This window comes from Paenibacillus terreus (assembly GCF_042138595.1).
GTDB lineage: Bacteria > Bacillota > Bacilli > Paenibacillales > Paenibacillaceae > Paenibacillus > Paenibacillus terreus.
Window position 1 is genome coordinate 55,685 of sequence record NZ_JBHIRX010000016.1, and the last position, 57,671, is coordinate 113,355.

A 57,671-nucleotide genomic window follows, 5' to 3' on the forward strand; every position below is an offset into this window, starting at 1 on the left:
TATTCTATGGGCGGGCTATTGCAGGTTATGATAAAATAGTTTCAATAAAAGTGCGAGTTCAAAAAGTCAGGTTTTCAGCACCGAGAAGGTTGGATGAAGCAGGGACTGAGGAGCGGAGCGTACTTGGGGTACGTGAGCACCGGAAGTCCCGGCTGAATTCAAGATTCGATGTCGAGTCCGCTTCCTGATTAACTTCGTGATCAAAAGATGACTTTTTGAACTACCTCTTAAAGCAACTGAAATTCGTGAGAGACTTTTGCATAGAGACAACGGGTGAAAGGAAGAGAAGCGCATGAGCTCTTTTGTGCATTTGCACGTTCACAGTGAATACAGTCTGCTGGACGGCGCGGCTCGTACCCTGGACCTGGTTAAACAAGCCGCAGCGGATGGGATGGAGGCGCTGGCCCTGACGGATCATGGGGTCATGTACGGCATTATCCCTTTTTACAAGGCCTGCATCGAACACGGCGTCAAGCCTATTATCGGGTGTGAAGCCTACTTGACGGCAGGCTCCCGCAAGGAGCGCGGCAGCCGCAAGGATCAGCCCATATACCACTTGATACTGCTCGCCAAAAATATGGCGGGCTACCGCAATTTAATGAAGCTTTGCTCCATTGGGCATCTGGAAGGCTTCCACTATAAGCCGCGCATCGACATGGAAAGTCTGGCGGCCCATAGCGAAGGTATCATCTGTCTGAGCGCCTGTCTGGGCGGAGAGGTACCGCAGCACCTGCTTCACGGCCGTGAAGAGGAAGCCCGGCGGGCTGCAAGGCGGTACCTGGATATTTTCGGCGACGACTTTTATCTGGAGCTGCAGGATCACGGGCTGCCGGAACAGAAGCGGGTGAATGGGCTTTTGGTTACGCTTGCGCAGGAGCTTGGTATTCCCCTTGTGGCAACCAATGACATTCACTATCTGACCCGTGAGGATGCGGAGGTCCAGGATGTGCTGATCTGTATCGGAACAGGAAAAACGGTGGAGGATGAAGGACGCTTCCGCATTCCGACGGATCAGCTTTATTTCAAGAGCGCGGAGGAGATGGCACGTTTGTTTCCCCATATTCCGGAAGCGCTTGAGAACACGGTAAAAATTGCCCGCCAGTGCAATGTGGAGCTGGAATTCGGCAAATCGATCCTGCCGGCTTACCGCCCTCTGCCAGAGGGAATGACACCTGCCGTCTATTTGCAGCAGTTGTGCAGCGCAGGCTTAGAGAAGCGGTATGCTTCCACTCCGCTGTGGACAGACCCTGAAGGGCGGCGGGAGCTTGAAGCGAGACTGGAATATGAGCTCAGCACGATTGAGAGCATGGGGTTCAGCGACTATTTTTTAATAGTTTGGGACTTTATCGCATTTGCTCATCAGAACGGGATCGTAACAGGACCGGGGAGGGGCTCCTCGGCCGGCAGTCTTGTTGCTTATGTGCTGGAAATCACGAATGTTGACCCCATCAAGTATAAGCTGCTGTTCGAGCGCTTCCTGAATCCTGAACGGATCACCATGCCGGATATCGATATCGATTTCAGCGACGAGCGGCGGGATGAAGTGATTGCTTACGTGACTGAAAAATACGGACGTGAGCATGTGGCCCAGATCATTACCTTCGGAACACTGGCCGCCAGAGCTGCGGTACGCGACGTGGGCAGGGTGCTGAATGTGCCGTACGGTGAAGTGGATAGAGCGGCGAAGCTGATTCCGGGGCAGCTCGGCATTCATATCAGCAGGGCGCTGGAGATCAGCCCTGATCTGAAGGAGTTGTATGAGACGAAGCCACAGACCCGCAATCTGCTGGATATGGCCATGAAGGTGGAGGGCATGCCGCGCCACGCCTCGACCCATGCCGCAGGTGTTGTCATCTCGCAATCCCCCCTGACGGATTCGGTGCCGCTGCAGGAGGGCGGGGAAGGCATTCCGCTGACCCAGTATTCCATGGAAAACCTGGAATCCATCGGTCTGCTCAAGATGGACTTTCTCGGTCTGCGGACTCTGTCCATTATCGAGCGCTGTCAGAAGTGGATCCAGGAGCAGTATGGCGAGCATCCCGATTTCAGCAAAATCAGCGACGATGACAGCCTCACCTATGAGATGCTGGGGCACGGAGATACGACGGGCGTATTCCAGCTGGAGTCGGCGGGAATGCGGCGTGTTCTTAAGGAGCTGAAGCCATCAAGGTTTGAAGATATTATATCCGTAGTGGCACTGTACCGGCCGGGTCCGATGGAGTTTATTCCGCGGTTTATCGAGGCCAAGCATGGAAAGACGGAGGTTCAATACCCGCATCCCGACCTGGAGCCGATCCTCAGGGATACCTTCGGCATTATCGTTTACCAGGAGCAGATTATGCAGATTGCATCCCGAATGGCGGGCTTTTCGCTGGGAGACGCCGATTTGCTGCGCAGGGCGGTGTCCAAGAAGAAGCGTGAAGTGCTGAACCGGGAGCGCGGACATTTCGTGCAGGGCAGCCTGAAGCAAGGGTACTCTGAAGCCGAGGCGGAGGCCGTGTATGATATGATCGTCCGCTTTGCCGACTACGGCTTTCCGCGGGCGCATGCCGCTGCCTATGGCGTGCTGGCCTTTCAGACGGCATATCTGAAGGCGCACTATCCCGTTCATTTCATGTCCTCCATGCTGGCCGCCGTAATGGGCAGCCACCGCAAGGTGGCGGAATATGTCGTCGAATGCAGGCGCATGGGCATTGAGGTGCTGCCGCCGGATGTCAATGAAAGCGGAGTGCTCTTCACACCTGTAGTCCTGAATGACCCGGACGATTCGGTAAATGAAGGCATGTCAAGACCCGGCAACATCCGCTTCGGCCTTGCGGCGATCAAGAATGTCGGAACCCAGGCGATGGAAAGCATTCTGGCAGTCCGGGCCGAGAAGCCGTTCGAAAGCCTGCTGGATTTCTGCCGCCGCGTGGATTTGCGCGTATGCAACAAAAGGGTGATCGAATCCTTGATTCAGGCAGGCGCATTCGACTCATTGCCCGGCCACCGCGCACAGCTTCTGGCCATGCTCGACGAGGCGGTGGAGGCTGCCCTGAAATGGCGCAAGGAACGGGATGATCTGCAGATTCAGCTGTTCGATTTTGTGGAGACACCGAACTGGGACATCCCGTATCCGGAGGTGCCGCCGTTCAGCGGGAGTCAGCAGCTGGAGCTGGAGCGCGAACTGCTGGGGCTGTATCTGTCCGGTCATCCCTTGGACGATTTCGGGGAAGAGCTGGAAGCGGCCGGGACTGACAGGCTGATGGAGCTTGCCGAAGCGGAGGACGAAGCGGCGGTGGTCACGGCGGGCATGGTCGTCTCGGTCAAAACGATCACGACGAAGCAGGGCAAGCCTATGGCCTTCATCGAGTTGGAGGACCAGATTGAACGCTGTGAGGTCGTGCTGTTCCCCGAGGTGTGGCGGCGCAGCCAGCGTCTTGTGGAGAAGGGCGCCTTGCTCGCCGTGCGCGCGAAGATCCAGCAGCAGGATGAGCATTTCAAGCTGCTCGCCGACGAAGTCGGACCCCTTGGCAGGGAAGAGCTGGAGCGGCTGCGGCGCAGGCTGTCCGGCAGTGCCGGAGCGCCGGCAGCGGGCTCCGCAAACCGTGCGGCACGAACCAATGCGCGCCCGCAGGCCGGTAATGCGGCGGTCCAGACCGCGCCAACCTGGAGCGTTGCTCCTGAGCGTAATGCTTCTGCCCCGCGTGTATTTGTCAAAATTACACGGCAGGCCGAGGAGGATGCGGAGCTGCTGGCGCAGCTTAAAGAGGTGCTGCAGGAACACAGCGGCCCGCTTGAAACCATATTGTTCTACGAGAGCAGCCAGAAGCTGCTGGCACTGAGCCAGGCATACAGAATCGAGCCGTCACGGGAGCTGATCGGACAGCTGGAGGCGCTGCTCGGCAAGGGAACAGTCCGGGTTAAATGACTCAAATTGGATGATTTTTGAACTATTTGGCTTTCTTCCGCATACACTTGAGAACATTGGCAAACTGATTCAAAATTTTTCACGAGCTCGCAAAGCCGGAGTATTGCGGCCGCGGTGAAACGGAGGGAGTCTAATGTCACAGGTGTATGTAGAGGAGCTGCTGAAACGCAGAGGAGTCGGAATCGAGTCCATTGCAGAAATTGTTTTTCATTTGCAGCATGGCTATTATCCGGATTTGACATTAGAGGAATGTGCCGAGAGTGTCAGGGCCGTCCTGCAGAAAAGGGAAGTTCAGTATACGCTTTATACCGGCATTGCACTGGATGAATTAGCCGAGCAGAGGCTTTTGCCCCAGCCGCTGCAGGCAATGATGGAGGCTGACGAACCATTGTTCGGAGTCGATGAAACCCTTGCTCTTGGAATCACCAGCGTGTATGGCATGATCGGCTTGACAAGTTTCGGATACGTGGATAAAGATAAAACAGGCATCATGAAGCATCTGAACAACAAAGAGCAAGGCATTCATGTCTTTTTAGACGACCTTGTTGCCGGCCTGGCGGCGGCCGCCTCCGCCAGAATTGCGCACCGGAATGAGGGGGCAAGGCAGTATCCTACCCCGTTATCTTAAAATTTAATAGACGGGCAAAACACGCGTGAAGCCTGTGTTGTTCGTATTTTTCAGTTTCTGGCCCCCCCTTTGACAAGGGGGGCCTTTCTTGCGGGAAAAAAGAAAGGTATGGTATCATTGTTTCATTATACGGACTCAGAACATCATATTTAGGGGGTTAAGAGGTGTGGACGGTGATCTATATTGCGCCTACGGCCAAGCTGGCCGAGAGGATCAAGCTTAAACTGTCCGAGGAAGGTTTTCTGGTGAAGACGCGCGCGATCAGCGCTTCCAAGCAGCAGTTTGAGATACTCGTCCCTTCTGGAGAAGTCGAAGAAGTTCAGGAAGTGCTTAATTCCATTTTGCACCCCTGAGTCCGAAACGGCGGCAGTGACATAAGAAGAGTATGGACAACGGTGACGCCCGCGGGCGTCGGCGGCTGATATTATATCGTATTTCAGGAGCCGCAGAGGCGACACGATGACCTTTATCGGTTGCGGCCGACAAATTCACGGCTGAAGAGGTGTAGTTGTGTTTAAAGATTTATTTCAGAAGAAGAGGAAATACGCGACCATCCCGTCCGACAGGACGCTGCGAAGTGGCGATCAGGAGACACAGGAACGCCCCAAGAGGGAGATTCCCGAAGGTCTGATGACCAAATGCGGGAAGTGCGGAACAATCCAATACAGCAAAGAATTAGAGAAAAATCTGAAAGTATGTCCAAATTGCGGTTATCACATGCGGCTGAATGCGCTGGAACGGATTAAAATGACGTTGGACGAGGAAGGCTTTACGGAATTTGACGCGGACATGATCTCGGTCGATCCGCTGGGGTTCCCGGGGTACAGCAGCAAGCTCGAACAGCAGACGCTGAAGTCGGGGTTGCGTGAAGCGGTGGTTACCGGGCGCGGAACGATAGGCGGACAGCCTGTTGTGGCCGCTGTTATGAGTTTTGACTTTTTCACAGGCAGCATGGGTTCTGTAGTAGGCGAGAAGATAACCCGTGCTATTGAACATGCCATCGAACATAAACTGCCGATGATCATCTTTTCGACATCCGGCGGCGCACGGATGCAGGAAAGCATTCTGAGCCTCATGCAAATGGCCAAGACAAGCGCTGCCCTTGCCCGGCTGGACGAGCAGGGCGGCCTTTATATTTCTGTGATCACCGATCCGACGACCGGTGGCGTATCAGCAAGCTTCGCCACGCTTGGAGACATTAACATTGCGGAGCCGGGCGCAGTATTCGGCTTCGCGGGCCGGATTGTCATCGAGCAGACGATTCGCCAAAAGCTGCCTGATGATTTTCAGACCTCGGAGTTTAATCTGCAGCACGGCCAGCTCGATATGGTGGTGCACCGCAAGGACATGCGTACAACACTTGCCAAGCTGCTGGAACTTCACAGCACGAAAGGGGCGAACTAGATTGGCAGGAGAATTGCCTTACGAAAAACCTCTAGTGGAGATGCGGCAAAAGATTCAGGAGCTGCAGCAGTTCGGTCAGGAAAAAGGGATCGATTTCACAGAGGAAATCAGCCGGCTTGAGGAGCGGTACCGCAAGCTGGAAGAAGAGATATACAGCAACATTACCGCTGCACAAAAAATGCATCTTGCCAGGCACCAGCAACGGCCAACATCGCTGGACCTGATCGAGCTGGTGTTCACGGACTTCATGGAACTGCATGGCGACCGCCTCTTCGGTGACGATTTGGCGGTTGTAGGCGGACTGGCCCGGCTGAACGGCACGCCGGTTACGGTAATCGGACAGCAGCGGGGGAAGGACACGAAGGACAATATTGCGCGTTTTTTCGGCAGTCCGCATCCGGAAGGTTTCCGCAAAGCGCTGCGTCTTATGCAGCAGGCGGACAAGTTCCGCCGGCCGATTATTACATTTATCGACACCAAAGGGGCCTATCCCGGAAATACGGCAGAAGAGAGAGGTCAATCGGAAGCGATCGCCCGCAACCTGCGGGAAATGGCGAAGCTTTCGGTGCCTGTTATTTGTGTGGTCATCGGTGAGGGAGGAAGTGGGGGCGCGCTCGCCATGGCTGTAGGCAACCGGGTTCTGATGATGGAGCATGCCATTTACTCCGCGATTTCTCCTAACGGAGCGGCCTCCATTCTGTGGAAGGACGCATCCAAAGCGGACCAGGCGGCTGAAGCGATGAAAATTACCGCGCATGATTTGCTGGACATGGAAGTGATCGAAGAGATTATTCCTGAGCCGCAGGGCGGCGCTCACCGGGACTACGAGCAGACAGCGCAAGCGATTAAATCGGCTCTGGAAGTGCATCTGCAGCAGCTGTCGTCCATGAATCCGGATGAGCTCAAGGAAGACCGCTACCGCAAGTTCCGCAAAATCGGCGAGTTTACATTTGCACAGGACCAAACGCCCAGTACGGTTTTGAATGAGGAATAATGGATAAACATTAAATATGACGAAGTTCCTATACAAAAAGAAAAAATTATAGTAGATTTAATTGTTGGAAAAAGATATAGACAGACCTTGTGAAAACGGAGGAAAACCCAAAATGCGCAAAACAAAGATCGTATGTACCATCGGTCCTTCCAGCGAGTCGTTGGAAAATGTAAAGAAACTGATTATGGCCGGCATGAATGTGGCCCGTCTGAACTTCTCCCACGGTGATTTCGAGGAGCATGGCAACCGTATCAAGAACATCCGCCAAGCCTGCCAGGAGCTGAACAAAAACGTTGCTGTGCTGCTCGATACGAAGGGGCCGGAAATCCGGACCGGAAAGCTTGAAGTCGAGCCGATCGAACTTATTCAGGACGAGTACGTTACACTTACGACGGAAGAAATTCTGGGTACGAAAGAACGCCTTTCCGTTACGTACCGTGATCTTCCTTCCGATGTGAAGCCTGGTTCGACGATTCTGATCGACGACGGTCTGATCGGTCTCACTGTTGTTGAAGTTGCGGGAACCGAAATTAAATGCCGTATCGTGAACGGCGGTACGATCAAAAGCAAGAAAGGCTGCAACGTGCCAGGGGTCAGCATTTCCCTGCCTGGTATTACGGAAAAGGATGCTGCGGATATTGTATTTGGTATCGAGCAGGGCATTGATTTTATCGCTGCTTCTTTTGTACGGAAAGCAAGCGACGTATTGGAAATCCGCGAGCTGCTTGAGAAGCATAATGCGAGCCATATCCAGATCATTTCCAAGATCGAGAACCAGCAGGGTGTAGATAACCTGGATGAAATTCTGGAAGTGTCCGACGGGCTGATGGTAGCACGTGGTGACCTCGGGGTAGAAATTCCTGCCGAAGAAGTTCCGCTCGTGCAGAAGCTTATGATTGAGAAATGTAATATTGCCGGCAAACCGGTGATCACGGCGACACAGATGCTGGATTCCATGCAGCGCAACCCGCGCCCTACCCGTGCGGAAGCAAGTGACGTTGCCAACGCGATCTTCGACGGAACGGATGCGATCATGCTGTCCGGCGAAACGGCTGCTGGTAAATATCCTGTTGAGTCGGTGCTTACGATGTCCCGCATTGCCGAGAAAGCAGAATCCGCTTTGAACTACCGTCAGCTGTTTAAGAAACAAAGAACGGCGCAGGAAGTCAGCGTTACGGAAGCGATCAGCCAATCGGTTTCCATCTCCGCGCTTGATCTGCATGCGAAAGCGATCCTTACTTCGACAGAGTCGGGTACTACAGCCCGCATGATTTCGAAGTATCGTCCGCAAGCTCCGATCATTGCCGTTACGACCGATGAGCGGACTCTCCGCCGGATGGCCCTCACCTGGGGCGTGGTGGCTGTACAGGGAAGATCTGTGGACACAACGGATGAGCTCTTTAACAACGCTATTGAAGGCGGATTAAAGACTGGTCTTGTTAAAGAAGGAGATCTTGTTGTCATCACGGCAGGTGTTCCTCTTGGACGCTCCGGCTCCACGAACCTGATCAAAGTGACTCAGGTATAAAAGACAGGTAAACTATAGGCTGTTCCCGCTGCAGAATTTTATTCTGCGCTGAGGAGCAGCTTTTTTTAGTATAATGAGCAGTTATTATTCGGGTTAAAAGAAGGGAGGCGGCAAGCTTGAGAAGTGAACAGGACATGATGAAGCTGCTGGTGAATTTTGCGGTGGAGGACCCCAGAATCCGTTTGGTCACTTTGGAAGGTTCAAGAACCAACAAAAATATTGCCCCTGATGCATTTCAGGATTACGATATTTCATATTTTGTGACCGATATGGACTCTTTCAAGGAAAATGATGACTGGCTTAATCATTTCGGCAAGCGCATGATGATGCAAAAGCCGGAGGATATGGAGCTGTTTCCGGCAGAGCTGGGCAGCTGGTTCTCCTATATCATTCTTTTTGAAGACGGCAATAAATTGGACCTGACGCTCATTCCGCTTGATGAGACAGAAGAGTATTTCAGCAGCAGCGACGGTTTGGTTGAAGTTTTGCTGGATAAAGACAGCCTGATTCAAAATGAAGTGCGGGCAGATGACCGCCAATATTGGATTCAGAAACCAACGGCCAGGAAATTTGACGATTGCTGCAATGAATTCTGGATGACTACGACATACGTAGTCAAAGGATTGGCGCGAAAGGAAATTTTGTTTGCCATCGACCACCTGCATGAGGTCGTTCGTCCTAACTTGCTTCGAATGATGGCCTGGCAAATTGGAGCAGAGCGAGGGTATTCCTTTAGTGTGGGAAAAAATTATAAATTTATTGATCAATACCTTCCGAATGAAGATTGGGAAGCGTTATTGTCAACTTACGCCGGCAATGGCTACGAAAATATGTGGCAGTCTTTATTCACCTGCTGCGAGCTGTTCAGAAAATACGCCAAAGCCGTGGCGGCAAGTCAGGGCTTCAAGTATCCGGATTATGACGAAGCCATCACTGGATATACCATGAATATCTACAACTCATAGATACGATAAACGCAAGGAGATGCCCCTAAGGTTCCGCTGATCTGGGGCTCTCCTTTTTCATTATTCCTCGATTCTTTATTGCCTCCAAATTTCGATGTTTCTGCCGAATCTAAAATGCTTTACATTCCCATCGTTTGCCCTGTTTGGCCGAGAATAAAGCTCTTGAATGCTTCTTTAGACTCAGACAGCGGATGATTTCCATGCATCATATAGATTTCATAAAAAGCCGGCCGAGCGCCGGGCAGGGCATGCCATACGATCCCCTCTTCCCGTTCACGAATGCCGCATGCCGGAAAAAAGGAGATCATGCCCCCGGCTGACACCGCATGCTTGACTGCTTCCAAGGACCCGGACTCCAGTACGATATTTGCAGAGGTCATGGAGATGCTGTTCCGTTCAAACCATGTCTTCGCAAAGCTGTGCAGAAACGATGGAGAAGAGGCGATGGCGAAAGCTTCATGGAGCAGCGTTTCTTTCAGGGATGAACCGTCCAAGCGAAGTGATCGCGATGCAGAAGTGATCATCCCCATTTCATCCCGGAATACAGGATGACAGGTGATTGAATCGGACAGGAGCGGATCATGCACAAATGCAAAATCAATTTCTCCCTCCTGCAGCAGCCGGTTGATTGTATCCGCCGGGTGAATTTCAAGCAAAATATAGGCCTCGGGTTTTATTTTGGTATATTCCGTCACGGGCCCGGGAAGGATATAGCTCCCGGGAATGATTTCTGCAGCAATCCGAATTCTCTTACCCGTCAGGCCTGCATGGTCCGCCAGCGCCTGCATGGCTGCGGATTCCAGGGAGAGAATCTGCCTGGCATAAGGAAGCAGCTTTCTTCCGGCCTCCGTAAGCAGGATTCGGCCTTTTGCAGCGTGGAACAGCGGTGTCTGCATTTCTTTCTCCATACTCTTCATGTGGAAGGACACTGTTGGCTGCTTCATATTTAATGCTTGTGCGACTTCAGTCACTTTATGATACCTGTCCATAAGTACCAGAATCTGATATTTGAGCAAATTCAAAGCTAATCCCCTGCCTAAAATAAGTATAGATTTATTGTATACAAAAAATCGATAAAATCTATTGTTTTTTGATACTGCTTTTACAAAACTATGTTTTTAACCTAACAATCGAAAACTACAATGTAAAAGTAGTTGATGGACAAAAATAAACACAAACCGTCACTAACTAAGGGGAGGACAATTTATCATGTTGAAAAAATGGCCGTTCGTTCTGATGACACTTACTCTGGTGTTCCTGCTTGCCGCATGCGGTGCGGGCAATAATGCAGCGCAGGGCGGAGAGACAGGAGGAACAACCAACGAAGGTGGTCAGACTGCAGAAACACCAGCTTTGAGCGGAAATGTCCTGGCTGTTGGTTCCACTGCACTGCAGCCGTTGGTAGAGCAAGCTGCACAGAAGTTTATGGCTGAAGATCAATATAAAGGTATCTCTGTTCAGGTTCAAGGCGGCGGAAGCGGTACGGGTCTGACACAAGTGTCCGGCGGACAAGCGGATATCGGCAACTCTGACGTATTTGCTCAAGAGAAGCTGGAATCCGGTGCGGATGAGCTTGTTGACCATCAGGTAGCTGTTGTAGCCATGGCTGCTGTTGCTAACCCTAAAGTTGGCGTGGACAACTTGACCAAAGAACAACTGGTAGACATTTTCACTGGCAAAGTGAAGAACTGGAAAGAAGTTGGCGGTGCGGATCAAGAAATCGTGATTGTTAACCGTCCCAGCAGTTCCGGTACACGTGCTACTTTCGAGAAATATGCTCTTGGCACAAAAACGGAAGACCTTCCAGGCTCCATCCAACAGGATTCTTCCGGTACAGTTAAAAAGCTGATCGCTGAAACACCTGGCGCAATTGGTTACCTGGCTCTGTCTTACCTGGATGACACGGTTACTTCTCTGAAATACAACGGCGTTGAAGCTACTGTAGAGAACGTGGAAAAAGGCGACTATCCGGTATGGGCTTACGAGCACATGTACACGAAAGGCGACCCGCAGCCTCATGTAAAAGCTTTCCTGGACTACATCCTGTCCGATGCAGTGCAACAAGCTGATGTTAAGGATCTTGGCTACATTCCAGTAGGCGGTATGCAAGTTACTCGTGACGTTGACGGCAACGTAACGAAAAAATAATAGCTACTTCATGAGCCGGACACATGTACGGCGAACAAGACAGTCATCACACGGAGAAAAGAGGCGGACATGCGTCCAGCCTCTATTCTTCGATTTAAAAGGAGTTAAAGATGGAACCTATTGAAGGGAAGACTTACATGGAGCAAAGTAAAAGAACCCGCGGGATGATGAGAGAAAAGCATTACTGGGAAGAATGGACCGGCCGTATATTTACGTCGGTTTGTGTCGTTTTTTTGATTGCAGTTATTATATCGATCGTCTATTTTGTCGCTTCCAAGGGAGTGGCTACCTTTGCGTTTGACGGAGTAAGTCTGCGCGAGTTCTTCTTTGGCACGAAATGGAGCCCGGACGGCCAACCGGCTTCATTCGGTGCTCTTCCTTTTATTACGGGATCGTTTGCGGTTACTATTCTGGCGGCCCTTATTGCCAGCCCTCTCGGTTTGTGCGCGGCTTTATTCATGACGGAGATTGTGCCGAAGTTCGGCAAACGGATATTGCAGCCGGCGATTGAGCTTTTGTCCGGTATTCCTTCCGTCGTTTACGGATTTGTCGGTTTGACTGTGCTTGTGCCATTGCTGCGCAATGTATTTGGCGGCCAGGGCAACGGGATTCTTGCAGGCTGTCTCGTTTTGTCCCTTATGATTCTTCCTACGATTACAAGTATCATGGCAGATGCTCTGGCAGCCCTGCCCAAGGGGCTTCGTGAATCTTCCTTTGCCCTTGGTGCAACCCGCTGGCAGACCATTGCCCGGGTTATCATTCCGACGACGCTGCCGGCGCTGATGACAGGCATCATCCTTGGCATGGCCAGGGCCTTTGGTGAAGCTCTTGCTGTTCAGATGGTTATCGGTAACGCTCCGCACATTCCGCATTCCCTGCTGGAATCAGCCTCAACGCTGACGAGTGTGATTACCCTCAGTATGGGGAATACAGCGATGGGCTCGCTCCAAAACGATGCATTGTGGAGCATGGCGCTCGTTCTCCTGCTGATGACATTTGTATTCGTGCTGCTCGTTAGGGTGCTTGAAAGGAGAAACCGTATTTAATGAAAGCTAAATCCATAGATAAAGCCGCTACGTTTATCATTTGTTTCTTTGCCCTGCTGATCGTCGCCGTGCTGATTGGTCTTATCGGTTTTATTCTGTTCCGCGGCATCAGCCATATCGATTGGAATTTTCTGACCGCAGCTCCGCAAACGCTGCGTGCAGGCGGCGGCATCGGTCCGCAGTTGTTCAACTCCGTTTTTCTGCTTATATTGACGCTGATCATTACAATTCCCCTGGGATGGGGAGGCGGCATTTACATGGCTCAATATGCCAAGCCGGGACGTTTTACGGATTTCATCCGTCTGACGGTAGAGGTGCTTTCATCCTTCCCGTCGATCGTTATCGGCCTGTTTGGTTTGCTGCTGATTGTAAATACGTTTAATTTTGGTTTCTCCTTGTTATCAGGTGCCTTGGCTTTGGCTGTATTTAACCTGCCGCTTATGGTGCGTACGACGGAGCAGGCATTCCGGTCTGTGCCGAAGGAGCAAAAAGAGGCGGGGCTGGCCCTCGGCCTGTCCAAATGGAAAATCATCACTTCCATCATGCTGCCTGTTGCGCTGCCAAGTTTGATTACAGGTACGATACTGGCGGCAGGCCGTATCTTTGGCGAAGCGGCAGCCCTGCTCTTCACTGCGGGTATGACTACGCCTCCGCTTGATTTCACGGATTGGAATCCGCTCAGCCCAAGGTCTCCCATCAATCCGATGCGGCCTGCCGAAACGCTGGCCGTTCATATCTGGAAGGTGAACAGTGAGGGGATTGCGCCTGACTCCGCAGAAATTGCCGCCGGAGCATCAGCAGTGCTGGTGCTGCTTGTACTGGTATTCAATCTGTCGGCCCGCTGGCTTGGCAGGGTGGCATACAAAAAGTTGACTGCTGCGAAGCGTATGGATTAAAAGGAGATGAACCTACACAATGGCCCAGCCTTTCAGTACTGAGGATTTAAGCATATATTATGGAACATTTGAAGCTGTCAAAAAAATCAGCATGGAATTTCCCGCCGAGACGGTGACGGCGCTGATTGGTCCGTCGGGGTGCGGGAAATCGACCTTCTTGCGTTCCCTGAACCGGATGAATGACGAGATTGCAGGTTCACACACGACAGGACATATCTGGATGAATGGAAAGGATCTGAACGATCCCGATACAGATGTCATCAAGCTTCGACAGGAGATTGGAATGGTGTGGCAAAAGCCGAATCCGTTCTATAAATCGATCTACAATAATATCGCTTTCGGACCCAGATACCGGGGCATCAAGAGGAAGAAAGAGCTTGATGAGATTGTTGAATCCAGTTTGCGCAAAGCCGCCTTGTGGGATGAAGTGAAGGATCGTCTGCACGGTTCGGCGCTTGCTCTGTCAGGCGGCCAGCAGCAGCGTCTCTGCATTGCCCGCGCGCTGTCGGTCAATCCGAGCATACTGCTGCTGGATGAGCCTGCCTCAGCGCTGGATCCGGTATCCACGGGCAAGATTGAGGAGCTGATTACAGAGCTGAAGAAGGAGCTGCGCATCGTTATCGTCACTCATAACATGCAGCAGGCAGCCCGTATTTCGGATTTCACTGCTTATTTTTATGTAGGTAATCTGATTGAGCGCGGAAAAACGAAGGACATTTTCACGAATCCGACCAATGAGCTAACCCAGGAATATATCATGGGACGTTTCGGCTAAATAACAAGGCCGCCTTTCGAGGCAGGCCTTTTTTTGTTCCTGTGCCTGAAATGTGGTTTAATGGAATTGGGACATTTATATTAAAGTGCGAGTTCAAAAAGTCAGGTTTTCAGCACCGAAGCTTATGCTTCCGAAGTGCGTTTTTTCAAAACGCTGGAGTTGGATGAAGCTAGGGACTGAGGAGCGGAGTGTACGTGGGGTACGTGAGCACCTGAAATGTTTCCGCAGGAAACATGCTTCGGAAGCATCCGCTTAGGGCCCGGCTGAATTCAAGATTCGATGTCGAGTCCACTTCCTGATTTCCTTCGTGATCAAAAGATGACTTTTTGAACAACCTCTTAAAGAAAGAAGTCCGGGACAGGAGAGAAGAACTATATGACCAGAGAAAAGCAGGATGAAGGACACGGATGGTCATCTGTTCAGATTCGCGTGCGTTATCCGGAATGCGATCAGATGGGGGTCGTGTACCATGCCAATTATTTGAATTGGTTCGAGATCGGGCGAACGGAAATGCTCCGACGGTCCGGTTTTACCTATCGCAGCATGGAGGAGCAAGGGTTGATGCTGCCGGTTATTGATGCAAGCCTGAAGTATCACAAACCGGCCAAATATGATGATCTGGTAAGCGTATATACACAAATTACGGAGCTGACCAGGATGCGCCTGAGCTTTGCTTACGAGATAAGACGCTTGGAGGCAGAAGGGCAGGAGCTGCAGCGGAACCGGGGCGAGCTGCTGGTCACAGGCTCAACACAGCATGTATGGCTGAACGGGGACTGGAAACCGGCAAGGCTTGATAAAGCCCTGCCCGAAGTGTATCAGGCGTTGCAGAAGCTGGTTGCAGACGGAAAGGAGTAAAGCATGCGCAGGCCCTACTGGCTTTTATTATTATTAATTCCGGCATTGGAGCTGTACGGTTTTCTGTGGGTAAGTCAGTGGATCGGTGCAGGAAAGACGATATTATTGATTATCATGACTTCCATTATTGGCTTTGCCATGCTGCAGTTTGAAGGCCGCAAGGTCATTGCGGATGCCAAGCTGCAGATGAACAAGGGACAAATGCCAGGCAATAAAATGCTTGATGGATTATGTGTCTTCCTGGGCGGAAGCATGCTGGTCATTCCGGGGTTTATCACCGATATCATCGGCTTTACCCTGATCTTTCCGCTCACACGGCCTATTTACAGAAAGCTGCTGTTCAAATGGGTAGAGAAAAAAATGAAAAACGGCAGCATTACGTTCAGGCGGTTTTGACGTAATGCCGCCGTTTTTTCACTATGATGCTATCTGATTCTGCCGACAAGTATGTAATTGCGCAAATCCCGAAGCACATTGGCACGATTGAACGCATCCAGCACGACGAGGGAGACAGGGCCGATGATGAGCCCCAGTACGCCAAACAGCTTGAGCCCGACGAACATGGCAATCAGGGTGGCCAGTGGATCGAGTCCGACGCTGCTTGCCAGCACCTTGGGTTCCGCGATCTGACGTGCAATCAAAATGACGATATAAAGAATGGAAAGTCCTAACCCGAGGGCAAAATTATCCGACATAAACGCATAAATGGCCCACGGGATCATGACGATACCTACACCGAGATAAGGCAGCAGGTCGATCAGACCGATCATCAGCCCGATGGTAAAAGCGGAATCCACCTGCAAAATGATAAGTCCGATAATAACGATCACAGCGGTTATGGAAATCATAATGAATTGTGCCCGCAAATATCCGAACAGGGCCTTGCGCAGATCCTGCCAAATATCGGCGGCCGTCTTGCGTAGCGCGACCGGGACAAGCCCGGCAAATGTGCGGCCATGTCGCTCCCAGTTTTTACTGATGAAAAAAGCGGCCAGCACAACAACCATAAGTACAGCTCCCATATTCGGCAGGGCTGTCAGAAAGCTCAGAATCCCGTTGAAAAAACGGCTAACCAGATCCGTGACGGCGCTGCTGACATTTTGTGTTGTTTTATCGATATTATTGTTGATGGTCTGCTGATAATCGGGATTTTCACGGATGAACCTATCCATTTCTACAATAATATTTTGTATGATATCACTCTTCGTCCAGGAGACGAACATGCTTTTGAATTGTTCAATATGAATGTCAAACGTTTTCATCAGTTCAATAAGTTCCTTCACGATGCGGGTGACCGCGGCGGACAGCACCAGCAGAATGGCTCCCAGATACACAAACAGTGAAAGGGTAACTGCCAGCCAGTGGGGGAACTTGGCCTTTTTGCGAAGAAATAGAACAAGCGGATTCATTGCGTAAGCGACCAGCCACGCCAGCAGAAAGGGATAGACGAGCGGAAAGAGCCTGTACACGGCGAAAATGAACAAAACGATTGCTATTACGACCCATAGTGCCCGTACAATACGTTTAAATATAAGTCGGTTCACCTTTCTATTTCTCCTTTTTTGTTAGATGTATACCTGTATGCGCCCGCTCCGGAAAATATGACATGGACCTCGAAAAACTTTGAAAATGTAAAGGGTTTCAAAAAATGTTTATAGGACTGATAAAATATTTGAATGCGGAGGATTGGCTTATCCTTGTTCACAGAACCGACAAAATCCAGTATAGTTAGAGGAGATTAAAATTATTGACATATGACGTTAACATTTTTAAGGCTTTCCCATGTCATCTTTAGTTTTGAAACTGTTTTCATTTGCAAGTCCTTTACAAAGCTTTTAGACAAAGGAGAGATGTAATATGACAGCGACTAAAGGTCTGGAAGGAATCGTGGCTGCGACTTCTTCCATTAGCTCCATTGTAGATGGCGTTCTCACTTACCGTGGCTATAATATTGATGATTTGGCCGTTAACGCCTCTTTTGAAGAAGTTGCTTATTTGCTGTGGTTCGGCAAGCTTCCGAACGCTTCCCAGCTTAGCGATCTGCAGGCTCAACTGAGCCGGTACGCCCCTATTCCCGATGAACTCATCTCGCAAATGAAGCTGTACCCGAAAGACATGAGCACCATGGCGGCGCTTCGCTCCGCAGTATCGGCCCTGGCCCTGTTTGACAGTCAAGCGGATGATATGTCCCGTGAAGCCAATGAGCTTAAGGCGATCAAGCTGCAGGCCCAACTGCCGACAATTGTCGCGGCGATTGCCCGTCTGCGCAAGGGACTGGAACCGGTACAGCCAAAAGAAGGCGCTTCCATCGCGGAAAACTTCCTGTATATGATGAATGGCGAGGAGCCTTCCGAAACGGCTGTGAAAGCAATGGATCAGGCGCTGGTGCTTCATGCCGATCATGAGCTGAACGCTTCCACATTTGCCGCCCGTGTGACCGTGGCCACCTTGTCGGACATTTACTCCGGTATCACGTCCGCTGTAGGCGCGCTCAAAGGGCCGCTGCACGGAGGAGCCAACGAGGCGGTTGCCAAAATGTTGGACGAAATCGGTTCCCTGGACAATGTGGAGCCGTTCATTCAGCAAAAACTGGCCAACCGCGATAAAATTATGGGCTTTGGACACCGGGTGTATAAAAATGGCGATCCGCGTGCCAAGCATCTGCAGAAGATGTCTCGCGAGCTTGGCGAGCTGAATGGAGACACGACGTTGTATGAAATGTCCGTCCGCATTGAGGAGTTGGTCACTTCCCAGAAGGGACTGAAGCCGAATGTGGATTTCTACTCCGCATCCGTTTACACTCAGCTTGAGATCGAACGTGAATTGTTTACGCCAATCTTTGCTGTTAGCCGTGTATCAGGATGGACGGCGCATATTCTTGAACAGTATGAGGACAACCGGATCATCCGTCCGCGTGCGGAATACACAGGTCCGACGAATCAGAAATACGTTTCCCCTGAATTGCGGTGACATGCCGGAATTTAATCATGTACAATAGAGAAGCAGGGGCCGGGAGGCAATGATATAAGTCACTCTTCCTGCCCCTCTATGCTGGTTGCCCATTAGCCTGGGCAGAGACGAGCTATTAACCATACAAGGAGGAACTGGAACTCATGAAATTGGAAAAGTTTGATCTCCCAACAGAAGGCGAAAAAATCACAATTGACAACGGAAAACTGCAGGTGCCTAACAATCCGGTTATCCCTTTCATCGAGGGTGACGGTACAGGACGCGATATCTGGAAAGCTTCCAAGCGCGTGCTGGACGCTGCTGTGGAAAAAGCATACGGCGGCTCGAAGAAAATCGCATGGTATGAAGTGTTCGCTGGAGAGAAAGCGTTTAATACATACGGGGAGTGGCTTCCGAATGATACGCTCGAAGCGATCCGCGAATACATCGTGGCGATCAAAGGCCCTCTTACAACTCCGATCGGCGGCGGCATCCGCTCGTTGAACGTGGCTCTGCGCCAGGAGCTGGACCTGTACGTCTGCCTTCGTCCTGTTCGCTATTTCGACGGTGTTCCTTCTCCGGTAAAACGTCCTGACCTCGTGGACATGGTTATTTTCCGTGAAAATACGGAGGATATTTACGCCGGTATCGAGTACAAAGAAGGCTCCGAAGAAGTGAAAAAGGTTATTAAATTCCTGCAGGAGGAAATGGGAGTCAATAAAATCCGTTTCCCTGAAACATCGGGTATCGGCATCAAGCCGGTTTCTTCCGAGGGCTCCAAGCGTCTGGTACGCGCGGCTGTTGAATATGCCATCACGCATAACCGCAAGAGCGTAACGCTCGTGCATAAAGGAAATATCATGAAGTTCACCGAAGGTGCCTTCAAAAACTGGGGTTATGAAGTAGCTGAGCAGGAGTTCGGAGACAAGGTATTTACTTGGGCCCAGTACGATGAAATCAAAGAAAAAGAAGGCACAGATGCGGCTAACGCTGCACAGCAAGCGGCTGAAGAAGCGGGCAAGATCATCATCAAGGATGCTATCGCCGATATTGCACTGCAGCAGGTGCTGACACGTCCGGCCGAGTTTGATGTGATCGCTACCCTGAACCTGAACGGTGACTACCTGTCTGATGCCCTGGCTGCGCAAGTAGGCGGTATCGGTATCGCCCCTGGCGCCAATATTAACTATGTGACAGGCCATGCCATTTTCGAAGCGACACACGGAACGGCTCCGAAATATGCGGATAAGGACGTAGTGAATCCGGGCTCCGTTATTCTGTCCGGCGTTATGATGCTTGAGCATCTTGGCTGGCAGGAAGCTGCCGACCTGATTTACAAAGGTATAGAAACCGCAATCAACAACAAAACGGTTACGTATGATTTTGCCCGCCTGATGGAAGGGGCTACTCAAGTAAAATGCTCTGAGTTCGCAGACAAAGTCATCAGCCATATGTAGGAGGCGGTACCGTGGCCATTCAACGAAAAAAAATCACTGTAGTCGGAGCCGGCTTTACCGGTGCAACAACTGCATTGATGCTCGCGCAAAAAGAGCTGGGCGACATTATCCTGGTGGACATCCCGCAATTGGAGAACCCGACGAAGGGCAAAGCTCTGGATATGCTGGAAGCAAGTCCGGTGCAAGGGTTTGACAGCAACATTATCGGTACCTCTGATTATGCGGAGACCGCCGGTTCCGATATTGTCATTATCACTGCAGGTGTTGCCCGCAAGCCAGGCATGAGCCGAGATGATCTCGTCAATACCAACGCAGGTATCGTGAAATCAGTGTGCGAGAATGTAAAAACCTACTGTCCTGATGCCATAGTCATTATCCTCAGCAACCCTGTCGATGCCATGACCTATGCGGCGTATCAGACGCTCGGTTTCCCTAAAAATCGTGTCATCGGCCAATCGGGTGTACTCGATACAGCGCGTTACTGCACTTTCATTGCGCAGGAGCTTAATGTTTCGGTAGAGGATGTGCGAGGCTTTGTGCTAGGGGGCCACGGTGACGACATGGTGCCGCTTGTTCGTTACTCCAGCGTTGGAGGCATTCCGATCGACACCCTTATTCCGGCCGAACGCATAGAAGCCATCGTGCAGCGGACGCGGGTTGGCGGTGGAGAAATCGTCAATTTGCTGGGCAATGGCAGCGCATATTATGCACCGGCAGCTTCGCTGGTGCAGATGACTGAAGCGATTCTGAAGGACAAGAAACGGATTATTCCGGTGATCGCTTACCTGGAAGGCGAATACGGGTATGAGGATCTGTTCCTCGGTGTACCGGCTCTTCTCGGCGGCAGCGGAATCGAGAAAATATTCGAGCTTGAACTGACCGCAGAGGAAAAGGCGGCGCTTGATCAATCGGCTGAATCTGTCCGCAGTGTCATTAAAGTTGTCTCAATATAATTCAAGATATCGTATCAGGTCGGGAATCCTCTCTTTATGGGAGGATTCCTTTTTTGGAAGATTGAGATTCTTGCTTTCTTCCAGGTATAATAGTATACGTTTGGGGTTTAAGATTCGTAAGACTCTACATAACACGAAAGGATTACAAAATAAGGGAGGTTATTTCATGAGGGTTATCTATTTGCTGCATATTATCGGATCTCTGGCAATGGGCTTTTATCTCATTCTGCCCTTTGTGGTCGGAAAGCTTAATAGCATGTCGGCTCCCGCGCAGGAAGGGGCAGTCACTACAGTTCGGACGCTGAATCGGTTTGCGCAGTATGCGCTCATTATCCAACTGCTGACCGGCGGATATATGTTGACTGGCGAGGACTACTCTATCGCATGGATGGTGATCGTCTTTCTGCTGTTTCTCGTGATTGCCGGGATTGGCGGCATGATGGGCAAGCCGCTGCGCCTTGCGGCTGAGGGAATCAGCAAGGGTAACGATATATCCGCTCAGAGGGCCAAGCTCAGAACATTCAGTATTCTGCTGGCGGTCTGCATGCTGCTGATGCTGTTTTTCATGGTGTACCGCCGGATTATTTAAGTTCGAACAGCGGTACTCTACTGGCGCGTTATGAAAATGCTGTAAGAAGTAGAGTTTAACAGACATAGGGTATTACGAATATAACTATTGTTTGATTTGAAAGAACAGGTTTGGTGGAAGGGGTTCCGCCAAACCTGTTCTTTTTCTTTTTTTAATGAAGGAGATGCACGAAGCAGCGGAAGGGACGAAGCAATTCCGGAAAAGCGGCAGCGTTCGCCTTTGGCACCAAATTTCTTCCTCTTAAAGAATAATCCATTGAAATTTGGGGCCAACAGCGATTGTAGGAATGGTTCGTTCCTGGAGCGTCTCAAAACAGCCAACAGTAGAATCTCCTGATCAACATGTTTAAGTCTGGCTGAGCGTGGTAAAAGTACAGTGTCGGGAAGAGTTTTTACACAGAGTTATGTGCATCCTATGGGAAGATTCCATCATTCTGGCTTAAAGAAAGGAGAATGCAGCATGACCAAGCAGCAAAGCAATCAGCAAACACTGCCGCCACAGCACCAGAACCAGCGTCCGGGGATTGAATCCAAAATGACACCGCGGCCGGAGTTCGAGACGCCAGCTTATAAACCTGCGGGCAAATTGACCGGCAAGGTTGCTCTTATAACAGGTGGTGACAGCGGGATCGGCCGTGCAGTTGCCGTAACTTATGCGAAAGAAGGCGCGGATGTAGCCATCGTCTACCTGAACGAGCACAGTGACGCGGAGGAAACGAAGCGTCAGGTTGAGCAGGAGGGACGCAAATGTGTGCTGATTGCCGGTGATGTAGGAGACGAGGAATTTGCCAAGAAGGCTGTACAGCAAACAGTGGAGAATCTGGGAAAATTGGACATCCTGGTGAACAATGCTGCCGAACAGCATCCGCAGCAATCCATAGAAGACATTACTGCAGAGCAGCTGGAGCGCACTTTCCGCACCAACATCTTCGGCATGTTCTTCTTGACAAAAGCGGCCATGCCATTGTTGAAGCCAGGCAGTGCGATCATCAATACGACATCCATTACAGCGTACAAAGGCAACCCGCAACTGCTTGATTACTCTTCGACCAAAGGGGCTATTACTGCCTTTACCCGTTCATTATCCATGAATTTGGCAGAAAAGGGTATTCGTGTTAACGCTGTGGCACCTGGGCCGATCTGGACCCCGCTGATCCCGTCCACCTTTGATGAGAAGCAGGTCAGTCAGTTTGGCGCTACCCAGCCAATGAAGCGTCCCGGACAACCCGAAGAGCTGGCTCCTGCGTACGTTTACCTTGCATCGTCGGATTCCTCCTATGTAAGCGGCCAGGTTATCCATGTCAATGGCGGCGAAGTCGTGAACGGCTGATGAAGAGAAACCGGGCTGCAGAGCATTGTTGATATGAGTTCTAATTATGAAGGACCGTTTTTTTTGGCCAGCCGGTCGAGAGACGGTCCTTCATTGTGTGATGATTACACAAATCAGTTCAATTTTAACACTGCGTTTACAATGCGATATGGAAGGAAGATAGCCGATACGGTAAAATAAGCTTTACAATTACGCGCATAGCATGCTGCCGAGGGAGAGCTTATGAAATCATTCCGTTTTCGACTGACCGCTATTATTTTGACGCTGATCGGAATTTCCGTGATTGCTGCAGGACTGACGATGGGGCAGATTTTCAAAGAATCGCATATCAAGGCCTTGGAGGAAAATATGGCCCGGGAAATAAATCTCCTGCGCAGCACCTTTGAATTTCACAGTACAAGCAATGTGCCAGTCGACGATTACACGGCTTATTATACGGAAAAAGCGAAGGAACTTGCCGGACTGATCAATTCCCGTATCACCTTCATCAATAAGGATGGAACGGTCATAGGAGACTCGGAAATGGATGTCCGCAAGATGGACAATCATGCGCTGCGGGATGAGGTACGGCTGGCTGAAGAAAAAGGCATCGGGAGTGCCATTCGTTACAGTGATACACTGAGTCAGAATATGCTGTACGTAGCTGAACCGGTCAGCACCGACAGCGGCTTCAACGGATATATACGGCTTTCGATGAGTCTGAAGGCTGTAGATGAAGGTATGCAGCGTGCCTGGACGGCCATGATTATTGGGCTGCTGCTGCTATTTCTATTGGCTTCGCTGGTCAGCTACCGCATCGCCCGTAATCTGACTTCCCCGCTCGAGCATATTACGAAGGTAGCCAATCGCATATCCAAGCTTGATTATGACGCCAGAGTTGAGTTGAAACGAAATGATGAGGTAGGGCAGCTGGCGGCAGCGATCAACGGGATGGCGGATAGCCTGCAGACCCAGATGAAAACGATCCGTGATAACGAGGATCTGCTGCAGCGGGTGATGAGCAATATGACGGGCGGCATTCTGATGGTTGATGCGCATGGCAAAATTGCGCTGGTAAACCGCGAGACAGAACGAATGCTCGGGATCAGCAGCAGCCGGGTAACCGGCAGACCCTATCATGAGCTGAAGCAGCATTATGGGCTGACCAAGCTGGTGGAGCACAGCATACAGCACCGGGAACGAATGCATGAGGAAGTCAGTGTGTTTAATCCGGGGGAGCGGCTCATTCTGCTTGACGGTGTTCCGATGCAGGATGAAGCAAGCTATCGCGGCATGCTCTTTCTGCTGCAGGATGTCACAGCCATCCGCAGGCTGGAGAACATGCGCAGCGAGTTTGTAGCCAACGTCTCGCATGAGTTGAAGACACCGATTGCGGCGGTGAAAGGCTTCGCCGAAACGCTGCTTGGCGGGGGAGTCAAGGATGAGGAGACAGCGCGCTCGTTTTTGCAGATCATTTATGATGAAAGTGAACGCTTGAACCGGCTGATCGGGGATATTCTGGAGCTTTCCAAAATTGAATCCAAGCGTTCTCCACTGGAGTGCGAGCCTGTTCACCTGTCCTCATTCTTTGATATGATTAACGGTACGCTGGCCAAGGTAGCGGAGAAGAAGCATATCAGCCTGCAGATGGAAGTCCCCGAGGAGCTGTTCATAGAAGCAGATGAAGACAAACTAAGGCAAATATTCCTGAATTTGCTTTCGAATGGAATCAATTACACCCAGGAAGGCGGAATTGTGAAGCTGAAGGTCAAGGAGCTTTCACAGGATCATGAGCCGGAAAAAGTGGTGTTCGCCGTCAGCGATACCGGGATCGGTATTCCGAAGAAGGATTTGCCGCGCATCTTTGAAAGATTTTACCGGGTGGATAAAGGAAGATCTCGCAACTCGGGCGGAACCGGACTGGGGCTGTCCATCGTCAAACATCTGGTTGAGCTTCATCACGGTAGCGTCACAGTTGATAGCGAGTTGGGGCTTGGCACGACATTTACGGTCGAGTTGCCGCTTCTGCAGCAGGTTGAGGAGCAGCAAGGTTGATTTTTTTACACCCCGTTAACAATGCCGTGATAAAATGGTTTGGAGTCAGACATACATGCGTTATTACATTAAGAAAGAATGCGTGTTCAAAAAATCAGGTTTTCAGCACCGAAGCCTATGCTTCCGAAGTGCGTTTTTTCAAAACGCTGGAGTTGAATGAAGCTAGGGACTGAGAAGCGGAGCGTACTTAGGGTACGTGAGCACCTGAAATGTTTCCGTAGGAAACATGCTTCGGAAGCATCCACTTAGGCCCGGCTGAATTCAAGATTCGATGTCGAGTCCGCTTCCTGACTTCCTTCGTGATCAAAAGATGACTTTTTTGAACAAACTCTAAAACAATGTATAACGGGAGATGGGGGATAGGACATGGCACAACGTCTTTTGGTGATAGAAGACGAGCCTACATTGGCCAGGCTGCTTACTTACAATCTGACGCAAGAAGGTTATGAGGTAGAGACAGAGGATCATGGAACCGCCGGATTCGAGAAAGCCTCAAGAGAAGCTTTTGATTTAATCCTGCTGGATCTGATGCTGCCTGGCATGAACGGCCTCGATATTCTGAATAAGCTTCGCACCCAGGGAGTGACCACACCGATCATTATCCTGACCGCTAAAAATGGAGAAGCCGAAGTGGTGCAGGGACTGAAATCCGGTGCAGATGATTATATTACGAAGCCTTTTGGCGTATCCGAGCTGCTGGCCCGCGTGGATGCCGTACTGCGCCGCTCTATGGGTGGAGATGAAGGCGTATTGCCTGATCAGAGCGACGCTTCCCGGATCGTGCTCGGTGAGCTGGAGATTTACCCTGAAAAATATGAGGTGATTCTGGGCGGACAGTCCATCAATCTCAGACCGAAGGAATTTGAGGTGCTCTTGTACCTGGCAAGAAAACCAGGCGTCGTGCTTACGAGAGATGACTTGATGAACGCGGTATGGGGCTTCGACTATATCGGGGGGCAGCGGACTGTGGATGTTCATGTCAGCTCTTTACGCAAGAAGCTGGAGCTGGAGCCGGAATCGGTGCATATTGACTCCATACGCGGTGTAGGCTATAAATTGGTTGTGAACAGAAAAAGAAGTCCCCAACATTTAGTATAAAAGGTTGGGGATTTTTTCTGCAGATAGGCATCTGGTTGGATTTTTCACGGAAGTTTTGCAATCGTTTTACAAGCGGATTACACAATGCTTCCTTTCTGTTTACCGATGTCGTTTATGATGGTTCTATAGACCTATAAAATGAGCTGAACACATCAGTATTCGGTTGCAAAGGGGAATTTGAACATGATCATGGCAGCAGAGCTGGAAACGATGCAGATGATAGAGACGATACAGACGGAAGACTTTTCGGACGGTGATCATACCGGCCAGGCTGAAGAGAATGGCCATGCGGGTAAGCTTATCGAATATACGGCCTGCCGTTCTGTTCCCGTGATCGGAATGGAAGTTTCCTGCTTGGCTTTGCTGGACATACTTAGAGAGAATCCGGCGGCGCCCTGTGTTGTCCTTGTCCAAAACGTAGGGGAAGTTGCAGGGATCATTATGCGCGAAGCGTTCAACCGCCATTTGGCGGGCAGGTTTGCTGCTGAATTGTATTATGACAAGCCTGCGGCCATGTTCGCCGATCCGGACACGCTGATTGTGGATGCCGCCAATCCTGCTGCCGAGGTGTTGAACAAAGCGCTGCTCAGGCCTGATTCAAAGTTTTATGACTGCGTAGCGGTGATGGACGGGGGCCGTCTTGTCGGCATATTAACCTTGCGGGATTTGATGGAGCTCTCCAGAAGGCTGCAGAAGGAAGCGGATGAAAGAAGCGGACTAGCCGTGATGAAGAGCTCCAGCGGTGTCGCCAGGATCGGGGACAGTGCGCTGCAGATGGCGCAGGAAGCGGCTGAAAGCGCGGAGGCAACGCTGGAAATGAGCGGGCTGGCGGAAACGGGCAGAAGCCGGTTGGAGGAGGTCATGTACTCCTATCAAATGATTGCGGAACAAATGAAGCGGCAATATGAGCAGACAGGCGTGCTGGAACGGCACATTCACACAATTTCCGGCATGGCCTCTTCCATTCGCAGCCTTGCCGATCAAAGCAGCCTGCTTGCCATCAATGCCTCGATTGAGGCGGCTCATGCCGGCGGGCATGGAAAAGGATTTCAGATTGTGGCTGAGGAGGTCCGCAAACTTGCGCAGCAGACCCGCCATTTTTCAGAGGATATTGCTTCGCTGCTGGGTGAAATCGGTTCGCTGATTGGAGAAAATGTAGCCCTTACGCAATCAAGCCTTCGGGAAATTGAACAAGGTGCGGTGCACATTGATGCAGGCAGCGAAGCCTTCTCCAGGCTGATGGCTAATATGGAGAACGTCAACCGCCGCAGCCAGGGGTTGTCACGTATGGCGGAAGATGCTGCGGCAGCTGCTTTACAGGCTTCCGAAGAACTGGGAGCCATGCACATGCATACGCAAGACGAGGAAGGTTGAATCATTAAACATTTTACATTGCGTTAACAAATATAAAGGACTTCATTTACATAGACCGTTTATAATTTGTCATATTGCCTGTAGGCAGATACAGGAATAGTGCAGGCATGGAAATTCAGATCTGCAAATGAAGGAGATCAAATCCCATGACAGAAACCGCAATTAAGTTGAATGAGGCTGTAATACGGATAGAAAATTTGAATTTGTATTACGAATCATTTCATGCGCTCAAAAATATAAATCTTGATATCCCGGACAAAACGGTAACGGCATTTATTGGTCCGTCGGGCTGCGGAAAATCCACGCTGATGCGGACGCTGAATCGGATGAACGACATGATTCCCGGCACCAGGGTGGAGGGTAAAGTACAATTAGGCGATTTGGACATTTACGACAGCAGCATGGAGGTGGAGGAGCTCCGCAAACGGGTCGGCATGGTGTTCCAGCAGCCGAATCCTTTTCCAAAATCCATTTATGACAATGTGGCCTATGGACCGAGATTGCATGGCATCCGCGACAGGGCACGGCTGGACGAGCTGGTTGAGCAGAGTCTCCGCCATGCCGCTTTGTGGGATGAAGTGAAGGATTTCGTGAGACGTTCTGCGCTCAGCCTGTCCGGCGGGCAGCAGCAGCGACTGTGCATTGCGAGGGCGCTCGCGGTGCAGCCGGATATTTTGCTGATGGACGAAGCCACCTCCGCGCTTGACCCGATTTCCACGGCCAAGATTGAGGAGCTTGTCCAGGAGCTCAAAGACCGGTATACCATTGTGATGGTCACGCACAATATGCATCAGGCGGCCCGCGTTTCCGGCAAAACGGTATTCTTCCTGAACGGCGAAGTGATTGAGGCTGCGCCTACTGAAACCTTGTTTTCTACACCTCAGGATTCTCGTACGGAAGATTACATTTCCGGCCGGTTCGGCTGAGCGAAGCACAGAGGGAGGGCATCTGCAGATGATCCGCAGAAAAGAATTTGATGAAGGGCTTGAGGAGCTCCGCGTATTGCTGCGCCAGATGGGACAGCATGTATCCGAGGCGCTCGATCGGGCAATCACCAGTCTGAAGACCAATGATACGGAGCTTGCCCAGGAAATCATCAAGAATGATGCTGCTCTTAACCAGATGGAAGAGAACATTCTGGATATGGGGTCGAGCCTCATCATTAAGCAGCAGCCGGTGGCGAAGGATTTAAGAAGAATTATCGTCGCGTTCAAGATTTCGACCGATCTGGAGCGGATGGGGGACCTGGCATCGGATGTGGCCAAGGTTACCCTGCGGATGGAAGGGCAGGAGCTGATCAAACCTCTGGTTGACATTCCGCAAATGGCCGAAATCGTCAAGGATATGATTGATGATTCCATTACCTCCTATCTGGATGAAAACACGGATCTGGCCTACAAAATGGCACAGCAGGATGACAAAGTCGATGCACTGTACAGCAAGATGATCACGGAACTATATTCCTTTATGATGAATAGTCCTTCCCAGGCCTCGCAGGCTATGCTGCTTCTGCTTGTCGGACGGTACATCGAACGGGTCGGCGATCATGCAACGAACATCGGGGAGAATACGGTCTACCTTGTAACAGGCCAGCGTCCGGATCTCAATCAGTAATTATTTGTAAAAAAACGACTATTTATGCTATCAGGATAGATGGATGTATTTCATCTCTGGTACAGAATAGCCGTTTTTTTCCTTTTTAAGCGGAGCATCTGATCCTTATTGGTTGAATGAGAGCGGCGAGGGCGAATTTTTTCTGGTTGGAAGGGGATTGTGTTAAGATAAGGGGAGCAAATGTTTATGATGATCACGCGAGGTGCTGGAATGGACAAACTCATGCTTATAGATGGAAACAGTATTATCTACCGGGCGTTCTTCGCCATGCCGCCGCTCACGAATTCAAGCGGGCAGCAGACCAACGCCGTGTACGGCTTCACAACGATGCTTCTGCGTCTGCTAGAGGAGCATAAGCCTACGCATATCATGGTTGCTTTTGATGCGGGCAAGGTCACTTTTCGTCATGAAGGCTATCAGGATTACAAGGGCGGTCGCGAGAAAACACCACCGGAGCTGTCGCAGCAGTTTCCGCTGCTGAAGGAGCTATTGGAGGCATTCGGCATAGCCCAGTTCGAGCTTGAGGGTTATGAAGCGGACGATATTATTGGAACGTTGACGAAGAGGGCGGATGATTCGGGTCGCACCGTGATGGTTGTCACGGGAGATAAAGATATGCTGCAGCTTGCTTCCGATCATGTCACGGTCGGTTTGACACGGAAGGGAGTTACAGAAGTCGAAGCCTACAGCCCGGCCGAGATCCAGGAGCGCTATGGGCTGAAGCCCGAGCAGATTATTGATCTCAAAGGTTTGATGGGCGATGCTTCCGATAATATTCCGGGCATACCGGGGGTTGGCGAGAAAACGGCGCTCAAGCTGCTGCATCAATACGGCTCGGTCGAAGAGGTGCTTGCCCATACGGATGAGCTGAAGGGCAAAATGAAGGAACGTATTGAAACACATGCCGATGATGCGCGCATGAGTAAAAAGCTGGCCACCATTTATCGTGAGGTTCCCTTGGACAAGACGTGGGATGACATCGTTTTCGGCGGTCTGCGTACAGAGACAGCGGGTGCTGCATTGGCGAAGCTGGAATTCAAGTCGCTGCTGGAGCGGCTGTCCCTGTCCGCCGAAAGCAGCAGTTCTGCAGTTACAGCAGAGGCGGCGGCAGATGTGCTGATCGTCCGCGAAGAGAACCTGGAAGAACTGAAAAATGCGCTGGACGCCATTGAAGTCGTTCATATTGAGACCTACGGAGACAATCCTCATCAAGCACAGGTCATTGCGCTGGTATTAGGGACAGTGGATCGTCAATTCTTCATTCCGTTTGAACTGATGGCTGTGGAGGCGGCAGAGCCGATCCGTTCCTGGCTGTCCGATCCGCAGCGGCAAAAACGCGGATATGACCTGCACCGGGCTGATCTGGCCCTGCACTGGCACGGTATTGAATTTGCGGGCGCAGAATTTGACGTTCAGCTTGCCGGGTACATTCTTGATCCGACAGATGCGAATCAGACGCTGAGCGGACTTGCTGCCAAATACGGCCTGCCGTCCATTCGTCCGGACGAGGAGGTGTTCGGCAAAGGGGCCAAGTACAAGGTGCCTGAGGAGGACATTCTTGCAGATCACCTTGCGCGTAAAGCGGCCGTCATTCATGAGCTGATCCCTTCCCAGCAGAAGCAGCTTGAAGAGAATGGAATGAAGGAGCTATTCTTCGGGCTGGAAATGCCGCTCTCGCGGATTCTGGCGGATATGGAAAAGCAGGGAGTCCGGGTTAATGTGGACGAGCTCAAAGCCTTAGGCAAGGAATTCGAAGGACAGATTGCAAGGCTGACCCAGGAAATTTATGAGATTGCCGGCATGGAGTTTAATTTGAACTCGCCGAAGCAGCTTGGGGAAATTCTGTTTGACAAGCTGGGTCTGCCTGTCGTCAAAAAGACCAAAACGGGCTATTCCACAGATGCCGAAGTGCTGGAGAAGCTGGCCCCTTATCACGATATCGTGCAAAATATTTTACAGTATCGTACGATCGCCAAGCTGCAGTCTACTTACGTGGAAGGCTTGTTGAAGGAAATTTCGGATAAAACAGGCCGGGTGCATACGTATTTCCGCCAGACGGTCGCGGCGACAGGACGGCTCAGCAGCCAGTACCCCAACCTGCAGAACATCCCCATCCGTCTGGAAGAAGGAAGAAAGCTTCGCAAAGTATTCGTTCCTTCCGAGCCGGGCTGGCTGATTCTGGCGGCTGATTATTCCCAGATTGAGCTTCGTGTATTGGCCCATATTTCTGATGACGAGCGGCTGAAGGAAGCTTTCCAGAATGATATGGACATTCACACCAAAACGGCTTCGGACGTATTCGGCGTTCCCCCGGAAGCGGTGGATGCCAATATGAGGCGCTCCGCGAAGGCTGTTAACTTCGGCATCGTGTACGGCATCAGCGATTACGGTCTTTCCCAGAATCTGCACATTACAAGGAAGGAAGCCGCAAGGTTTATCGATCAATATTTTGACGTCTTCCAGGGTGTCCGCCGTTACATGGACGATATTGTCAATGACGCCAAGCGCGATGGTTATGTGAAAACGCTGCTGGAACGCAGACGATACCTGCCTGAAATCAATGCGAGCAATTTCAACCTCCGTTCCTTCGCCGAGCGGACGGCCATGAATACGCCGATCCAGGGAACCGCGGCCGACATTATCAAGCTTGCCATGGTGCATATGGATCAAGCGATGAGTGAACGCAAGCTGCGCAGCCGCATGCTGCTGCAGGTTCATGACGAGCTTGTATTCGAGGTCCCGGAAGATGAACTGGAGATTATGAAGGAGCTGGTTCCGGCAACGATGGAATCGGCGCTGAAGCTGTCGGTGCCGCTGAAAGCGGAGGTAAGTTATGGCGGCAACTGGTATGAAGCGAAATAAACTGGACGGGCTGCTCAACATCAAGGCGGTTCTTCGTTATAATAAAGCATGAGGTGAAGTCAACATGCCGGAACTGCCGGAAGTGGAAACAGTTAAAAGAACGCTAAACGAGCTTATTACAGGAAAACAAATCGAACGAGTAACAGTCCATCTGCCGCGAATTATACAGCGGCCTGACGATATACATGCATTTGCCATGGAGCTTGTGGGCCATACCGTGACCGGTGTGGAGCGCCGCGGTAAATTTCTGCGTATTCTGCTGGACGGCCTGGTCTTGGTGTCCCATTTGCGGATGGAAGGACGTTATGGTCTTTATGAGAGGGATGAACCTCTAGAGAAACACACGCATGTCATCTTTCATTTTACGGATGGGACCGAGCTGAGATATAAGGATGTCAGACAGTTCGGAACGATGCATTTATTCAAAACCGGCGAAGACCTGGTTTCGCCACCGCTGCACAAGCTGGGCATAGAGCCGCTGGATGAAGCCTTTACAGTGGAGGCGCTGCGCGACGCGGTAGGGAGCAGGGCGACTTCCATCAAAGCAGCGCTGCTGAACCAGGCATATATCGTCGGGATTGGGAATATTTATGTAGATGAATCGTTGTTTCGTGCGGGTATCCATCCTGCTCAGTCAGCCAAATCGATTAGTATGGAGCAACTGACCCGTCTGCACAGAGCCATTGTGGACACGCTGTCCGAATCGGTAGCGGCCGGCGGCTCTTCTGTCAAGTCGTATGTGAACGGACAAGGACAGTCAGGCTCCTTTCAGCATCAGCTGCAAATTTATGGACGAAAGGCGGAGCCTTGTGTCCGCTGCGGAGCGGCCGTAGAGAAAACGGTCGTAGCCGGGCGGGGGACCCATTACTGTCCTGTCTGTCAACCTGTGCCGTCAAGGTAGCATGCACTTCGCGCAATTTCCCGCCATATACTATCCCTGAGATATGAGAATGCGAGCCCGGCCCCCAACCGGACCGGCTCTGCTACAGGGAGGTATTCGGAGTGGATTATGCGTGGTTTTCCCTGCTGCTGCTTGCCTTTGCGTTAAGTTTGGACAGCTTTGGTGTAGGGGTTACATACGGGCTGCGAAAGATGAGGATACCGCTGGGCTCCATCTTGATCATTTGCCTTTGCTCCGGTCTGATCATTATGGTGTCCATGCAGGCCGGAGCACTGTTGATGAGGTTTCTATCGCCAATCTTCACTTCACTTCTCGGTGCTGTCATTCTGATCGGTATCGGCTGCTGGTCATTGATCCAATCAGTACAAAACAGAGCTAATAAGGAAGAAACCGGGGAAGACGTTTCGCATGAAAAGGAATCAGAAGGCGAAGTTGCCGAGGGTCCTAACAAAATGCTGTTCTCTATGGAACTTCGCAAGATCGGGCTGGTCATCCATATTTTACGCAGCCCGTCTGCCGCCGATACGGACCGTTCCGGAAGCATATCTGCCCAGGAAGCGATATGGCTTGGGATGGCCTTGTCCCTTGATTCCTTCGGAGCCGGATTAGGAGCGGCCATGCTGGGATATACTCCGATGACCACAGCGGCAACCATTGCGGTATTCAGCGGTCTGTTTTTGATCGCAGGCATGAAGGCAGGTTTCCGTTTGGCAGCCTTCCGTTTTATGAAGGTATTCAGCGTACTGCCTGCATTGCTGCTAATTATTATGGGTATGATGAAATTGTTATAGAGGTAGTTCAACACGTACTTATAGCCGAAAGCGGGTGAATACATGATTATCGGTTTGACCGGAGGTATTGCCACAGGGAAGAGCACGGTATCGGCGCTGCTGGCAGCAAGGGGCGCACTGCTGGTCGATGCCGACGCCATTGCCCGGGAAGTGATGCTTCCGGGGCATCCTGTGCTAAACGCTGTTGTCCGTCATTTCGGACAAGAGATTTTGAACGAGGACGGAACGCTGCATCGCAAGAAGCTTGGGGCGATTGTATTTGCCAATCCATCGGAGCGGAAAGTCTTGAATGAAATTACCCATCCCGCCATTCGGCAGGAGATCATACGGCGGATGAATGATTATGAGGCGGAGTTTCCGGACAAGCTTGTTGTCGTGGATATTCCGCTGCTGTATGAGTCCGGGCTGAACAACCTTTTTCAAAAGGTTATGGTCGTCTATGTACCGGAGGAGGTTCAGCTCAAAAGGCTGATGCAGCGTGACGGGCTGACACCAGAGCAGGCAAGACAGAGACTTGACGCACAGATGCCGATTGAGGAGAAGAAGCGTCTGGCGGATATCGTTGTGGATAACAGCCGTGATGTAGCCGATACGGGGCGGCAATTGGATGAGTTGTTGGAGCGGATGGTATTTTCATGAGGATTTTGCGTAAAAAAAGGGTTCTGTTAGTTTTGTTTGTGGCTTTTGTGCTTTTTTTATTCCTTAGCTCGAATTGGATGTCCTGGTTTTATCCGATCCATTACAAGGATGAAATTAGAGAGCATGCGCAAATGTATGATGTCGACCCTTTCCTCATTGCCTCCATTATCCGCGTGGAGACCAATTATGAGACAAGTAAGGAATCGCGCAGGGGAGCGCTTGGCCTGATGCAGCTGATGCCGGACACGGCGCAGTGGATCATGGATAAAACAGGATTTCCCCCGGTTTCGCTTGAGTTAATAAGGGACGAGCCCGATATGAATATCAAGCTTGGCACCTGGTATGTACACAGTCTTGGGGAGCAATTTCAGAACAATCCGGTGGCGATGATCGCCGCATATAACGCGGGCCCCGGTAAGGTCAAAGAGTGGATGCGGAAAGGAATATGGGATGGCAGGGAACAGACAGTCAAGCAGATCCCGTTTGGGGAAACAAGGCATTATGTACAGCGGGTCATTCATTATTACAGGCAGTACACGAAAATATACGGCCAGTTTTAATGGATTAGAATAGCGGGACAAGCCGATTGACCTGTCCCGCCGTTTTAAGGGGTTAAGAATTAACGAAATTGACCGGCCAGTTGCTGCTCAGCGATTGTCACCAGGCGTTTCGTGATGAAACCCCCGATCGAACCGTTTTCGTAAGAAGTCATGTTACCTTGGTAACCGTCTTGTGGAATAGAGATACCAAGTTCCTGAGCAACCTCGTATTTAAGCTGTTCCAACGCGCCGGAAGCTTGTCTTACTACCAGGTTGTTGGAGTTTCCATTGCTACCACCTTGTCCCATTGCTGTTCACCTCCTCTGGGTTGGTACAAGTATTATGTGCAGGAAGACAGATTTTATGACTCTTATTTAAAATGAAGTTATTGGTAAAAGGAAGTGAGTGAGTTTTTATGAAATGTCCATTCTGCGGTTATGCAGGCACCAAAGTGCTGGATTCAAGACCAGCGAATGAAAATAAATCGATTCGGCGCCGCCGTGAATGCGAGCAATGCAGCCGGCGGTTTACCACCTTCGAAATGGTGGAGGAAACGCCGCTGATGGTCATTAAGAAGGATGGCAGCCGCGAGGAATTCAGCCGTGACAAAATATTGCGCGGGCTCATCCGGGCCTGCGAGAAGCGGCCGGTGTCCGTGGAGCATCTGGAACGGATCGTCTCCCAGGTGGAAAATTCACTGCGCAACACTGCAGCGGCCGAAGTGGAAAGCCGTGATATCGGCGAACTGGTTATGGAGCAGCTGTACCCGGTGGATGAAGTGGCCTATGTCCGTTTTGCCTCGGTATACCGCCAATTCAAGGACATCAACATGTTCATGAAGGAGCTGAAAACACTGCTCTCCAAGGACACGGCCGACGAATAAATCGTCGGCCCCGCGTGGTGAAAAAGTATTGACAGCTGCGCTTGAATTTTATATGATATAGAAGTCGCCGCGAACGGATGACAAATTGAATAAGGATTTGGGGCCTTAGCTCAGCTGGGAGAGCGCATCGCTGGCAGCGATGAGGTCAGGGGTTCGATCCCCCTAGGCTCCATACAAAAGGAAATCCTCACTTATCAGAGTGAGGATTTCCTTTTGTATGATTACGATGGGCGCGGACTCTGGAAATCGTTCCGCACGCAGGGACCGGAGGCGGACAAGCACGGTTATCTAAACCTTCCGCCAGGATCCGCATCGTCGAGTAGGCTTTGATGTCAGGTCAATCAAGGTTTTCGATGTCCTTCTGGGCTCCATAAAAAAAGCACCTTATGACCATTCGGTTGGTTAGGGGTGCTTTGCCAAATCATCTACGAGCAGACCAATAGTTTCTCTCAAACTATAACGGTTGTGACAGCGCTTATTCATCTCAAAATACCCCGTTTCAAATTCTAAAGGTTACCAGCGAGCTTATTAGGCTGTTTTCAACAAAAACTCTCCACATTTACCCAAATAGCGTCAATCAGAACCGTTAGATTTTCAAAAGTGATTATTACTCTTTAATAGCCGCTGTGGCAACCGTTAAAAACGTAATCTAATCACTTTATTCCCGTAAGTCGGTAAGATCGATATCGCTGTTTTCCACTTGCTACCTCCAGCAGATCCTTCTCGACCAGGCCGCGAAGAATAACTCTAATCCGATGTTCTGAAAGCAGCAAATGATCTGACAACTCAGCCGGCATAAAAGGACGCAGTAATCTGTGAGCGAATCGCAAGGTTTCGGCTTCTGCCCAGTTGAGTCCGGAAGGTACAGCGCTGGATAAAAACTTTCCAACGTAGGAAAGAACGAGCTGCTTGCAGACCCCTGGATCATCCCGGATCGATAAATAAGCGATTGGAAGAAAGAGCCAATCATCGAGAACCAGCAGGGACTGTTTCATGCATAAATCCTTGAATCGGCTGACCTCAATATCTCTGGCGTGGCTTCGGTAGTCCTGAATTTCAATACATCCTTTGACATTACCGGGCATGTATGCAAAGTCGAGATAGCGATATCCATTATTAAAGTCCCTGATCTCATATTCAGGATATAAGTGATTTAGACTACCTATGACTGGAAACCAGATCAAGCGCAAAAAATCGATCGATCCACGGCTTAATCCTTTTCGCAGCATTTCCCGTCTTCTAGGGCTTTTCTCTTCAGAAATCTGCTGCTCCATCCATTCCTGATAAACTTCATCAAATCTACTCATTTATTTCACATCCGATTCGATTAATACAAAAACAAAAACCGCCTCAATACATCAATGCTCACATGAACAAGACGTACTAAAGCGGTATGTGCTTCACACCATATTTTAATAACAATGTAACATAACCAGGAAGAACCTTCAAGTGAACAATTCCTATTGGATAGTGAAATTTATCGTGACGGAGAGTTGCTTGCATTGCAGGCAAAGAGATCAGAGGCTTGATCTCCCTGGGCGGGGAATAAACGGGGCGAGCCCCGGATTCGCGCTTGCAGGGGGCCGGAGCGACAAGCCCAGCGTTGAATTCTATTCTCTAGGAACCTGTATCGTCGAGTAAAATCCGACAGTAAAGTTAATCAGGGTTTTGATATCCCCATTGGCTACAGTTGACCTTGAGGTTTTTTTCAATGTCTCATTATAGGGGCGCTTCACAATTCGGTTATGAGTTGCTTTGCTGAATCACCTACGAGCAGACCAATAGTTGCTCTCAAACTATAACGGTTGTGACAGCGCTTATTCATCTCAAAATGCCCCGTTTCAAATTCTAAAGGTTACCAACGAGCTTATTCGGCTATTATCAATAAGAACTCTTCACATTTGCCCAAATAACGTCAACCAGAACCGTTAGATTTTCAAAAGCGATTATTATCTTGTAATAGCCGCTGTGGTAAACGTTAAAATGTATTTTAACCTGGGTAATGCGGCTAACCACAATAAGAGAGCGTATTCGAGAAATCAAGGGCACGGATTTTATGCCTGAATTATGATGATCTGGGACCGCCGTAACACGTTTGGTTACAGTAATGTATTAAAAAAGTTAATCCCTCTCCTATACCGGGGAAGGATTAACTTCATTTATACAGTATTTTCTATATAGTGTGATATTGGCAATATAAATAGAAGGGGAGAGGCCATGAGCCATGAAGCGGAGAACATTTAATCCATTGACAAATTTGAATTTAAAGTATCAGATTATTTTGATTTTCCTGACTATGGTGATTCCCTTGCTGTTCCTGCATTGGTATGGCAACGTTCAAGCCGAGGCAATCCTTAAGCGGCATGTCACCACAGCTTATGCTGAGATGAATGCGCTGAACCATATTCTCATTGACCGGGATATCAATACAATTGATAAAATAACGGTGACGATCATTCAGGATTCCGTGACCCAGGCCTTGATCCCCAGCAATACGGATCATGTATATGAACGTTTGCAAAAAGAAAATGAAATGTTCGATCTGCTGTCGGCCTATTCACTGGAAGCGGACAATGGGACGGGGTTGTATTATTCCCTGTATATTTACGATCCCAATGACTATTATTTCTTTGCCCCGAAAACTCAAGTGCAAAGCACCGGGGTGTATTTCTTCTCGGATGCCAATAAACCGGAATGGTTTGATGAAGCCATAAGCAAGAAAGGCAAGGGCTACCTAAAAATAATCCAAAACAATAGCTATTTTAATCATAACGATACACTGTCTTACATACGCGCTGTGAAAAGCATCTATAGGAATCATGATGTCATTGGGGTGCTTGTCGTGACGAATGTGGAGCAAAAAGTACGCGAATCCATGAAAGCGGTATCATTGCCTGATGATGGGGAGATTTATCTTGTAAATAACAACAATCAAGTGCTTGCGTCCACACAAGGGGTTATCGGTTCGGTCCTTAAGCTTCCATCCAACTTCCAGCAGCATAACAATTCTAAAACAATGGAGTACGCAATGACGGAAGATACGATCTATGTCATCAATCAGAATGAGATATCAGACCAGAAATTAATCTATAAAATCCCAATGGATACGCTGCTGCAACAGCAAAGTGAGCTGAAACAGGTGATTGGACTGATATCATTTTTCTATGTACTGCTGGTTCTGCTTTTATTCATATATTTTTGGAAGTCCTTGATGACACCCATCCAGAAGCTGGTGAAATTTATAAGATGGTATGAACCGGGCAAAACGGTCGTGATCCCGCCGCCAAGTAAACGTACGGACGAGGTAGGTGTTTTGATGTCGTCCATGTATGAAATGGCTTTGCGGCTAAACACGTTATTCCAATACAAATATCAGGCGGAAATCAGGCAGAAGGAAGCGCAGCTGCAAATTTTGTATCAGCAAATCAATCCACATCTCCTGTATAACACGCTGGAAAGCATTTATTGGAAGAGCTCATTGGAAGGAAAGACGGAATCATCAGAGATGATTAAAGAGCTTTCGAAGCTGATGAAGATTGCACTCAGCCGGGGCAAGGAGCTCATTACTCTGGAAGAAGAGCTGGAGCATGCCAAAGCGTATGTCAGCCTGCAGAAAATAAGATATGATTATTCATTCACAGTACATTGGAATATTTCCAAGGAACTGTATCATGTCCTGATCCCCAAGATCACCCTGCAGCCATTGATTGAAAATGCCATCATTCATGGGGTGAAAAACATGGGGGAAGACGGGATGATTACGATTTCAGCCCGGTTAAGGGAAGAAGACGTTGTTATGGTCGAGATCACGGACAATGGATTTAAACCTGCCGATTTAGAGGCGATGCACCGCTTGCTTTATGGTAATGAAGCCAACCCGTCCCTGGGGTACGGCATACGTAATATACATCAAAGAATTCAGCTGCATTACGGGCAAGGTTATGGTTTAAGCTACAGGGCCATCCCGGAAGGCGGAACAGCCGCGATTTTGATATTTCCAAAGAATCGGCCAGCAGATTCACATTATAGAGCTTAGTGGAGGCGAAGGATATGTACAATATATTGATCGTCGACGATGAACCGTTGATTTGTAAAGGATTAAGCCATTTATTAAACAGCTCCGGGCTCAGTATTCATCAAATCTTTTTGGCTTACAGCGGTCATGAAGCCCTGGATGTGATTCGTATGGAGGAGATCGACCTGCTGGTGACCGATATCCAAATGGGTGCCATGAGTGGTATTGACTTAATGCAGCAAGCCAAGCTGGCCAAGCCGTGGATGCAGACGATTATCATATCCGCCCATGAAACGTTTCAATACGCTCAAATGGCTATTCGCATGGGGGCAAAGGATTATCTGCTTAAACCTATAAAAGATGGGCAATTTCTGGACTCGGTACGGAATGCATTGCTCCAGATGGTTCGGCCCAGTGAGAAAAAAGGAGAATATTTATCCTTGCTTAACGGCTTTCACATGCAGGAGCCGGATGATGCGAGAAACAAGCTGCTGCAGCAGCTTTTGCAGGGAACAGATGAAAAAGAGACGACTGTGAATAAGCTCAGAACCTGCTATCAGACGGAACTGGCAGGTCCTTATTTTTCTGTATTCAAAATCAGGTTTGATCTTCCGGAAACACGGATCGGTCAAGCGCTCACTACAAGAGATAAAAATCTGATTGCTTATGGTGTGCTTAACATAGCTTGCGAAGTGCTCCAGCATGATTGGAGCCCGGTCGCTTTTGCATCCGATGAACAGGAAATCAGCATGATCATTCCATGGAGTGAAGTGATGTATTCAGACCTAAGTGTGAGCAAGATCAATCAGTTGGATACGATGGGACGGTCTATTCATAGCCACCTTGATAAATATTTAGGTGTGCAATGCGTGGTTGGAATCAGTCAAATTTTAAAAGGCATTGAATTTCTCAGCGTCCTGAATCATCAAGCCCATAAGGCATTGCTCTGGAATAGAGCGCACAAAGATCATCATGTCTTTTATTACGGCGATTTCAGCGGAAGTGTATCTGAGGAGCCGACAGAAGATGAGCTGCATGAACAAAACAACAGGATTGTCGCGAAAGCGACCAAATATATCCACGAAAACTATGCGCAAAAGGGATTAACCCTGCATGAGGTCGCGCAAAAAATCCATGTCAGCCCCAATTATTTAAGTTACTTATTTAAAAAATATACGGACTGCAACCTGTGGGAATATGTCATCAAGTTAAGAATGGAGGAGAGCAAGAAGCTCCTTTTAAATACGGATTTAAGGCGATATGAAATCGCGGATAAAGTAGGTTATGAATCACCAGAGCATTTCAGCAAGATTTTTAAAAAATATTTTGGTGTCAGCCCCAGCCAAATAAAGAAGTAAAAACGACTACCATCTGCATAGAATTGCACCTGTCTCCTCTTGGGTCAGCCTTCTACAATAGGGATAAGGAGAGAAAAGGCCAAAGAAAGAAGGAGATCAGTTGCTGCGAAGACACTTTTGGGGGTTTTTATTTATACTGCCTGCAGCCATCTTATTCATACTGTTTTTGTGGCTGCCGATCATAAAAGGATTCGTGTACAGCTTTTATGATGTGGATTTTGTTAAGGGCAATACGTTTGTCGGTTTTGAGAATTACAAGACGGTGTTTGGGGATGCCAACGTACTGATAGCTGTCAAAAATACGCTTTATTATATGGGGCTGTGTTTAATATTCGGTTTTTGGGTGCCGATTATGTTTGCCGTCATGATTTCAGAGCTAAAACGGTTTCAGGGTTTTGTAAGGGTCGCGGCCTATCTCCCCAACGTCATTCCGCTGGTTGTTCTGTATGGCTTGTGGAGATGGATCTATGATCCGGTTGGCCCCCTCAACGCATTGCTCACATCGCTGGGGTTTAATCAAATCGCCTTCATGGTGGATAAAGCATGGTCCATGGCATCATTGGTATTTATGGAAACATGGCAGCAATTTGGATCAGGGATGTTAATCTATTTGGCTGCGGTGCTGAGCATCCCCAGAGATTGGTATGAAGCCGCTGAAATTGACGGCGCCGGTGTGTGGGATCGCATTCGATTCATTACATTTCCTTCGATTAAAAAACTCATCCTGCTGATGTTAACTTTACAGTTAATTTCGACATCACAGGGTTATCAGTCCCAGCTGGCCATGCTCGATGGCGGACCGAACAATGCCACACTGACTTATGCCTTACTGGTTGTTAAATACGCATTTACAAGACTTGAAATTGGTGTTGCTTCCGCATTAGGGGTGTTGATGTTCCTTGTATTGGCAGGGCTGGCTGTTCTGCAATTCAGACTGAACCAAGAGGAGGCGAAAAGAGGATGAAGAATGCGGATCGTGGCATTTTATCACATTATGATTTGCGGAAACCCAAGTATAAGCTGATGTATATCTTGATGCTCTTAATCATCGCTGCCATGGTGTGCTCCATGCTGTATCCGGTTACAGTTATGCTTTTTAACGCCTTCAAGCCTAACACGGAAGTCAATTCCTTTCCGCCTACCTACTTCCCCAATGAGGTACAGTGGGGCAATTTCCAGAAGGCTTGGGACTTCATTGATATCCCATTGTTTTTCCGCAATACGCTTTATATCTTTCTGGGCAACATAACCGTCATTTTTACTGCATTGGGCCTGGCCGCCTTTAGCTTATCAAGGCTAAATATCCCGTATAAAAAAGGCATCTATTTTTTCTTCTTAATGACGCTGTTTATACCACCTACAACCTATATCATCCCAAACTTCGTTAACTTAAAAGACTTCGGCTTGCTGAACAGCTTCGCGGCCCTTTGGCTGCCTGCCGGAGCCAATGCTTTTTTCCTGCTGCTGCTTAAGACCTTCTTTGATGAAATACACCAAGAAATATTTGAAGCGGCAAGGATCGATGGCGCATCGGAGTGGAGATGTTTTTTTCAAATTGCCGTTCCGCTGTCCATCCCGATCTTTTCAACTTTAGGCATTTTTATTTTTGCAGCGGTATGGAATGATTGGTTCTGGCCCTCCATGGTGATGCATGACAACCAAAAATACCCTTTGTCTACGGCAATCTATCAATATGTGATTCAGGCAAGAAGATTGGATTTGAATGTGAAGTTTGCCATTCTTGCCATGGTGACCATTCCGCCTCTTGCGGTCTTCCTTCTTTTCCAAAAATTCATCATGCGCGGGCTGCATCTGGGCGGAGTGAAGGGGTAAAGGGCGAGTTAAGCGGGAGCCTTAATATAAATCAAGGGGGAAATCATATGAAGAAGTTTTCAGCTATTGTTTTAATTCTGGCCATGTTTAGTACCATTCTCACGGCTTGCGGGGCGGGCGATAACGCCGCATCAGAAGACAAGATTACAATCAAGATCTATTATCCAACGCCGGACAAGGTGGAATTAAGAGCGATTGAGGATGATAAAATTGCCCGTTTCGAAGCTGCTTATCCGAATGTGGAGGTGGTGCGTGATGAATGGCAGTACAATGTAGATCAAATCGGTATTAAAATGGCCGCAAATGAAGCGCCAACGTTCTTCAACACCTTTGCAACAGAAGCGAAGTTTCTCGTGGATAGCGGCTGGGCTGCGGATATCACGGATTTGTGGAACAAATACGAATACAAAGATCAAATTAACCCGGTACTGCAAAAGCAATTTATGATTGACGGTAAAGTATATGGAGTGGCGCAAAAAGGTTACGTTACGACAACGATCGTGAATAAGAAAATGTTAGAAGACAAAGGAGTTCCGGTTCCTTCATACGATTGGACCTGGGATGATATGCTGAAAACTGCGAAAGCGGTTGCAGACCCGTCAGCGGGTATTGCAGGCATTGCTCCCATGGGGAAAGGCAACGATGCCGGCTGGAACTGGACAAATTTCTTGTTTGAAGCAGGCGGAGACATTCAGAAGGTTGAGAATGGCAAAGTTACAGCTACTTTTAACAGTGAAGCGGGTCTGAGAGCATTGGATTTCTACCGTCAGCTGAAGGAAGAGAATACAATTCCGCAAGACTGGGCGTTAGGCTGGGGAGACGCGGTGGGCGCGTTTGCCCAGGGGCGTGCGGCCATGGTGATTGCAGGTGCGGAAGGGCCGCTAGATCAAGCACTGAATCAAGGGGGGATGAAGCCTGAAGATGTATTGACCTTCCCTATGCCGGCAGCAGAAACGGGCGGGAAACATACGGGTGTATTGGGTGGAGACTACCTGGTCATTAACCCTAACGCTACACCTGCTGAACAGGAAGCTGCCTTTAACTATATCGTATTTGACTACTTCTCGGATGAAGGTTTGGCTTCCCTGGAAGAAAACATCAAGCAATTCCAGAAGGATGGGAAATATTATGTGCCGCCTCACATGGACTATTATACCGTTGACTCCGAGTACGGCAAGAAAGTTCGGGCTGTGTTAGACAAATATGACAATGTTTATAAATACGATGCTGAATCCAATGCACTGCTCGATGGCAAGCCGGAAGCGCAGTTTAATACACAGGATTATTATGCAACCATGACCACTGCAATTCAGAAGGTATTCACCGGTGACAGTAACGATCTAAAGGCAATACTCGACGAAGCTGCTCAAACGGTTCAAAAGGACTTCTTTGATAAAATCGAGGTGAAAAAGTAAGCGCTATCAAAAAATGAGGAGGGTTCAAATGAAGAAACCATTAGCCTGGTTAAGCATTTTGACGATGCTGATTACGACCTTTGTCCCATCATTCGGTTTGCCAGTGGTTCAGGCGGCGGAAGGACCAAATCTGGCATTGGGAAAATCCGCCATTTCAAGCAGCAATAATGGCGAATATACGGCAGGTTATGCTTTTGACGGTGAACAAGACAGCTACTGGGAAAGCGAAAATCATGAGTTCCCGCAATGGATTCAAGTGGATCTTGGGAGGAAGGCCAGCATTGATCATGTTACATTGAGGCTGCCTGCGGGCTGGGAGAGCAGAACACAGACTTTATCCATCCAAGGAAGTACAGATGGCTCTGATTTCTCAGACATAGCGGGTTCCAGAGATTATGAATTTAATCCGGCTGACGGCAATACCGTTACAGTCGATCTCAACGTAACTGATGCCCGGTATGTAAGGGTTAACGTTACTGCTAACACTACATGGCCAGCAGCACAAATTTCCGAGTTGGAGGTATACGGCACTTCCACGGATGAAACTGATTCAGAGGCGCCTACGTCCCCTGCAAATCTTGCTTTGACACAACCTACCTCAGACACGATTCATTTAACCTGGGACGCATCGACAGATGACGTAGGTGTAACAGAATATGATATCTACTTGAATGATCAATTGCATGACAGTGTGGATGGAGATACGCTTGCTTATACAGATCATCAACCCGCAGATGCAGCCTTAACGTATTATGTCATCGCAAAAGACGCTGCAGGCAATTCATCGGCTCCAAGCCGTTCCGTAACACGGAACGGGTCTGGCCCGGATGGCACGAACCTGGCGATCAACAGGCCTATAACTGCTTCATCTGAAACCTTTAACTTCAAGGCTGCGAATGCCAATGATGGCGATGTAACCACTTATTGGGAAGGAAACGGGCATCCAAGCACACTTTCGGTAGATCTTGGAGCGGATGCAAGTCTTTCATCTGTTGTGATCAAGCTGAACCCTTCAAGCGAGTGGGGCACACGCACGCAAACCATTCAAGTGCTTGGCCATGACCAGGATTCCACAACGTTTACGAATTTGGTCTCTGCTGCTCAATATACGTTTAACCCTGCTTCGCAAAACACCGTAACCATCCCTGTTCATGCAACGGCAAGCAGTGTACAGCTTCGTTTTACTTCAAACTCCGGAGCGCCGGGCGGACAAGTGGCGGAGCTCCAGGTGATCGGCACACCTGCGCCTAATCCGGACCTGGTTGTATCGAGTATATCCTGGACACCCGCTTCCCCCACTGAAACAGATGCAATGACGATCAGTGCGACGGTTGAAAATAGGGGCTCAACAGTCTCTCCGGCAACCGATGTCAATGTTTATCTTAATGATACCCGGGCAGGGACTGCCCAAGTTGAATCATTGGCTGCCGGGGCATCAACGACAGTGTCCGTGGATGCGGAAGCGCGCAGCGCTGCAACCTATTCGGTAAGTGCCAAGGTAGATGAAAGCAATCTGATTATTGAACAAAATGAGCTGAATAACAACTACACTCATTCCTCATCCTTGGTCGTTGCTCCCGTTCCAAGTTCAGATTTGGTAGGAACAGCTTCATGGACACCGACGAATCCAAGTGCAGGCGATACGATAACCTTTACTGTGAACCTTAAGAACCAGGGCACTATAGCCAGCGCAAGCGGGAATCATGGCGTGAAATTAGTGATCACGGATGCCGCTGGCTCAACGGTGCAAACATTTAATGAAGCTTTTAACGGTACGTTGGAGGCGGGTGAAGCCGCGAATGTAACCATGGGAACCTGGACAGTGGAAGACGGCAGCTACAGTGTAACGAGCATCGTTGAAGCAGATGCCAATGAAATCCCAAGCAAGCGAACCAACAATGAAAGTACAGCAAGCCTTTATTCAGGGCGTGGTGCAAATATGCCATTTACCATAATAGAAGCGGAGTCTTCATCCAACAGCACCAATGGAACGGTACTGGCTAAAAACTTTACGCCTGGAGACTTTGCAGGTGAAGCATCGGGCCGTTCAGCAGTTCGTCTGGATGCAGACGGAGAATACGTGGAGTTTACACTTACTTCTCCAGCAAATGCGTTTGTGCTCCGCAACGCGGTTGCTGAAAACACCACAGGAACCATCAGTATTTATGCAGATGATGCCGAGATTGGTGACTTTACCGTAACATCCAAATTCTCCTACGTATACGCAACACCTGCGACGCTTGGGCGGCTTGGATATGATAACCAGGGCGAAAAAGCTTACTGGTTATATGAGGATGCCCAGTTATTACTGGATCAAGTGTATCCGGCCGGTACCAGGATTAAAATTCAAAAAGATGCGGGAGATGTTCCATGGATTTATGTAGACATGATCGAAACGGAACATGTGGCACCTCCAGCCCAAAATCCGGACCCGGCCAAATATGTAGAGGTTTCAAGCTCCAAATCAATCGAACAGGCGTTGAATGAATTCAGACAGGATGAAACGAAGAAAGGAATCTTTATTCCTGCAGGTGAATGGCCGCTGGACAATAAAATTTATTTGTACGGACGTGCAACGGAAATCGTTGGCGCAGGTCCTTGGCATACCAAGCTGGTTGCACCGCAGAATCGGACGAATACGGATGTTGGATTTAATATCGGTTCGGCAGCCAATGGATCAGTCATTAAAGATCTGTCAGCCTGGGGCAATTATGTGTACAGAGTAGATGGACCCGGAAAATTCATTGATGGCAGCGGCATGCAGAATGTAACGATTGAAAATGTCTGGGCTGAGCATTTTATCTGCCTGTATTGGGGTGTCAACTCCTCGCACAATACATTTAAAAATAACCGTATCAAGAACATATTTGCGGATGCAATTAACATGACCAACGGCTCCTCCTATAATGTCATAGATAACAACTATGCCCGCGGCACCGGTGACGATTCATTCGCTTTATTCAGCGCAATCGATTCGGGCGGTACTTACAATGCAGGTAACCAGTACACAAACCTTACGGCAACCTGTGTAAGAAGAGCGGCAGCTTTTGCAGTCTATGGCGGTCAGAATAATGTATTCCGGAATCTGTACGGTGCAGATACGTTAACCTATCCCGGATTAACGATCAGCAGCCTGAGCTTTGGATATAATACCCTGGGCTTTGGCGACCAAGATACGGTCATCGACGGAGTAACCCTGGACCGGACCGGCGGGGATTTCTGGACCAGTGCCGGCGGAGATGACAAAATCAATGAATACCAGAACTTTGGCGCAGTCTGGTTCCATGGCGGCGATCGGGACTTCAAGAATATTGTGTTGAAAAATGTGGATATTAATGAGCCTGTATACTTTGGCCTGATGTTCCAGAGCAAATCTCCTGAACATGTTCCGATGCAAAACGTGCGTATAGAGAACATCAATATCAATAACCCTGCGCGGTATGGAATCAAACTGGTTGTCAAAGCCGAAAACGGACAGGGACCGGCAGTTGGAGAAGCAAGCTTTACCAATGTCAAAATTAATAATCCCGGTGTTCAGGCCATTTATGGAGAAGAAAAATGCCCTGATTTCAATGTCATTAGAGTATCGAGTAATAACTGGTGATTTAATTAACGGAGACTGCTAGGGGGAAAGTCGAACATTAGGGACCGGCTTATTGCCGGTCCCTATATTTATTTTACAGGGCCTTGAGCAAAGACTAGGCTTTAATTAACTCCTTGGCATGCTGCCTGCCAGAAGCGAGGAGACTCTCGCTCAGCCCGGGATCGTTAACCGACCGTGCCAGCATTAGCGTTCCAACCATGGTACTAAGCAATGCACTGCCCGTAGACTTATCAATACCGGCAAGATCGGAGATAAAATGAATCATTCGTTCCAGCTCACGGGTGAAGATCTGACGAACTTCTTCGGAAGATCGGGAGATTTCACTGGAAAGGGCGGGAAGAATGCAGCCAATCTCAGGATGATCACGATGATAAGGGCTCAAATAATAATCGATTACCGTATGAATCCTGGGCTTTTCCTTCTCACGGTCAGCCAATTTCCCCATCAGTGCAATTCCCTCGGTAACCGCATAACAGCAGGCTTCTGAAACCAACTGTTCTTTATTTTCAAAATGAGCATAGAATCCTCCGTGTGTCAGGCCGGCTCCCTTCATTATGACAGGCACACTGATTTCGCGAATTCCGTTCTTACGAAAGGCTTTGGCGGCACTTTCGATAATTTGCCCGCGCACTTTTTGCTTATGACCTTCGGGATAAGGCATACCAATCACCTCAAGCTTATAATCCAATTTCAAAATATTATAGTCATCATAAAAAAGCATGTCAATTCTCTCGGGCCCAGCATCCCAGGTAGAAGGGAGTATTGACCGTTTTAAAATATGATGATTATAATATATTATGATCATCATATTTTATAACAGGTGGTGTTAAGGCATGAATGAGCCTATAACCGTAGATACTCTGGTCATCGGATCAGGACCGGGAGGCCATGCGGCGGCGCAGTGGTCAGCTCAGTTGGGGATGAAGACGGCCATTGTGGAACGCGGCCAGATTGGCGGAGTTTGCACCAATGTCGGTTGCATTCCTTCCAAAGTTTTAATATCAGAAGCACATCGGTACAGTATGCATAGGGAGTGGAACAGCTCAGCTGCTTCAGCTTTCTTTACGGATGCCCAAGCTTTCAAGCAAGCGGTTGTAAATAAGCAGGTTGGAGGAGTTAATTTTATCCTGAACAATGCCAAAGTAATGATTCTGGAAGGAGATGCAAGCTTCCTTGATGAGCAAACGGCCGTTGTCAAAAGGCCAGGAACAGAGCAGAGGGTTTCTTTTAAGCACGTTATATTGGCAACGGGATCCCGCCCTATTGAGCTGGAGGCATTGCCATTTGGCGGACGTATCCTGTCTTCAACTGAAGCGCTTTCACTATCTCAAATTCCGTCAAGCCTGGTCGTTATCGGCGGTGGTTATATCGGCATTGAATTGGGGCAGATGTATGCCAAATTCGGCACCAAGGTGACGATCCTCGAGGGAGGAGGCCAGGTACTGCCCGGGTTTGAAGCGGAGCTTGTCGCTCCTGTCATCCGGCACCTGAACACAGACGGCGTAACCATCGAAACGGGAGCAATTGCGGTAAAAGCGGAGCAGAATGCGGATGGGCTGACACTTCATTATTTGAAAAATGATGAGCAGCATCAGATTAGAGCGGAGTATGCTTTAGTGACCGTTGGCAGGAGGCCGAATACAGACGGGGATTTGGGACTTGAACACACCGGCTTACAGGTAACGAACAGAGGACTGATCGAAACGGATGAACAATGCAGGACGGCAATCCCGCATATCTTCGCAATCGGCGACATTACGAAAGGTCCGGCGCTTGCCCATAAAGCTTCTTATGAAGCCAAGGTTGCGGCGGAAGTGATAGCGGGTAAGCCTTCTGCCATTGATTACAAAGCCATTCCGCTTGTCGTTTTTTCCGAGCCGGAGCTGGCCAGCGTTGGTCTGAGCGAAATTGAGTGTAAAGCCAATGCGATTCCGGTTGTCGTTGGAAAATCTTCATTATCGATTAACGGTCGAGCGCTTGCCCTGAAAGCGGCGGAAGGCTTTGTTAAAATTATTGCGGATCAGGCGTCCGGCATTGTCATTGGCGCGCAAATTGTTGGGGTAGAAGCTTCAACCCTCATATCGGAGCTAGCTTTGGCGATCGAGATGGGAGCGACCGTGGAGGATCTGGCGATGACCATCCATCCCCATCCTACACTGGGGGAAGTGATTATGGAGGCCGCCGAAAACGCCGTCAGAAAAATGAAGGTGTTTAAGTGAGAAAATATCGCCTTGCCCGCATTCATGGGGGTAAGGCGATATTTTTCTTGGTTACTTCGCTGAAAGGTGAACAACTGTAAAACCTATTGAACGGGCTTGAGTGCTCTTACTTCCGCTTCGGATAGTCCGCTTGCTTTGGCGACGATGGAAACCTCTATACCCATGGAGAGCATATTCTTGGCGATTTCAATGGCTTTCTTTTTCTCTCCCTCAGCCATACCTTTAGCCATACCTTTAGCCATACCTTCGGCCATCCCTTTTTCCGTAGCCCATTCGATCATAGAGGCCTCATCATGCAAATATTTCTGCCGCTCTTCATACCGTCTGCGTGCTTCGCGGTCCTGACTCAGAAATTCAAGCGTATCCATCGCTTTCTTCAAAGTCGGTTCATTCATCTTCAGCACCTCCCAATTCGATTTGTCGACACCTTTCAGGAACAATAGCCAGTTGACTAACCCGCCTTCCATTGGAACGGAATTATCATCCAGCTTGGTCAGCTCCATGAAATGCACTTCAATATCGTCGCTCAGTTCAAGCCCTGTATAGTCTTCTCTTAGATGAAATACATTATGATAACGTTCATTAGAAATAAATGAGTAGTTCAAAATATTAATAGTGACACATTTTTTGAGTTCCTTGTAGGTTTGTCCTTCTTGCAACTGGCTGGAGTAACGCTTGCTCCAGTAATAGAGCGTCCGCTTCTCGATATCATATTTATTGAAATAAGAATAGGTAAGGGTAGACTTCGACGTTACTCGGTCAGCCTCCCTTTTCCCTTCTTTCACACCGTACGTGATTTTTTCAAATCATACGGCATTCCACCATGACGCTGGCACGAAGCGCTACAACTTTTCTCTGAATTTCAGAATCTTACGCCAATGTTTCTTCCCTAATGTAGAGTAGTCCTGTTCATCATGAATCATCCTGTGGCACCGTTCGTGTACCGAAGCGAGATTGTTGACCCGATTGACTTTCCCCAGAGGCAAGTAAGGATTGATGCGATGAAAGGACATTTCGTCGCTATGGATGGATTCGCCACAGACCCTGCACTTTTTCTTGTCTCGATTATACGCATAGGCTCGGTTTAGGGCATACTCGAAGTTGTCTATTTCTTTGCACCTTCGTGTTGGGCCCATCTCTCCAGATGTGCGACCAGTATATCATCTGCTCGTGCCAGTCTTGGCTTTTTGCTCGTTCTTGCCCGATAGATCGCCCTGCCTTCTGCCGTGTACGGAGTTTCTTTTGGACGTTTCAGTTCCGTTTTCTTCCACCTGCAGAAGGATAGGGAGGTTACCCCGATATACATGTCTCTGATCTGAATCGCGGGCACTTTCTCTGTGTAGTCGGTGTGCACCGAAGGCAGATTCTTGGTCTGATGGGCAGGCAGCCAGATTCCTCCGTACTTTTCCAGTATCCGCATGGCCTTGGTTCTCAGGTTATGTGCATACTTTCGCAACGCAATATTCACCCAAGTCGTTCCCTGGTAGTACTGGATGATTCCCCGAATCACCGCATTGAACGTGTAGATTTCCCGCATCAGTTGTTCTTTGCTGCCACATCGTTTCAACTGGTTTACTTTGCAGTGGAGTTCCTTTATTTTGGCCTGTAATCGGGTTCGATCTGGGCGGGATCGGGTGAAGATGTAGAGCGGATTGGATCTGCTTGGCAATTCGCTGTTTCCATTTCTCTGCTTGCTGCTTCGACGGCACAATGAGCACCCAATCATCGGCATAACGCACCAGATAGGCCGGTTTCAATCGGCTGGATTTCTTTAACACTGTCGTTCGGCTTGCACTTTGAGCGAAGGTGGTTCGGGTTTTCTTGTTCTCCCATTCTCGGGTTACCCAGTAGTCCATCTGGTGAAGATAGACATTGGCTAGCAGAGGGGAGAGAATGCCGCCCTGTTGGGTCCCCAGCAGATTGACTGGCATTTCGTTCATGATCCCGGTTTTGACCATCGTCTTGATGATCATCAGTACCCGTTGGTCACGCACGCCCATTCCATATAAGAACCTTCCCAATTTCGCATGATGAACGGTATCAAAGAACTTGGCGATGTCGCCTTCAACAATCCAGTGGTATCCGGTTTGGTGGACTACGCGCTTGGTTCGTTCCAGTGCCATAGGCGCATCCCGCATGGGGCGAAACCCATAGGAGTGTTTGAAAAACTGGGCTTCCATGATCGGTTCCAGTATCATCCGAATGCACTCCTGGATAATCCGATCGATAATGGTAGGAATCCCTAACGGACGCTTTTCCGTCTTTCCCGGTTTTGGGATGTACTTTCGGCGTATGGGGAGAGGAACATAGTAAGCCAGTCCGGCTTGTACGCGAGCGATGATTCCCGCGTAGTCCTTTTCCAATATATGCTCCCGCATCGTTTCTCCATCACTACCAGGTGTTTCGCTGCCTTTGTTGCTTTTGATATTATGAATAGCGGTGAGAATGGTGACCTCCGCCTTCATATACTCCAGCAACCCTTTGAAGCAGGGTTTGATTCCCTCTTTCAAGGCTGCTTGCGTCGTTTCGTACAGAGAATCCAGCAAATCTCGCAAATCCTGCTCCGTCGATAGAATCGTTTGTCCAGATAAGTTAGATGGTTGGGCCAAAGCAATCACCTCCTTCGAGGGAATTGTTTTGGGATTAGTCAGGTTTGCGCATCGGCTTCCCTAACGGTTGTATGCTTCGTTTCCAAAAAAAAAAACTTCGTCATGACTATGCCCCTTCGCTCGGGCCGTTTGTATCCTCCTTCGCCTATCGCTAGGCATAGTGACTGTCGGCGGCCTGTCCTCACTACTACGGGCTGCTGCCCTCTGAATTCAACAGCCATTTCCTGCTGTTTCGAGGCTTTGGAGTTCTCTCCCCTTTGCATCCCCTTTCAGAGTTCCGCTGTTCCTTGTATCCTAGTCTTTTATCGTTGCCTTAGGTTTCTCCTTTAACCCGTCAGCCGTTCTTTTGTCCTCAGCCTGTGGACGCAGAACTTCTATCCCATACCGGATAGAGATCGCCGAATGCACAACTGAACTACACCGGCCATGACTGAACCCCTTAACAGGGGCGTGAAGCTTCTGATTCGCTTACACTGAAATTTACGAGCCGTACGCTCAGAGATTCGTCGGTGCCAACAAGCACATCCTAACCTTAGCAACGCGTGACCCCCCGGCTATTTTGCTAACCGCTTCACAGGTCTGCGTTTCGCCGTCCTCAGCGAGCTCTCATACCAAAAGGAAGAGAATCCTTTTCGCATGTCGCGGGTCTTAGGGTAGGTTGGCAGGCTTTCCACCTAAGCAGGTACTTCCCCTGCCCATTCGGACACAAAGTTCGATGTATATAAATACACCGCTCCCCCTTTGTCGAGTATTTCTACTCGGGTTGTAGGGAGAACAGCGCGCACCAATTGCATCTCAATATTAATCAGTTTGCCTTCTGTTGTCTTGGCCCAAATATCAAAAATAGATTGTTTATCGAGAGGGGTATCTTTATCTGTGTACGGATTAAGAAGGACAATTTCCGTCAGTGGTGTCTCACCAGACTCCGCAAACGTTCGATTCAGAAAGGCGAGCAGTACATCTTTATTTTCTTCGCTGCCAAAAATTCGTTTAAAAACGAAATCATTCCGAGGGTCAAGCAGTTCCTGCATTTTGGAATCAACTCCATTTTATTATTGAAATAGGGTCTATCCGCTTAGAAGTACTACGAAAGATGCTTTTCTTATTATACCATGCTTTGATTTCAATTTAGTATTGTTCAACTTCTTAGGGAGCATGAAGAAACACAATTTTCAGTAAAAATAAATAAATGAATCTGGATAAAATTGTCTAATTAAAATTTTAATTATTACCGATATAGAAAGAACGCTTCATCTTAAAAAGTTTCACATGGCGAACCCTAAACTATCTTATACCAACCAGATGCCGAAATGTGAGAAGCCAGTCCTCCGTTTTGCGGAGGATTTTTTTGATATGGGCATTTGAAACATCCAGAAGGAGGATTTTGAAGTTGGAATACGTCAAAAATCGCATTATTCTGATCCTGTCCATGATTGTTATGCTTGCCTCAATGCTCGTTCATTTTCTTCATCGATCCTTGAATGTATCTCTCCATTGGATGGGGCACGGGGGGGAGGCGACTGGGCAGACTGCCTTGATTGCGAATTTGTTTCTGGCTCTTCCGGTTTTGTTTTTTCTGACCGCCCTTTTACTATATCGATTTAGGCCTGAGCATGCCCAAATTCCGCTTATGAATACGCTTGCGATCACATTTGGCAGCATGTCCATGATTGCAGGCGGAGGGGGGATGGTCGAGTATCATTTTTCCATTTTTATGGTGGTGGCTATCATCGGTTATTATGAAAGGATCGATCTGATCGTTATGATGACCGTTCTGTTTGCCGTACAGCATGTGGCCGGTTATTTATTGATCGGGGAATATGTTTATGGTACGAGCGATTATCCGCTTTCAATGGTTGCTATTCATGCCTTGTTTTTGGTCGGGACATCGGGGGCTATCATTTGGCAGATCGCTCATAAGAGAAAGCTGTTAGCCACCCTGGACGAGAAAGAGCACAAACAAATTATTTTAAACGGCATGATCAAGAAGCTTTCAGCGAATTCCAATCAATTGGCCGAAGTATCCTCGCGATTAAATGACAATTACAATTCCAGCCGTGAGTCGATTAAAGGTATGGCTGCCCATATGCAGGAAATAACAAGCGGGGCCTGTATCCAGAAAAAACAAACCGAGGAAAGCTCAACAGCGATAGAGGACATAACCTCGGGAATCATACATATCGCAGAAGCGTCGGCTGCGGTCTCGGAAAGGGCAGTGGACACTGCGGAAGAAGCGAACGAAGGCAATACGATAATTCAGACCGCTGTCCGTCAAATGCAATGGATCACTGAGCAAATGGATACCTCTTCGCAGCAGGTGAAAAGGTTAAACCAGAACACTGCGGAGATTGTGCATATTGTTGATTTGATAAAACAAATTGCTTCTCAAACGAATTTGCTTGCCCTGAATGCTGCCATTGAGGCTGCGAGAGCAGGGGAGCATGGGAAAGGGTTTGCGGTTGTAGCGGATGAAGTGAGGAAACTGGCGGAGCATTCGGTCGCATCAACCGATAAAATCACCGGCATGATTCAGTCCATTCAGGAAGACGCGATCACATCGGCCGATGCGATTGAACAGGTAAGCCGTGAAATGCAAACCGGTTTGGATTTTGTAAAAGAAACAGGGGAAATTTTCATGCGTATTCATATTTCCATCAACCAGGTAGCTGATCAGATGAAGCAAATATCGTCATCATCCGGACAGGTATCCGCTTCCGCAAAGCAGGTTTCGGCAGCCGTTCATGAAATGGCCAGCTTTGCGGAAACAACAACAGAGAGAGTACAGAATGTCGCAAATGCATCCGAAAAGCAATTATGTTCAGTTGAGCAGCTATCCTCTTCGATTGCTGCACTTCGAGGAATTGCTGCGGAATTACAGGAGCTGATGAACAAGACGGAGGTATTGAAGTAGTGTGAGGCCACAACAATACGCGCCTTAACAAATAGCTGCTTTGGATGCTTGCAATGGAGTAAACTATAGATAGGAGCGAATGTCGAAATAGAGCCATGAAGGAGGAAATCATACAACTTGAATTCAAAAATAATAAAAGCCCCGTATGGTTTTCCTGCAGAAGCTGTTCCGCAAAACATTCTCAGGCTAAATGGTCTGACAATATTAGAAACTTGCGCCTCTGCTTTAGGCAGTGAGGGCAGACTGTTTCTGCAAGAGCATTTTTTATTAATTGTTCTAAGCGGCACCTATACGGTTTGTTATGGAAGCGAGCAGATTGACGTCAAGCGGAACGAACTGGTTCTTTTGGAGAAAGCAAAAGTTGTGGAGTATCAAAAATCAGGTGAATACGAAGGCGAACTGTTGAATTACTGGATGTTTTTTCTAGGAGATGATTTACTTAAGGAATTCGCATTGATGGCCAAATTAAATCCTGTGCGTACAACTGGAGCTGAGCCTGTTCATCCGGTGCCGGTCAACGAGCGTCTGTTAACCTATTTGGAGTCGTTAAAGCCATATTTCAACGAACATGAAGTTATGAACGACCATCTCATAAAAATGAAGCTATTGGAGCTTTTGTATGGACTTGCTGCCGCGGATAATAATTTAATGAAACAGCTGCTGCAGATCAGCCACCCTCTCAGAATCCCAAGTCTTGCGGCATTGATGGAGGAGTATGTGTTTGCTCCAGTATCTCTATCCGATTTGGCCTACTTGTCAGGAAGAAGCTTGTCCAGCTTTAAACGGGATTTTAATGCCGTGTATCAAATGACTCCCTCCCGTTGGATTCGTCAACGGAGGGTCAGTAAAGCCAAAGAGCTGCTCACAGGCTCTGCATATTCGGTTACTGATATTTGTTTTATGACAGGCTACGAAAGTCCGGCCCACTTCTCACGAGTATTCAAAGAAGTTACTGGTCTATCACCCGCAGCATATCGTCAGCAAAGCCGGCAGCAAACTGCCTTGTACGATTAAATAATTAATCTTTGAACTAAATCGTCAAGTGATTTGGCCTTTCCGGATAAGTTCAACCTTAATTGCTGTGATACGATAACCCTGTCATCAGCATTCTGCATCAGCAGTTGGAGGATGCTTGTGACTCACAAACCTAACAGGAGTGATGGAAATGGGGTTAATTCGTACACCATTTAATGCGAATACAACAGCTGATGAGGTCCTAGCAGGCACTGATTTAACAGGAAAACGAATGGTTATTACCGGTGGAGCTTCCGGGATTGGGTTGGAGACGGCACGAGCATTGGCCCGGCGCGGAGCTGAGGTGACATTGGCCGTACGTAATCCCGAAAGAGGAAAAGAAGCGATTGCAGATATTACAGCCAGTACAGGAAATAAAAATGTTAAAGCTGCCAGACTGGATTTGCTGGATAAACACAGTATAGCCGCATTTGTATCCAACTGGTCGGAGCCTTTGGACGTGCTTATAAACAATGCGGGGGTGATGGGCATACCTGAACTGCGGCTAACCCCTGAAGGTTATGAGGAACAATTTGCGGCGAATTATCTGGGACATTTCGCTTTGGCAGTGGGGCTTCATCCCGCATTGGTTCAGGCCGGCTCAGCTCGAATTGTGTCCGTTAGCTCAGCCGATCCTTCCGGGCGTCTGGGGGCTCCCATCGTTTTCGAGGACATTCATTTTACTCGCCGTACCTATGAACCTTTGCAGGCTTATATACAGTCGAAAGCAGCTAATGTTCTTTTTGCTGTTGGGGCCAACAGCCATTGGGGACAGGATGGTATTTCTGCAAATTCCCTGATGCCTGGCGCAATTGCAACCAATCTGCAACGCCATATCGATCGTGATACCTTAAAGAGCTGGGGAGCGGCGGATGAGACCGGTAAACGCCTGAGCAAGCCTGTAGGCTGGAAAACACCGGCCCAAGGCGCGGCAACTTCCGTGCTGTTAGCCGCTTCTCCACTTCTCGAAGGGATAGGCGGACGCTACTTCGTTGATTGTAATGAATCCGAAATCATCAACCATGACAAGGGCGATATTGCGCTTGATGCCCGGAATGCGGAGCGGCTATGGGAGATGTACTATCCTATCGTTAGCAAATGGTTTTAAAAGTCTGTCCGGCTCATTTTAGCCACGATGCCGGCGGTTTCACATTATGAGGGCACCGGTATGGAATTTGATCGACGAAAACGGCGTGATTCGGGAGCATCACTATATTAAATAATGTTAGTAAGCCGCTAAACATAATTGTTTTGGCGGCTTTTTCTCTGCCTTTTATATGGAATCCAATCCGTTAAAATCCTTAAGCATGCCGATAAACTGTTCAAGCTGATCCTCATCCCATTTGGAAATGCGTTCGAAATAGGCGATTTCTTTTTCCTTCAGGGCCTCCTTCGTTTTTTCCCGCCCCAGATCCGTGAGGGAAAGAAATATTCCCCGCCGGTCATCCGGAGAGGATTCCCTTTTCACATAACCCAATTGCTCCAACTGCTTGACGAGACGGCTGACAGAGCTCCGATCCATGGCCGCA

The 57,671-nt window shown here is 49.1% G+C and carries 48 protein-coding genes, 1 tRNA gene and 2 pseudogenes (1 of these 51 cut by a window edge); 40 read left to right on the plus strand and 11 right to left on the minus strand.

Translation table 11 applies throughout. The features are described from left to right. Nucleotides 1-292: 292 nt before the first annotated feature. The 7 genes from ACE5KN_RS23490 to ant(6) all read left to right on the plus strand — a co-directional run bounded on the left by ACE5KN_RS23490 (nucleotide 293) and on the right by ant(6) (nucleotide 9,429). Nucleotides 293-3,910 carry a DNA polymerase III subunit alpha gene (locus tag ACE5KN_RS23490; RefSeq protein ID WP_375527542.1) on the plus strand — a complete coding sequence of 1,206 codons (3,618 nt, stop codon included), beginning with the start codon at nucleotides 293-295 and terminating at the stop codon, nucleotides 3,908-3,910. A 133-nt stretch (nucleotides 3,911-4,043) separates the two neighbouring features. After that, on the plus strand, nucleotides 4,044-4,538 hold the full coding sequence (locus tag ACE5KN_RS23495; RefSeq protein ID WP_375527541.1) for a phosphatidylglycerophosphatase A family protein: 495 nt from the start codon (nucleotides 4,044-4,046) through the stop codon (nucleotides 4,536-4,538). Nucleotides 4,539-4,702: 164 nt separating this feature from the next. Then, nucleotides 4,703-4,891, plus strand: coding sequence for a glutamate decarboxylase (locus ACE5KN_RS23500; RefSeq protein ID WP_355318100.1), 189 nt, complete (start codon nucleotides 4,703-4,705; stop codon nucleotides 4,889-4,891). A 157-nt stretch (nucleotides 4,892-5,048) separates the two neighbouring features. After that, complete coding sequence (accD, locus tag ACE5KN_RS23505) at nucleotides 5,049-5,942, plus strand: acetyl-CoA carboxylase, carboxyltransferase subunit beta (RefSeq protein ID WP_375527540.1); 894 nt, start codon at nucleotides 5,049-5,051, stop codon at nucleotides 5,940-5,942. Between the two features lies 1 nt (nucleotide 5,943). After that, entirely contained in the window at nucleotides 5,944-6,936 is a 993-nt protein-coding gene (locus ACE5KN_RS23510) for an acetyl-CoA carboxylase carboxyltransferase subunit alpha (RefSeq protein WP_375527539.1), read from the plus strand. Between the two features lie 112 nt (nucleotides 6,937-7,048). Continuing rightward, nucleotides 7,049-8,464, plus strand: a complete 1,416-nt coding sequence (pyk, locus tag ACE5KN_RS23515; RefSeq protein WP_375527538.1) for a pyruvate kinase — start codon at nucleotides 7,049-7,051, stop codon at nucleotides 8,462-8,464. A gap of 116 nt (nucleotides 8,465-8,580) precedes the next feature. Further along, complete coding sequence (gene ant(6), locus ACE5KN_RS23520) at nucleotides 8,581-9,429, plus strand: aminoglycoside 6-adenylyltransferase (protein ID WP_375527537.1); 849 nt, start codon at nucleotides 8,581-8,583, stop codon at nucleotides 9,427-9,429. Nucleotides 9,430-9,548: 119 nt separating this feature from the next. Here ant(6) and ACE5KN_RS23525 read toward each other — a convergent pair whose 3' ends face one another. Beyond that, entirely contained in the window at nucleotides 9,549-10,451 is a 903-nt protein-coding gene (locus ACE5KN_RS23525; protein ID WP_375527536.1) for a LysR substrate-binding domain-containing protein, read from the minus strand. Nucleotides 10,452-10,638: 187 nt separating this feature from the next. Between ACE5KN_RS23525 and ACE5KN_RS23530 the strand changes: the two genes are divergently transcribed. The 6 genes from ACE5KN_RS23530 to ACE5KN_RS23555 all read left to right on the plus strand — a co-directional run bounded on the left by ACE5KN_RS23530 (nucleotide 10,639) and on the right by ACE5KN_RS23555 (nucleotide 15,548). Continuing rightward, on the plus strand, nucleotides 10,639-11,577 hold the full coding sequence (locus tag ACE5KN_RS23530; RefSeq protein WP_375527535.1) for a phosphate ABC transporter substrate-binding protein: 939 nt from the start codon (nucleotides 10,639-10,641) through the stop codon (nucleotides 11,575-11,577). A gap of 110 nt (nucleotides 11,578-11,687) precedes the next feature. Beyond that, nucleotides 11,688-12,623 carry a phosphate ABC transporter permease subunit PstC gene (gene pstC / locus ACE5KN_RS23535; RefSeq protein ID WP_375520130.1) on the plus strand — a complete coding sequence of 312 codons (936 nt, stop codon included), beginning with the start codon at nucleotides 11,688-11,690 and terminating at the stop codon, nucleotides 12,621-12,623. Beyond that, a complete protein-coding gene (pstA, locus tag ACE5KN_RS23540; protein WP_375527534.1) occupies nucleotides 12,623-13,519 on the plus strand; it encodes a phosphate ABC transporter permease PstA in 897 nt (298 codons plus the stop codon). Before pstC ends, pstA begins: the two co-directional genes overlap by 1 nt. Nucleotides 13,520-13,538: 19 nt before the next feature. Continuing rightward, nucleotides 13,539-14,294 carry a phosphate ABC transporter ATP-binding protein PstB gene (gene pstB, locus ACE5KN_RS23545; RefSeq protein WP_375527533.1) on the plus strand — a complete coding sequence of 252 codons (756 nt, stop codon included), beginning with the start codon at nucleotides 13,539-13,541 and terminating at the stop codon, nucleotides 14,292-14,294. Nucleotides 14,295-14,669: 375 nt separating this feature from the next. Beyond that, on the plus strand, nucleotides 14,670-15,152 hold the full coding sequence (locus ACE5KN_RS23550; protein WP_375527532.1) for an acyl-CoA thioesterase: 483 nt from the start codon (nucleotides 14,670-14,672) through the stop codon (nucleotides 15,150-15,152). Between the two features lie 3 nt (nucleotides 15,153-15,155). After that, nucleotides 15,156-15,548 carry an FxsA family protein gene (locus tag ACE5KN_RS23555; protein ID WP_375527531.1) on the plus strand — a complete coding sequence of 131 codons (393 nt, stop codon included), beginning with the start codon at nucleotides 15,156-15,158 and terminating at the stop codon, nucleotides 15,546-15,548. Nucleotides 15,549-15,577: 29 nt separating this feature from the next. On the opposite strand, the gene ytvI is transcribed toward ACE5KN_RS23555, so the two are convergent. Next, a complete protein-coding gene (gene ytvI / locus ACE5KN_RS23560; RefSeq protein ID WP_375527530.1) occupies nucleotides 15,578-16,696 on the minus strand; it encodes a sporulation integral membrane protein YtvI in 1,119 nt (372 codons plus the stop codon). 313 nt (nucleotides 16,697-17,009) lie between these two features. Between ytvI and citZ the strand changes: the two genes are divergently transcribed. The 15 genes from citZ (at nucleotide 17,010) to ACE5KN_RS23635 (ending at nucleotide 34,302) form a co-directional block, all read left to right on the plus strand. Beyond that, nucleotides 17,010-18,122 (plus strand): citrate synthase, encoded by a 1,113-nt coding sequence (citZ, locus tag ACE5KN_RS23565; RefSeq protein ID WP_375527529.1) that lies wholly within the window; start codon nucleotides 17,010-17,012, stop codon nucleotides 18,120-18,122. Nucleotides 18,123-18,265: 143 nt separating this feature from the next. Beyond that, complete coding sequence (gene icd, locus ACE5KN_RS23570; protein ID WP_375527528.1) at nucleotides 18,266-19,558, plus strand: NADP-dependent isocitrate dehydrogenase; 1,293 nt, start codon at nucleotides 18,266-18,268, stop codon at nucleotides 19,556-19,558. 11 nt (nucleotides 19,559-19,569) lie between these two features. Then, on the plus strand, nucleotides 19,570-20,511 hold the full coding sequence (gene mdh, locus ACE5KN_RS23575) for a malate dehydrogenase (RefSeq protein ID WP_375527527.1): 942 nt from the start codon (nucleotides 19,570-19,572) through the stop codon (nucleotides 20,509-20,511). Between the two features lie 166 nt (nucleotides 20,512-20,677). Further along, nucleotides 20,678-21,100 carry a hypothetical protein gene (locus ACE5KN_RS23580; RefSeq protein WP_375527526.1) on the plus strand — a complete coding sequence of 141 codons (423 nt, stop codon included), beginning with the start codon at nucleotides 20,678-20,680 and terminating at the stop codon, nucleotides 21,098-21,100. A gap of 459 nt (nucleotides 21,101-21,559) precedes the next feature. Beyond that, the gene (locus ACE5KN_RS23585; RefSeq protein WP_375527525.1) at nucleotides 21,560-22,429 is read left to right on the plus strand and encodes an SDR family oxidoreductase; all 870 of its coding nucleotides are present in this window, start codon (nucleotides 21,560-21,562) and stop codon (nucleotides 22,427-22,429) included. Between the two features lie 222 nt (nucleotides 22,430-22,651). Beyond that, the gene (gene pnpS / locus ACE5KN_RS23590; RefSeq protein ID WP_375527524.1) at nucleotides 22,652-24,463 is read left to right on the plus strand and encodes a two-component system histidine kinase PnpS; all 1,812 of its coding nucleotides are present in this window, start codon (nucleotides 22,652-22,654) and stop codon (nucleotides 24,461-24,463) included. Between the two features lie 366 nt (nucleotides 24,464-24,829). Then, a complete protein-coding gene (locus ACE5KN_RS23595) occupies nucleotides 24,830-25,561 on the plus strand; it encodes a response regulator transcription factor (protein ID WP_355318134.1) in 732 nt (243 codons plus the stop codon). A 183-nt stretch (nucleotides 25,562-25,744) separates the two neighbouring features. Then, entirely contained in the window at nucleotides 25,745-26,935 is a 1,191-nt protein-coding gene (locus ACE5KN_RS23600) for a methyl-accepting chemotaxis protein (RefSeq protein WP_375527724.1), read from the plus strand. Between the two features lie 167 nt (nucleotides 26,936-27,102). Further along, the gene (pstB, locus tag ACE5KN_RS23605) at nucleotides 27,103-27,861 is read left to right on the plus strand and encodes a phosphate ABC transporter ATP-binding protein PstB (RefSeq protein WP_375527782.1); all 759 of its coding nucleotides are present in this window, start codon (nucleotides 27,103-27,105) and stop codon (nucleotides 27,859-27,861) included. 28 nt (nucleotides 27,862-27,889) lie between these two features. Further along, the gene (phoU, locus tag ACE5KN_RS23610) at nucleotides 27,890-28,549 is read left to right on the plus strand and encodes a phosphate signaling complex protein PhoU (protein WP_375527725.1); all 660 of its coding nucleotides are present in this window, start codon (nucleotides 27,890-27,892) and stop codon (nucleotides 28,547-28,549) included. A 210-nt stretch (nucleotides 28,550-28,759) separates the two neighbouring features. Beyond that, complete coding sequence (polA, locus tag ACE5KN_RS23615) at nucleotides 28,760-31,411, plus strand: DNA polymerase I (RefSeq protein WP_375527783.1); 2,652 nt, start codon at nucleotides 28,760-28,762, stop codon at nucleotides 31,409-31,411. A 64-nt stretch (nucleotides 31,412-31,475) separates the two neighbouring features. After that, complete coding sequence (gene mutM / locus ACE5KN_RS23620; RefSeq protein ID WP_375527726.1) at nucleotides 31,476-32,312, plus strand: DNA-formamidopyrimidine glycosylase; 837 nt, start codon at nucleotides 31,476-31,478, stop codon at nucleotides 32,310-32,312. 101 nt (nucleotides 32,313-32,413) lie between these two features. After that, a complete protein-coding gene (gene ytaF, locus ACE5KN_RS23625) occupies nucleotides 32,414-33,103 on the plus strand; it encodes a sporulation membrane protein YtaF (protein WP_375527727.1) in 690 nt (229 codons plus the stop codon). A gap of 42 nt (nucleotides 33,104-33,145) precedes the next feature. Next, on the plus strand, nucleotides 33,146-33,742 hold the full coding sequence (coaE, locus tag ACE5KN_RS23630; protein WP_375527728.1) for a dephospho-CoA kinase: 597 nt from the start codon (nucleotides 33,146-33,148) through the stop codon (nucleotides 33,740-33,742). Beyond that, complete coding sequence (locus ACE5KN_RS23635) at nucleotides 33,739-34,302, plus strand: lytic transglycosylase domain-containing protein (RefSeq protein WP_375527729.1); 564 nt, start codon at nucleotides 33,739-33,741, stop codon at nucleotides 34,300-34,302. Before coaE ends, ACE5KN_RS23635 begins: the two co-directional genes overlap by 4 nt. Nucleotides 34,303-34,361: 59 nt before the next feature. Here the strand turns inward: ACE5KN_RS23635 and ACE5KN_RS23640 are convergent, their stop codons facing one another. After that, nucleotides 34,362-34,589 carry an alpha/beta-type small acid-soluble spore protein gene (locus ACE5KN_RS23640; RefSeq protein ID WP_375527730.1) on the minus strand — a complete coding sequence of 76 codons (228 nt, stop codon included), beginning with the start codon at nucleotides 34,587-34,589 and terminating at the stop codon, nucleotides 34,362-34,364. A gap of 107 nt (nucleotides 34,590-34,696) precedes the next feature. Between ACE5KN_RS23640 and nrdR the strand changes: the two genes are divergently transcribed. After that, on the plus strand, nucleotides 34,697-35,164 hold the full coding sequence (gene nrdR / locus ACE5KN_RS23645) for a transcriptional regulator NrdR (RefSeq protein WP_355318148.1): 468 nt from the start codon (nucleotides 34,697-34,699) through the stop codon (nucleotides 35,162-35,164). Nucleotides 35,165-35,263: 99 nt separating this feature from the next. Continuing rightward, nucleotides 35,264-35,336, plus strand: a tRNA-Ala gene (locus ACE5KN_RS23650). Nucleotides 35,337-35,817: 481 nt separating this feature from the next. Here ACE5KN_RS23650 and ACE5KN_RS23655 read toward each other — a convergent pair. Further along, nucleotides 35,818-36,471, minus strand: a complete 654-nt coding sequence (locus ACE5KN_RS23655) for a transcriptional regulator (protein WP_375527731.1) — start codon at nucleotides 36,469-36,471, stop codon at nucleotides 35,818-35,820. 917 nt (nucleotides 36,472-37,388) lie between these two features. Between ACE5KN_RS23655 and ACE5KN_RS23660 the strand changes: the two genes are divergently transcribed. The 6 genes from ACE5KN_RS23660 to ACE5KN_RS23685 all read left to right on the plus strand — a co-directional run bounded on the left by ACE5KN_RS23660 (nucleotide 37,389) and on the right by ACE5KN_RS23685 (nucleotide 47,389). Beyond that, nucleotides 37,389-39,200: a cache domain-containing sensor histidine kinase gene (locus tag ACE5KN_RS23660; protein ID WP_375527732.1), complete on the plus strand. Its 1,812-nt coding sequence runs from the start codon at nucleotides 37,389-37,391 to the stop codon at nucleotides 39,198-39,200. Nucleotides 39,201-39,214: 14 nt separating this feature from the next. Continuing rightward, nucleotides 39,215-40,537 carry a response regulator transcription factor gene (locus ACE5KN_RS23665; RefSeq protein WP_375527733.1) on the plus strand — a complete coding sequence of 441 codons (1,323 nt, stop codon included), beginning with the start codon at nucleotides 39,215-39,217 and terminating at the stop codon, nucleotides 40,535-40,537. A gap of 100 nt (nucleotides 40,538-40,637) precedes the next feature. Then, the gene (locus ACE5KN_RS23670; protein WP_375527734.1) at nucleotides 40,638-41,501 is read left to right on the plus strand and encodes a carbohydrate ABC transporter permease; all 864 of its coding nucleotides are present in this window, start codon (nucleotides 40,638-40,640) and stop codon (nucleotides 41,499-41,501) included. After that, a complete protein-coding gene (locus ACE5KN_RS23675; protein WP_375527735.1) occupies nucleotides 41,498-42,370 on the plus strand; it encodes a carbohydrate ABC transporter permease in 873 nt (290 codons plus the stop codon). Before ACE5KN_RS23670 ends, ACE5KN_RS23675 begins: the two co-directional genes overlap by 4 nt. Before the next feature lie 47 nt (nucleotides 42,371-42,417). Further along, nucleotides 42,418-43,785 carry an ABC transporter substrate-binding protein gene (locus tag ACE5KN_RS23680; protein WP_375527736.1) on the plus strand — a complete coding sequence of 456 codons (1,368 nt, stop codon included), beginning with the start codon at nucleotides 42,418-42,420 and terminating at the stop codon, nucleotides 43,783-43,785. A 28-nt stretch (nucleotides 43,786-43,813) separates the two neighbouring features. Further along, entirely contained in the window at nucleotides 43,814-47,389 is a 3,576-nt protein-coding gene (locus tag ACE5KN_RS23685) for a discoidin domain-containing protein (protein ID WP_375527737.1), read from the plus strand. Between the two features lie 94 nt (nucleotides 47,390-47,483). Here ACE5KN_RS23685 and ACE5KN_RS23690 read toward each other — a convergent pair whose 3' ends face one another. After that, a complete protein-coding gene (locus ACE5KN_RS23690) occupies nucleotides 47,484-48,050 on the minus strand; it encodes a TetR/AcrR family transcriptional regulator (protein WP_375527784.1) in 567 nt (188 codons plus the stop codon). Nucleotides 48,051-48,222: 172 nt separating this feature from the next. Between ACE5KN_RS23690 and lpdA the strand changes: the two genes are divergently transcribed. Then, nucleotides 48,223-49,608 (plus strand): dihydrolipoyl dehydrogenase, encoded by a 1,386-nt coding sequence (gene lpdA, locus ACE5KN_RS23695; protein WP_375527738.1) that lies wholly within the window; start codon nucleotides 48,223-48,225, stop codon nucleotides 49,606-49,608. Nucleotides 49,609-49,691: 83 nt separating this feature from the next. Here lpdA and ACE5KN_RS23700 read toward each other — a convergent pair. From ACE5KN_RS23700 to ACE5KN_RS23720, 5 genes and pseudogenes are all read right to left on the minus strand, one after another. Next, nucleotides 49,692-50,330, minus strand: a pseudogene (locus ACE5KN_RS23700) (Rpn family recombination-promoting nuclease/putative transposase); the annotation flags it as partial. Nucleotides 50,331-50,450: 120 nt separating this feature from the next. Further along, complete coding sequence (locus ACE5KN_RS23705) at nucleotides 50,451-50,744, minus strand: HNH endonuclease (protein ID WP_375527740.1); 294 nt, start codon at nucleotides 50,742-50,744, stop codon at nucleotides 50,451-50,453. Further along, entirely contained in the window at nucleotides 50,714-51,064 is a 351-nt protein-coding gene (locus ACE5KN_RS23710; protein WP_375533167.1) for a hypothetical protein, read from the minus strand. Before ACE5KN_RS23710 ends, ACE5KN_RS23705 begins: the two co-directional genes overlap by 31 nt. Then, nucleotides 51,045-52,217 (minus strand): reverse transcriptase domain-containing protein, encoded by a 1,173-nt coding sequence (locus tag ACE5KN_RS23715; protein ID WP_375527742.1) that lies wholly within the window; start codon nucleotides 52,215-52,217, stop codon nucleotides 51,045-51,047. The genes ACE5KN_RS23710 and ACE5KN_RS23715 overlap by 20 nt, the downstream gene beginning before the upstream one ends. A gap of 785 nt (nucleotides 52,218-53,002) precedes the next feature. Further along, nucleotides 53,003-53,248 (minus strand): annotated as a pseudogene (locus ACE5KN_RS23720) (PD-(D/E)XK nuclease family transposase); the annotation flags it as partial. 359 nt (nucleotides 53,249-53,607) lie between these two features. Here ACE5KN_RS23720 and ACE5KN_RS23725 point away from each other — a divergent pair. The 3 genes from ACE5KN_RS23725 (at nucleotide 53,608) to ACE5KN_RS23735 (ending at nucleotide 57,250) form a co-directional block, all read left to right on the plus strand. After that, nucleotides 53,608-55,128: a methyl-accepting chemotaxis protein gene (locus tag ACE5KN_RS23725; RefSeq protein ID WP_375527743.1), complete on the plus strand. Its 1,521-nt coding sequence runs from the start codon at nucleotides 53,608-53,610 to the stop codon at nucleotides 55,126-55,128. A gap of 117 nt (nucleotides 55,129-55,245) precedes the next feature. Further along, nucleotides 55,246-56,142 carry a helix-turn-helix domain-containing protein gene (locus ACE5KN_RS23730; RefSeq protein WP_375527744.1) on the plus strand — a complete coding sequence of 299 codons (897 nt, stop codon included), beginning with the start codon at nucleotides 55,246-55,248 and terminating at the stop codon, nucleotides 56,140-56,142. A gap of 151 nt (nucleotides 56,143-56,293) precedes the next feature. Beyond that, complete coding sequence (locus tag ACE5KN_RS23735) at nucleotides 56,294-57,250, plus strand: SDR family NAD(P)-dependent oxidoreductase (RefSeq protein WP_375527745.1); 957 nt, start codon at nucleotides 56,294-56,296, stop codon at nucleotides 57,248-57,250. Between the two features lie 165 nt (nucleotides 57,251-57,415). Here the strand turns inward: ACE5KN_RS23735 and ACE5KN_RS23740 are convergent, their stop codons facing one another. Beyond that, nucleotides 57,416-57,671: the 3' portion of a MarR family winged helix-turn-helix transcriptional regulator gene (locus ACE5KN_RS23740; RefSeq protein WP_375527746.1), read on the minus strand. The gene runs 206 nt beyond the window's last position; the window shows 256 of its 462 coding nt (coding positions 207-462); the start codon falls outside the window, past its right edge — the gene reads right to left on this strand; its stop codon occupies nucleotides 57,416-57,418.

Bases quoted from the DNA above. Each gene is read 5' to 3' on its own strand.
- ACE5KN_RS23675 (WP_375527735.1), top strand. From the start codon at position 41,498: ATGAAGAATGCGGATCGTGGCATTTTATCACATTATGATTTGCGGAAA.
- icd (WP_375527528.1), top strand. From the start codon at position 18,266: ATGAAATTGGAAAAGTTTGATCTCCCAACAGAAGGCGAAAAAATCACA.
- ACE5KN_RS23660 (WP_375527732.1), top strand. From the start codon at position 37,389: ATGAAGCGGAGAACATTTAATCCATTGACAAATTTGAATTTAAAGTAT.
- coaE (WP_375527728.1), top strand. From the start codon at position 33,146: ATGATTATCGGTTTGACCGGAGGTATTGCCACAGGGAAGAGCACGGTA.
- lpdA (WP_375527738.1), top strand. From the start codon at position 48,223: ATGAATGAGCCTATAACCGTAGATACTCTGGTCATCGGATCAGGACCG.
- ACE5KN_RS23690 (WP_375527784.1), bottom strand. From the start codon at position 48,050: ATGCCTTATCCCGAAGGTCATAAGCAAAAAGTGCGCGGGCAAATTATC.
- pnpS (WP_375527524.1), top strand. From the start codon at position 22,652: ATGAAATCATTCCGTTTTCGACTGACCGCTATTATTTTGACGCTGATC.
- nrdR (WP_355318148.1), top strand. From the start codon at position 34,697: ATGAAATGTCCATTCTGCGGTTATGCAGGCACCAAAGTGCTGGATTCA.
- ACE5KN_RS23680 (WP_375527736.1), top strand. From the start codon at position 42,418: ATGAAGAAGTTTTCAGCTATTGTTTTAATTCTGGCCATGTTTAGTACC.
- mutM (WP_375527726.1), top strand. From the start codon at position 31,476: ATGCCGGAACTGCCGGAAGTGGAAACAGTTAAAAGAACGCTAAACGAG.
- ACE5KN_RS23665 (WP_375527733.1), top strand. From the start codon at position 39,215: ATGTACAATATATTGATCGTCGACGATGAACCGTTGATTTGTAAAGGA.
- pstA (WP_375527534.1), top strand. From the start codon at position 12,623: ATGAAAGCTAAATCCATAGATAAAGCCGCTACGTTTATCATTTGTTTC.
- ACE5KN_RS23595 (WP_355318134.1), top strand. From the start codon at position 24,830: ATGGCACAACGTCTTTTGGTGATAGAAGACGAGCCTACATTGGCCAGG.
- ACE5KN_RS23555 (WP_375527531.1), top strand. From the start codon at position 15,156: ATGCGCAGGCCCTACTGGCTTTTATTATTATTAATTCCGGCATTGGAG.
- ACE5KN_RS23735 (WP_375527745.1), top strand. From the start codon at position 56,294: ATGGGGTTAATTCGTACACCATTTAATGCGAATACAACAGCTGATGAG.
- citZ (WP_375527529.1), top strand. From the start codon at position 17,010: ATGACAGCGACTAAAGGTCTGGAAGGAATCGTGGCTGCGACTTCTTCC.
- polA (WP_375527783.1), top strand. From the start codon at position 28,760: ATGGACAAACTCATGCTTATAGATGGAAACAGTATTATCTACCGGGCG.
- ACE5KN_RS23550 (WP_375527532.1), top strand. From the start codon at position 14,670: ATGACCAGAGAAAAGCAGGATGAAGGACACGGATGGTCATCTGTTCAG.
- pstC (WP_375520130.1), top strand. From the start codon at position 11,688: ATGGAACCTATTGAAGGGAAGACTTACATGGAGCAAAGTAAAAGAACC.
- ACE5KN_RS23705 (WP_375527740.1), bottom strand. From the start codon at position 50,744: ATGGGCCCAACACGAAGGTGCAAAGAAATAGACAACTTCGAGTATGCC.
- pstB (WP_375527533.1), top strand. From the start codon at position 13,539: ATGGCCCAGCCTTTCAGTACTGAGGATTTAAGCATATATTATGGAACA.
- pyk (WP_375527538.1), top strand. From the start codon at position 7,049: ATGCGCAAAACAAAGATCGTATGTACCATCGGTCCTTCCAGCGAGTCG.
- ACE5KN_RS23685 (WP_375527737.1), top strand. From the start codon at position 43,814: ATGAAGAAACCATTAGCCTGGTTAAGCATTTTGACGATGCTGATTACG.
- ACE5KN_RS23655 (WP_375527731.1), bottom strand. From the start codon at position 36,471: ATGAGTAGATTTGATGAAGTTTATCAGGAATGGATGGAGCAGCAGATT.
- ACE5KN_RS23580 (WP_375527526.1), top strand. From the start codon at position 20,678: ATGAGGGTTATCTATTTGCTGCATATTATCGGATCTCTGGCAATGGGC.
- ACE5KN_RS23640 (WP_375527730.1), bottom strand. From the start codon at position 34,589: ATGGGACAAGGTGGTAGCAATGGAAACTCCAACAACCTGGTAGTAAGA.
- ACE5KN_RS23495 (WP_375527541.1), top strand. From the start codon at position 4,044: ATGTCACAGGTGTATGTAGAGGAGCTGCTGAAACGCAGAGGAGTCGGA.
- ACE5KN_RS23635 (WP_375527729.1), top strand. From the start codon at position 33,739: ATGAGGATTTTGCGTAAAAAAAGGGTTCTGTTAGTTTTGTTTGTGGCT.
- ACE5KN_RS23585 (WP_375527525.1), top strand. From the start codon at position 21,560: ATGACCAAGCAGCAAAGCAATCAGCAAACACTGCCGCCACAGCACCAG.
- ACE5KN_RS23600 (WP_375527724.1), top strand. From the start codon at position 25,745: ATGATCATGGCAGCAGAGCTGGAAACGATGCAGATGATAGAGACGATA.
- ACE5KN_RS23530 (WP_375527535.1), top strand. From the start codon at position 10,639: ATGTTGAAAAAATGGCCGTTCGTTCTGATGACACTTACTCTGGTGTTC.
- phoU (WP_375527725.1), top strand. From the start codon at position 27,890: ATGATCCGCAGAAAAGAATTTGATGAAGGGCTTGAGGAGCTCCGCGTA.
- ACE5KN_RS23490 (WP_375527542.1), top strand. From the start codon at position 293: ATGAGCTCTTTTGTGCATTTGCACGTTCACAGTGAATACAGTCTGCTG.